Genomic DNA, 44,969 nt, shown 5'->3' with positions numbered 1-44,969 from the left:
ACACAATTAAAACGGTACCGATAAGAGATATTTTTTTCATCCTAACCTCACTGAGCAAGTGGTGTGGCTGCGTTGTTTGGGCATTCGGCGGGCTCCTCTTGGTCTAATGGGTCTTGAATTGGGTAGTCAGGGTGCCAAGGAGCCAAACACGACAAGGTGATTTTCACCTCTTGGCAGGGTAAAAAATGTACTTTGACATCACAAGCGTCATCATATTGCGGGATGGGCACCACCTTGCGGTAGTGGCGATAATTGGCTTTGTGTTTTTTAACGAAATCACTAAATTCTTTAGTTCCCATAGGGGGCGATTTACCATAAGCATCAGGATCAACCTCCCATTCCACGACCACGGTTTGGTTGGGTGTCCATTTTTCGGGCACCATCACACAACAAACACCGGTTGCCCCTCGCCCTTGGGCGCCATTGACGGTGTACCAATTAACAGCAGTGTCTTTCACATGGTTAAAGCCCCAAATATTGGCGGGCAGCATATTCGCGCTTGTATCCGGCGAGCAGGCGGTTAAAGCCAGCAGTGCAGTCACAACGGCACTAAGCATCACTATTTTTTTCATCCTAACCTCACTGAGCAAGTGGTGTGGTCGCGTTGGTAGGGCATTCGGCAGGCTCCTCCATAAAACTTGGTTCTTGAATAGGGTAGTCAGGGTGAGAAACAGCCAAACACGACAAGGTGATCTTCACCTCTTGGCAGGGTAAAAAATGCACTTTGACATCACAGGCGTCATCATATTGGGGGATGGGCACCACCTTGCGGTAGTGGCGATAATTGGCTTTGTGTTTTTCCATATAGGCATCAAATTTAGGGTCAGTGACACCAGGCATATCTCCAGGGCTTGCGTTTGGGTCGACTTCCCATTCCACGACCACGTTTTGGTTGGGTGTCCATTTTTCGGGCACCATAACACAGCAGACACCGACTGCGCCTCGCCCTTGGGCGCCATTGACGGTGTACCAATTAACATAAGTGCCTTTGATATGGTTAAAGCCCCAAATATTGGCGGGCAGCATGTTGGTTTTTTTCTCCGGTGAGCAGGCGGTTAAGGCCAGCAGTGCAGTCACAACGGCACTAAGCATCACTATTTTTTTCATCCTAACCTCACTGAGCAAGTGGTGTGGTCGCGTTGGTAGGGCATTCGGCGGGCTCCTCTTGGTCTAATGGGTCTTGAATTGGGTAGTCAGGGTGCCAAGGAGCCAAACACGACAAGGTGATCTTCACCTCTTGGCAGGGTAAAAAATGCACTTTGACATCACAGGCGTCATCATATTGCGGGATGGGCACCACCTTGCGGTAGTGGCGATAATTGGCTTTGTGTTTCACCATATAGGCCTTAAACGCAGGGTCGGTGACCCCAGGCATATCTCCAGGTCTTGAATTTGGGTCAACCTCCCACTCCACCACCACGGTTTGGTTGGATGTCCATTTTTCGGGCACCATCACACAACAAACACCGGTTGCCCCTCGCCCTTGGGCGCCATTGACGGTGTACCAATTAACATAAGTGCCTTTGATATGGTTAAAGCCCCAAATATTAGCGGGCAGCATGTTGGTTTTTTTCTCTGGCGAGCAGGCGGTTAAGGCCAGCAGTGCAGTCACAACGGCACTAAGGAACACTATTTTTTTCATCCCAACCTCACTGAGCAAGTGGTGTGCTCGCGTTGGTTGGACATTCGGCGGGCTCCTCTTGGTCTAAAGGAGCTTGAATTGGGTAGTCAGGGTGCCAAGGAGCCAAACACGACAAGGTGATCTTCACCTCTTGGCAGGGTAAAAAATGCACTTTGACATCACAGGCGTCATCATATTGGGGGATGGGCACCACCTTGCGGTAGTGGCGATAATTGGCTTTGTGTTTCACCATATAGGCTTTAAACGCAGGGTCTCCAACACCGGGGGAGTCAGTAGGGTAAGCATTAGGGTCGACTTCCCATTCCACGACCACGGTTTGGTTGGGTGTCCATTTTTCAGGCACCATAACACAGCAGACACCGACTGCCCCTCGCCCTTGGGCGCCATTGACGGTGTACCAATTAACATAAGTGTCTTTCACATGGTTAAACCCCCAAATATTGGCGGGCAGCATATTCGTGCCTGTCTCCGGCGAGCAGGCGGTTAAGCTGAATAGGGCAATGCAAAGTACACCGGTGACTGAGGTTTTTTTCATTGGAACCCTCTGAGGTTAAGAATATTTAGTCAACACTGTTAATCTCTTTAAACGTCAGGATTATCCCATCTTCTTCGCTATAACCCAAAGTCAGGCTTTGCGCTTGCTGGTGGTTCGATTGGCGCATGAGTAATTGTTGGCTCAGTACCGGTAAAATTTGTTGGTTAAGCAGGCTATCAATGTTGCGGGCGCCAGTATCCGGCAATAAACACGCGCTCACGAGGGTGTCATACAGTGCTTCATCGACAATCCCTTCGAGTTTGTAATGGGTGTAGAGACGCTTAATCACGCTGCCCAGTTTCATTTCAACAATTTGGCGCAGTGCGACAGGGCCTAATGGGCGATAAATCAGGGTTTGGAAACGCGCTAATAATGCAGGTTGGAAGTGGTCGCGCAAGGTTGGGCGCAGCAATTCTTGCAGTTCGCCGTCGGTAGACTCAGGGAACGCTTCGAGTTGTTGCATCAGCAAGTCACTGCCCAAGTTTGCTGTCATTAAAATCACGGTATTGCGAAAATCGATTTCACGGCCTTCGCCATCGCGCATAAAACCACGGTCAAATACTTGATAAAACAGGTTGAGCACATCGCGGTGCGCTTTTTCCACTTCATCAAGTAACACGACGCTGTAAGGGCGCTTGCGAACGGCTTCCGTTAAAATACCGCCTTGACCATAACCTACATAGCCTGGAGGAGAGCCTTTTAATTGGCTGACGGTGTGGGCTTCTTGATACTCGGACATGTTGATGGTGATTAAGGATTTTTCGCCGCCAAACAGGACATCTGCCAAGGCCAAAGCCGTTTCCGTTTTCCCTACGCCACTTGGGCCAACCAGTAAAAATACCCCTTGCGGGCCATTTTCTGAGGCGAGACCCGTGCGAGCGGCGCGTAGTCGTTGCCCAAGCCCCAGTAATGGGCTTTCTTGACCCACGACACGTATGCCAAGCGAATCTTCTAACTCAAGCAGCTCGGTTTGTTCGTCTTTTAATAGGCTGGATAATGGCACGCCTGTCCAATCTGCGATGACGGTGGCAACGGTTCTGACATCCACATCAGGGGTGATCAGTGGTTCGCTTTGCTGCACTTGTTCTAATTGGGTTTGAATGTCACTCACATCTTGGGATTGACGGCGCTGTTCTAAGAGTTCGCTGATAAGGTTTTTTTCTTGCTCAAAACGCTGTTCTAACTCAGCCAGTTGTATCGCTATTTGCGCATCTTGAGTGACTAATTCGTTTAGAAGGGATTGATTGGTGGTGTTGCCAATCGCCAAGTCATCAAGAATGGCTTGCTGCGCAAGTTCTAAGGCATTGCGCTTGGCTTTTAAACGGGTCAGCTCTTCAGGGAGCGTGTCGAGGCTCATGCGGATACGGGCGCTGGCGGTATCGAGTAAATCCACGGCTTTATCGGGGAGTTGACGACCCGTTAAGTAACGGCGAGACAAAGTCACCGCTGCTTTCACTGCATCATCAGTGATATGAACACCGTGGTATTTGGCATAGCGTGGTTTTAGCCCCCGCAGCATTAAACAGGCTTTTTCGTCGTCTGGCTCATCGACTTTGACCACTTGGAAGCGGCGCTCTAAGGCGGCGTCACGCTCGAAATATTGTTTGTATTCAGACCATGTTGTCGCTGCAATGGTTCTCAATTCACCGCGAGCTAGCGCGGGTTTGAGTAAGTTCGCCGCATCGGCGCCACCGGCTTGGTTGCCTGCGCCAATGATGGTATGGGCTTCATCGATAAACAGTAAAATCGGGGTAGGGGATTGTTGTACGGCCTCAATCACGTTTTTTAGGCGCTGCTCAAATTCGCCTTTAACGCCAGCGCCCGCTTGCAGTAGCCCCAAATCTAAAGTGCGCAAGGCGGTGGTTTGCAGGCTAACGGGCACATTCCCTTCGACAATGCGTAAGGCCAAGCCTTCCACCAAGGCTGTTTTCCCGACACCCGGCTCGCCGACGAGAATTGGGTTGTTTTTACGACGGCGAGAAAGAATATCCACCATTTGGCGAATTTCGTCATCACGTCCAAAGACAGGGTCAATCGCGCCTTCGCGTGCTTTTTCAGTGACATCGACGGTGAATTTATTCAGTACGGCCAGTAGTGCTTCGTTCAGTGTATTGCCAATCACATTTGAGCTTTTCGCCGTTTCTACATGATTAGCGTCAGATGGCGTTTCATGGGATAAGGATTGATTATGTGTGGCGAGTTGTTGTATTTCAGGGCGCTCATCGGATTGGGCATCAAGCATCGGTCTTAAGCGTTGAAGTTGGGTGGTACTTAATGTCATTAATGGCCACAAATTATCATTGGGCACCAGTGACGGTTGCTGAGCCATGGCAGATAATAAATGCACGCTGCGAATATGTTCGATATCTTCATCCAATGATGCAATCACCCAAGCTTGTTGAATGAGATTCAGCAGCGGTTTTGATAAAGATGGGCGCGTATGAATGGAGCGTGGTAAGTTGTCGATATCTGTCAGTAAACTTTGCCAAAGGGCTGACATATCCCATTCATAGCGGCGAGCTAACACCGTGATATCGCTTTCCCCCATTTCCAATAATTTGAGCAACCAATGTTCAATGGTAATTTCCGCATGCGCTCGTGTTTGGCAAAGTGAAGCCGCCGCTTCTAATGCGTTGGCACAGTAAGGGTTTAGGCGGCGTAATAGCATCACGGATGAATTGTCCATATTCTTTCTCTCGTATTGGGGTAAAAATATATTGGGGTGAAAACGGTTAGAGACAGCAAGAAATGCTACCGCCCCTAACCGTTAACCGAGGTTCATTAGGTATCAAGATAAATTGTGTGTTGTGTGTCATCGGTGTACGAATACGTACAAAAAAAGCAGACGCCGAAACGCCTGCTTGTTTTAATTAAGCGGTTGCACGTTCATTCCAAGAATCGGAATGAATGATATTGCCGTCTTTATAGGTCCAAGTGATTTTTTCGTAGCGCAGTTCAATCTCTTCGAGATGGTTGTGCTTCTCTTTGTTAGGGTCTTTGATGTCGTGCATTTTTGGCGCGACTTTGACCACTTTGACGTTTTCAAGCTTGGTATTGAAATATTCCACTTCTTGCCCAGCATCATCAATGCGGTACCATTTGAATTCAGCTTCTTTCAAAGTTTGACCCGTGGTCACCGCTTTGTATAAATAAGGGCTTGATGCATCAATTTCTTTCACGAAAATAAATGGCGTATGGATACGTGTACCTGTTAATTTACCGGTATTGTTATCGGTTGGGATATACAGGTTATGGTCTTGTGCGACCACTTCAATACTGCCTTCACGGTCTTGTACATTGACAGAGCCCTTGATATCCGCGCCGCCGTCATCTTTTAGCCATAAATAAACAGGAATAGCCATGGTTACTTCTCCTTTTGTGTCGAATGTGTGTCATCGTCCATCGGTGACACGGTTTGATTATCTGCGCCCTGGCAAGCATCTGCTTGAGGGATGAGTCGTATTTCAACGCGTCGATTTTTTGCTCGGCCTTCAGCGGTTTGATTATCAGCAACTGGGTTATTTTGCCCGTCCCCTCGAACAGCAAAACAAGCAGGGCTGATATCACTGGTTTCTATCATCCAATCTCTGACTGATTCGGCGCGTTTTAATGAGAGTGTTTGGTTTAATGCTGGGTTTCCGGTGTTATCGGTATAGCCGGAGACGACAATTAACCAACCGGGTTTGGCTTTAATATTGAGCAAGGCATCGACTAAAACTTTAGTTGCATCCGTTTTGAGGGTGTATTGCCCTACATCAAACAACGATAGGCTATCAAGGGTGACCATTTCAGGGGCACTTTGAACAATGATAGGCGTCGGTGGCGGTGGGGGAGCCCAACTACCTAATAGCGTGTGCAAGTAGGGTAATATTCTATTTCCCTGATATAACGCTAAAGAGTGAGAGGTTGGTATCCCTTCGCGTTCCCAACGTGCCAATTCAGTTGCATCATCTTGCAATTGCAGATAAGCGGTCTGTTTTGGTGCAAGAGGGGTATCCGAAAGTTGCGAAAAACGAGCAACATCTTCGCCAATGTGACGAATGAGTTGTTGGTTATGGTAGTAACTTCCGATTAATGCGCCTACCAAGAAGACCCCGAAAATAATTCCGATAGCCCCAAGGGTTTTCTCTGTGCGGCTTAAGCTAATATCATGGCGTAAGCGTCGTAACATCACATCGGGTAAAGGCAGCAAATCAGTGGTTTGAATTGATGAATATAGCGGCAGCATGGTTTTTTCTTGGATAAATTGCTGCCATAAGTTGTTAGGTTGGCTGGTGATATCTATCCATTGAATAGCCCATGCTGAAGGAGTTTGCTTTGGTGCTCCTGCTTGAGACACGGTGAACTGTGGGACTAAAACTTGGTTGAGCCAACTCTGTAAGGTATCTAACCACAGGGAAAATTGCAGGCTTTGCTCTGAGTGCCCAATATGGGCGGGCAACCAGACAGAGTAGGGGGCTGACATAGAACCTTCTTGTTCTACCTGAAACTCATTTTGGTGGCTGAGTAAAGTCATCCATGGAGTGTGTTCGCCATCCACGTGTAGGTCTGTACCTGTTTGGCGAGGCATAGTGAGATACACTGTGACCCAAAATGGCAGTTTTGACCCTATTTTTTGGTTGCTTTCACCAATGGCTCGACGCCAATTGAGCAATGCTTGAGTGAGTGTTTCTTGCTGAGTAAGTTGTTCCGGCAGGACGATATACAGTAATGATGTCTGCCCTGATAATGATGGGGCATGTTCCATCAATGCAGTCACTAATTTAACTAATTCAGTGGGGGCAGATACCCGAATATACCAACCTTGGCGAGTTTCTCGGTGTAATTGGTCACTCAAAAATAGGGCATCAGACTGACCACAAACGAGGATAACAGGACCCGAGTAGTTATCGGCAGGCAATGCACCCGCATAATCATGCTCAGTAGAAAGCATTTGGCGGCGCTGCTTATATTGCCAAAATAGCATCCCACCGGTAAGAGCCAGCACTAAGGCCGATACAAAAATAGTGACAGTTTGCCCTAGGGACCAAAACCCCCAGAGTAACCACAGAAAAAGGCCTGTCGCAAAAAGTGTCAGACACTGTTTGGTTGGGTTTTGCATGCCTATCCTTGTGTCATCCATTGTTGTAGTAAGTGTTCTAACGATGCACTGAAGCCCCACCACATTGCAGCGAGCACAAGAGCTCCACCAATCCAACCAAACCAGTAGAGTCGGCGGCGGCTAAAACGTAATTTAGGTTTTACGACAAGAGGTAAGTCTGATGAAATCAGATAATCAGGAAGTTGAACATTGAGTTGAGCGACGATACGCTCGCGTTCTGGCGCATTTTGCTGGCGAAATTTTCCAACAAACCCGAGGGTGAGCACGCGATGAAAACAGAGCAAAACATCTGGGTTAGGTGCCGTTTCATTTAAAATACTGCGTAGGCGATCCCACAGTTTATCTCCCGCTTCCAATGTATTGAAGTAACGGGCTTGCAACGGTGATTGTATCCAAGTGTTGTATCCATCATCTTGTTGATGCTGGCGATTCATCACGCTTTCATCAATTAATGCGCATTGGGCATATTGCATATGTTCAATGGCAGTTTCTGGATAACCATGTTCAAGTAATTTTTGACGCGTTTCATCAATCAGCTGACAAACTCGGTGGTAAAAATTATCCCCCTGAGAGATGGCAGTGCCCTGATGAAGTTGACAAACCATTAACCAAGTTTGAGCAAAAATTATGTCAATAGTGTGGTGTGACATTGTATTTTTCATGAGCGAAGTACCGCAAACAGCTCTAATTGAATATCACCTAATGTACTCGGGACGTAAAAGGCACATTGCCCTGAAGAAAGCATGGCTTGACCCGCAGGTGTTTCAATATCTAGCGCAAAGTATTGATTTTCTAAACGAAGTGGAACCGCGGTTGGCACATGGCTGAGCGGTTTTAATGGGATACCATTGAGTGCCACATTGACCACATCAGCAACATCATCCCGACTACCTGCTTTACACAGCAAAGGAAATTGAGCAATGAGTAGGTGAGCGGGTAAAGATGAGCGTACGGATAAATAGAAATCCGCCTCTTCACGTAAGCGGCCATCATGAAGCTGCCCTGTCCAGAAAGGACCTTCTTTTACTAATTCAATACTGATAACACGTGAAGGTAAGCTGGCTTCAAGCAGGGTGTTTAATAGCGTAAAAAGAGGAGGGAAAACCTGCTCCGGTTGCTCATGTTTGTATTGCGGAATATCTTCCAATTTACTTTCTAAAGAGAAAGTTAATAAGCTCCCTGCTAAACGGGCGAGTTCTCGATAGAGTAATTCAGGATGACGATGTAATGCCGTGCTAAGTTCATTGAGTACAGGTTCGGCGCTGTTCAGTGAATTTAATAGCCAAAATAATGAGACATCAGCAACCACGAAGTCTGCCATTTTCTCATTGCTTTCGCGGCGCAGAGCCATCAGTCGACGGCGTTTAGCGACTAAGCGGTGCATAAATTCAGAGAGTAACGTGCGTAGTTCAAGACTTCCCTGACAAGCGAGCAAGGGGGGAATAAAACGCTTATCAAATTCCCATGCCCCTTGCGCATTGCGGATCAGCCGTGCAACTGGGCAAGTCATATAGGCTTCATTCTCATCATGGGCAAAACGTAGCGTTGCCACATGACGTAATACTGCAATATCCGTTTGCTCATGCCCGAGTAGGTCTTGAACTTTAACCCATTCTTGGCTAAACCGACGAGGGCGATCTGTACCCGTTTCAGGGGCCAAGTTGCCGCCATTTGCTAGCATTAAAGGTAACGCTAGCACGATGTCTAATGACTGACGATCTGCGTAGTCATTAAGGGATAATACCGGAGGAAGAGCATCAGACAGAGTCGTGTCAATAAGTGTGCCATCGTGAAAACGCACAATCATCTTTTGTGCGCTAACTCGAGATAGGGTTAAAGCACTGTCATCAAATTCAGTACTAATCACACCCCACGTTGAGGCAATACCCATTTGAGCAACGACTTCAGCGACATGGCTGTCCCAACGAGCTTGTTGTTGAAATTGTTGAGGGGCCAAAAAGGCCCCGTCTGTCCATAAGGGACGGTAGATTTTCATCCTGAATGACCTTTACTAATCGTTAGGCTTTGGCTTTAGGCATCTGCGAAACCAACGATAAATCCACATCCATGCCTTCGACTTGGAAGTGTGGGACGGCATACAGTTTCACGCGGAAGAAGCCTGGGTTATCTTCAATGTCTTCAACAACCACTTTTGCATCGCGAAGTGGATGAGAAGCTTGTAAATCATCACCCGGGTCGGTCATTTCAGTGACTAAACCACGAACCCAGTTGTTGAGTTCAAGTTCAAGGAGGCGTCTATCTTTGGTGGTACCAATGTTTTCACGTTGGATCAGTTTCAGGTAATGGGCAATGCGAGAGAGTAGGAAAATATAGGGTAAACGCGCGTTGATTCGGCTGTTTGCTGTCGCATCGGCAGTGTCATACAGCGCGGGCTTTTGGGTGGAATTAGCCGAGAAAAAGCACGAATAATCGCGGTTTTTGTAGTACGACAGTGGGATAAAGCCAAGATTAGCGAATTCAAATTCGCGCGTTTCAGGGATCATCACTTCTGATGGGATTTTCACCTGACTACCTGTACCTAAATCAAATAAATGAATAGGTAAATCTTTAACTGCTCCACCTGCTTGCGGACCACGAATTTGCACACACCAACCGTTGTTGATAAAGCTTTTAACCATGTTGGCAGCGAAAGCAAATGTGGCATTAGTCCACAAATATTTCTCATGATCTGGCCCTTTGACTTCTTCAACGTAATTGAAGCTGCGGACAGGTACAGTATCAGGGCCATAAGGTAAACGGCCTAATACACGAGGCATGGTTAAACCAATATAGCGGGCATCATCCGAATCACGGAAAGCTTTCCATTTAATGTATTCAGCACGGTCAAAGTAGTTACCAATATCTTTGATAGCAGCCACTTCTTCCATGGTCTCTTTGCCAAAGAATTTTGGTCCAACAGACCCAATAAATGGCATATGAGCAGACGCGGAGACTTTAGAGATGCTGCGTAATAAGGCGATATCTTGCGCGCTACGGTCAAACTCATAGTTAGAGATTATCGCTGCAATAGGCTCACCACCTGGGGTGTCATATTCTGCAATATAGGTATGGTGGTAAAGACCACTTTGGATAATTTCCGGGCTATCTTCGAAATCTTGGCGCAAGTCATCCTTGGCAATATCCAGTAGCTCAATTTTTACGTTTTGACGAAAATCAGTGCGATCAACAAGGAATTTTAAACCACGCCAAGTAGATTCAACTTTTTGGAAGTCTTGATGGTGCATCACTTCATCTAATTGCTGGCTGATTTGCTTATCGAGTTCAGCAATATGATGGTCAAGCAGGTTGCGGTCTAAACGCTCCACTTTTTGACCAGAAGATTTTAAACGGTCTAAAAATACTTGAACGGCAACCGTGACTCGTTCATCCGCAGTTGCATCAGCTAGCGCAGTATTATCTTGGAATGCGTTAATATCACTGATTGTAGCAACAGGGGTTAAATTGATTTTTTCAAATAAAGAAGCATAAACGCCTTGATTCGAGGTTTCATCAAGTACAGTCGTTGCACCTTGGGTTGATTCATTTTTTACAGACATCAGCATAATCCTTTAATAATCCAAATTAATCTTTCTTCGGTGCAAGTTGTGCTAGCTCTTCACGTAGTTCATCACTGAGTGCTGGGTCCTTAAGGATATTTTCCAATTCACGGCGGAACGTAGCGTTATCGAGGAGGTTAGATTTCAGGTCGCGTAGCAGATTACGCATGGCTAACATGGCTCGAAGTTGGGGGATTTGACGAGCCACTTGCTCAGGTTCGAAGTCTTTCATATTTTTGAAAGAGAGGTTTACGCTTTCGTCACTTCCATCACCAGCAAGAGTATTTTTTACCGTTAAGTTAACTGTTGGTGTAAATTCACTAAGGACGCTATCAAAGTTATTTTTATTGATATTTACTTTTTCACGCTCAGACAACGCGCGGTTATCTTGTCCGTTACTGTAATCACCCATCGCTAATAACTTAAGTGGCAATTCCACTTTCTTCTGAGCGCCGCCCGTGTGCAGTTCTAATTTAATATTGACCCGTGCTTTGGGGACTTCATTTTGAAAGCTATCTGACATGAGTGAAATTTCCTACAGTTTTAGTGAATATATTGAATTGTGTATTGTTAAATGGTTGCAATTGAATTCCATTCATTTAACTTATGTAATTATTTTCTTTATATCTTCACTGATTCAATAAATCAACTTTTCTTATCAATAAATGTGACGGGAAATCTACGTTTTTTTGGGGTTATCTTGGCTTTAAATTTAAAAGTTAATAATATCAACATTTAACGTGCGTTGTTTTTATGCTTATAATTAAAAAGTGTCATTTAAATCTTTTTGTAATATTTTTTTTCAAAGTATTACAAAGTGATTCATAAGAATATTTACTCGTTTAGTGTGTGATAATCCTCTTTTTGATTAGAAATTATTTTATGAAAAGAAATAGATGAGTACTCAATAAAAATTACTGCTCTTTTTGGACCTTGAGGAAGTACGCTCTATAGAACAGCATTACAGTCATAGCAAAACATGGAGTATTAAAAACTAGGGTGAATAGCCACTGCTATTTGGTTACAAGTGCAAAACTGGGTTGTTATCTAAAAGGTCGTGTTGGAGCGAGGGTGAGGAGGAACAAGTTTTTACTTTATATAGTTAAAGGGTAAGCTTCACTTTTACTCTAGTTGGTGTTTTATTATCTGCATTAAAATTAATAATAAATGCATATTTATGCGGTCCAAGCATCTCATTGAACCAAGAAAAAACAGGCATCAAAAATAGCCTAGTCATGTTCTTGGTTATATAGAAATTCGAATAGAATGAAAGTTAGGTTATTAAATAATCATTTAATAACAATATAATGAGTGCTATATAGAGCTCTCCTTGCATAATTACATGGTTCCAACGTTTGCTATCGTCTATTGGAAAACGGTTGATAAATTAACGTTATGGTCAATAATGCCAAAACCTAACGTTTATCGATTTAAATCATCGTATTGAAATAACGCCTACCTTATTCCCAAGGTTAAGGCTATACCATGTGCGTTATCGCTTGATAGGTAGCCTATCCCAGCTTTCACTTTTACTTGGTTATCATAGATATTAATGGGGGTTTCTAATGCGACAGAGGTATTATTTATAAAACCAAATGACAATTCTCTATAGTCCTTTCCATAGAACCCGCCGATATCATTGGATAAGATTAGATTGAAGTTAATGTCATTTATACTGATGAGTTCCGTCATAACATATTCACCACCAATCGACCATGTTCCGGTACTGCTATTGACGTTTAGGCCTTTTGTCTTTCCAAAACCATTAGTAAACATATAGGATATATGGCCATATAGATTCAATTCATCATTATTGTCTAGGATATTTGTGTTTCTCAGGCCAAGTTTAGGTGTTATATGAAATGAATTTACGTTCCAATCTAATAACCCTTCATCGCGCAATACGTCTTTCATTTGTTGACTACCATGAACGGTGGAATTATTGCTCATATTTGCATAGCCTAATTCTAGCTCACTTTCTAGGCTGAACTTTTCGTTTATTTGGTAGGAAACTTTTGGTGATGCAGATAGACTAAAAATATCCCAACGGGCGCGTAGATTGCCTAAAGAGTCAATATTAACTAGTGACGATTTAACTTTAAGGTAATTACCTTTCAATTGCATAGAAAAAGAGTAATCATCTATTACATAAAGGTCTTTGAATTCATATGGTAAAGAATATTTTTCGTAGTTAAACCCCTCAGCATGAAGTGTTGAAGCGCTAATGTCATCTGTCAATGAAAGTGCAAGTAGCTTAGCGTAACCAGCATTCAAATTTTCATCGCTATAAGAACTACATATATAAATTGTTGAAAGTGATAATAATATTTTTAAGTATGGTACTTTCATTACATATTCCTGTCAGTGAGTAGTCAAGTAATACAATTAATAAGATAGATATTGTTATATTTCTCTGTTCTATATGTTTGTATTAGTTTAATTGATATATTGAAAAGTTAAAATACTAGCGGATAAATTAAACGGATAACGGGTAATTTACTCGAAGCTGTTATGATAGAAACCACTTATGTACAGGGGGATTCAGTCAATAGACGTAATGATAGACTTATCATTGATTAGCGTTGATGAATAGTAATGGTAAGTGAAAATAACTATTTAATAATCAGTTTTGCTATCGGTCATGTATTTTTTGACTCTGTTCACTTCAAAATATTTGGATCATATCAACAAAGGTGGGCAGTTGTCTTTTCAGGTTATGTCGCTTACTCTGGATTAACGTTAGGTTTTTAAGAAGAGCTATTTATGATGAATATCCAATCTGACCACAACAGCTTTTTTATTTTATCTGATGATAAGCAAACTCGTCTCGCAGAGATAACCTTTGTATATACAGGAGACGAATTAGCGATTATTGATCACACATTGGTTGATGAAAGCTTAAAAGGACAGGGGATCGCAAAATTGCTTGTTGCTAAAGTCGTAGAGCGTATGAGAAAAGAAAGGCGCAAAGTTATCCCGCTGTGCCCGTTTGCGAAAGCGATATTTGATAGAACTCCTGAATATAATGATATTCGACAATAATATTCTTTAATGACCGATGAGGTAGTCATGACTATTGAATCCAATGATAAGAAAACAGAATTGCAGTTGATTACAGCACGTTCCAAAGATGTTGGGGGCATCCCTGTCGCTCGGGTTTTACCTACAAGAGAACGTAGGTTAATTGGCGCATGGTGTTTTCTTGATCATGCAGGTCCTACTGTTTTTAAAGGGAATTCCGAAGGAATGAAGGTGGCTCCTCATCCTCATACTGGCTTACAAACTTTCACTTGGATGATAGAAGGGGAAGTATTACACCGCGATAGCTTAGGTTATGAGCAAGTTATTCGGCCGCGGCAAGTTAATTTAATGACAGCAGGATATGGGATCAGCCATTCAGAAGACACTTATGGAGCAAACCATAAACTCCATGCAGTGCAGTTATGGATAGCATTGCCGGAAGCCGTTAAAGATACAATACCTCGTTTTGATCATTATCCTATTTTACCGAATTGGCTTGAAGGGCAAACCCAATTCCACTTGTTAGTGGGTGAATACGGGGCTTATAAAGCGCCGACGTTGAGCTTTTCTCCTTTAGTTGGGGTCGATATTATTGCTCAAAAAAGTGTTGAACATAGCTTAACGTTACAGTCTGAATTTGAATACGGTATTTTTGTTATTGAAGGAGCTGTGATTGTTGATGGGCAACACGTAGGTACGAATCAATTAGTGTATTTAGGCAAAAACAATTCTGAAGTTGTTGTGCGGTTTGCTTCAAATAGCCACATCTTATTACTTGGGGGCGAACCTTTAAATGAAACTATATTAATGTGGTGGAATTTTATTGGGCGTACTAAAGCTGAAATTATCGAGGCTGTTGAGGCGTGGAACCAAGGTCATCCTCGTTTTGGCCAAGTATTTAATGATGATCGCAGCCCAACACCGTCCCCATTAATGCCTTGAACGGTATTTATGTTTCCTAATTGAGTGGATAGATGTTTAATTTAAAAGCACTATCATATTGAGTAAGTTTCGAATTTTTATTCAATCATGGAACTGATTACTTTAACTGTTCTTGATAGTACTTAATTTTATTATTTAAACTATCTAGGTGGTCATTCAATATTAGTATCTGTTGTTCTAGACTCGTATAATGTTCTGTGAGTAAATTCATTCTATCTAACGTTGTGGATGCGCCTATCTCCCTTAATTTCGCGTATTCTTTAATTTTTTTTAAAGGCATCCCTGTTTCCTTTAAACGAATAATAAATTTAATCCATTCAATATCAGTTTCTGAGTAAAATCGATGGTTATTACTTTGCCTTGAAGGTGCCAAGATACCTTCTTTTTCATAATATCTAAGCGTATAAATGCTAAAGCCAGTTAATTGCGAAAATTGGCTAATTGAATAATTCATATGTACCTACTATCGAAAAAAATACTTGACCTAGAGTAAGCTCTATCTTTTAGCCTTTCAATACATTTTGTAAATGAGAGGTCATTATGAAAAATCACCATTATGCTGTTATTACAGGAGCTAGCTCCGGAATAGGGCGAGCTATAGCACTCGCATTTGCTAAACGAGGCTTTAATATTATTGCAATAGCGAGGCGGGGATTTTTGCTTGAAGAGTTAAAAACGGAACTAAAAACGTTACACCCAAACATTGATATAGTCACAAAAATATGTGATTTATCGAGTGTTGAAAATGCGAGTTTACTCTATGGCGAGTTAAGCCCGTTTGACATTGATGTATGGGTAAATAATGCGGGTATTGGTTATTATGGTGAAGCTGCCAAACAATCACTTGAAGATGTAAATACGTTATTAAATTTAAACATTAATACATTAGCAATGCTTTCATTGATGTATGTCCGTGATAACCATAATTTAGAAAATAAGCAGCTCATTAATGTTAGTTCAGCTGGAGGATATACTATCGTACCAACTGCGGTGACGTATTGTGGCTCAAAATTTTTTGTTAGCGCTTTTACAGAAGGGCTTGCCCATGAATTATTAAACGCGGGAGCACAATTAAAAGTCAAGTTATTAGCACCAGCCGCAACAAAAACAGAATTCGGCAAAGTCGCCAATAATCTAGCACATTATGATTATGACCAAGTTTTTGGGACTTATCATTCAAGCAATGAGTTAGCTGATTTTTTTATGCAATTATATGATTCAGAAAATGTTATTGGTTATGTTGATAGAGACAGTTTCAGTTTTAAATTACTTGATAATAGGATGCCTTATGCCAATAACAGCAAATCTAACCAAAAGTTATAGGATTATGAGTATGAATCCTTAAACAAGATAATAATCATTATATGGGTATTAATGGTGGATAATCCCCGATTGTGGCATGAGGTATTCACAGAATATAGCTATTTTCGAAATGGCCTAATTACTTGAAAATAGAGATTTTGAATTAGCTAATTGGCTGCTACCTTGTGCCATTTAAGCCAGTATAATTTGGTAATACTATCATGAGTATTATCTATATTGTTTTTTTAATAGTAAATATGGGCATATTGATAAATAATTGGTTTTACCCAACTATTGTTGCACATCTTGGTGGTGTTAATTCAATGTGTTAACTAATTTGAAGTTAAAACGTAGGTGATGGTGCTTCTACATGATGATACTCTTGAGTGAACAACTAATGGTTGTGGGGGGCAGGGAATTTAAACCGGGCCGACCCTTGTACGTGAACTGAATTATTACAGTAGGGTGTTGATGCTATCTGCTCTGATCATATTGATGTAACACCGCTGGATTTTAGCTCAATGACGTAAGTAACTGAGTTTTCCATTAATAAATTACTGGTTAATCAAACAGCTGAACAATTGAACAATTGTCTATTAAAGTGAGCTTGATTTATCTCAGCAGTATATTCTTACAATATGAATGTTTAGCTTAAGGATAATAATGTTTATACTGAGCTAAATTATACACATTGAAGAAATAAGGGATGATATGAAAAGAGTAGGAATTTTGCTCACGGCTTTAGTTGTGTTATCAGGCTGTCAGACTTCTAATTCAACGTTAGTTTACGAATGTAATATTGACCAATCGATTAATCAGATTTCTAGAGATAGAAATGGTTTTTTTGCTTTTCCGACTGCGGCTCCGACAGTTAAAGTGTTTTCTTACAATGGCGCATTCAATATTCGTGATTTTGAAGCCGGTGAATATGCAGGCTATAAACTGGAAAAAAGCCAACAACAACAGCAAATAAAGACCGTTAAAGATTTTAAAGTCATTGTTAATAAAGGTGATTATTACCACGATAGCGGGAAAATTATTGAGATCTTCTCCCCAAAACAAAAAACAATTAGTTTATTTTTAATTGATCAGAAAACAGGGAAAACGGATTCGCTGCAATTTTTAACCGATTGTGAAAAAAAATATATAGAAATAAAAAATCGACCTCAGCATGATGACCATGATTCCTCCCCTGAATATGATAAAAATGACCCTGTTGTTAATGGTTAAGTGTGATTAAGGCATGAACATGATTGTTTAATTTGTATTAACATACAGATTGAATAGAGTATAAAGCAGCCATTTTCATAGGGGATATATAATGACTATTTCGGCAAGAAACCAACTTTCAGGTGTTGTTGCATCTATTGGTGTTGGTGCTGTCAATGATGAAATTATTTTGGATTTAGCGAGTGGGGAAAGCATTACTGCGGTTATTACTAAAAATAGTACCGCACAGCTAGGTCTAGAAAAAGGGAAACCTGTAATTGCGGTTATTAAAGCGCCTTGGGTCGTCCTTGTTTCTGATGAGAATGAATATAATTTCTCTGCTCGTAACCAATTTAATGGCAGTGTCGAGTCTATTGAAAAGGGCAGTGTGAATTCAGTGGTCAATTTAAGAACAAAAGCAGGTACTTTGTTATCTGCGGTGGTGACAAACAATAGTACCTCTGAGATGGGGTTAATGGTGAATAGCCCTGTGACTGCTATTATTAAAGCATCAAGTATTATTCTTGCAACGAAAAAATAAGTGTTTGATAAACTATTTATCAAAAGATGATTAAGGGGGTAAATAGAAATGATATTTACCGCCTTTTTTATTTAAGGTAAATGCCATCTAATTCCCAGTGATGTGTCAGTTCCCTTATAATGATTAAGAAAGCAGTAAACGAGGTGTCTGTTGGTAAAGTTGTTGAGTTAATAGGGCTACCATTGATGACATTAACCAACTCGTTAAATGCACTTTCAATCTGCTGGGTAGTTAAAAAATATTCTGTATTACCAGTGTGTTGCCAAATGGCCTTTAGTTTATTATCTCTATTAATCAGAACAGGGTTATTTATAGAGAGTTGCTTTCTAGCAGGAATGACCGTGTTTTCAATTAATTCAATGGCTATTTCTGCTTCATAAGGTGTTATTGGTGAGTGTTGAAATTTAAACCCATTAATACTGTCGCTACCAATAGGTAAGGTAATTTTATTGGATAGAAAAGAGAGATTGGTTTCTTGAGGCGTAATTTCTAATTGAACCGCATTCATTATGAAACCCCCAGTGAATACTGTATGTCTAGTTATGCTACACCGATTATTTCAAACTGTAAAAACATTTAAATATTCTAGATAATATATTTGAGCTTAGTCATTTTAGCCAATTAACAGTAAGTTATAATAAAAAATTAGATATTGATATTTTAATAAAAGGATAGATTTTATGGTGACAATTATATATGCACACCCTTGGAAAGGGAGCTTCTGCCAGTTTTTACTTGATAATATAACGAAAGGGTTAACCGAAAAAAAGAAAGATTATCAGGTAATTGACCTGCATAGAGATAAGTTTAACCCTGTGTTAACAGAAGAAGAGCTCGCACTTTATTCCACCGGTAACTATATTGATCCTTTAGTTGGAAAATACCAAGAAATGTTGAAAAATAGCTCACAAGTTATTGTCATATTTCCTGTTTGGTGGATGGGAATGCCTGCAATTTTAAAAGGCTTTTTTGATAAAGTAATGCTTAACGGTTTTGCTTGGTATTATAACGAACAGCAGAAAAAATTATTACCTTTGCTAGACATCCCCAAAACTACTGTTGTCACGACATCAGAAGAAGCCACAAAATTTATTATTAAAGAGGGAGACCCTGTTAGTGATGCTATTTTTCATTGTATGACAGCGGTAGGTTTAAAAAATAGTAAATGGATGAATTGTGACTATATAACTCAGGGAGGAAATGAACACCGCATGGCGTTTATAAATACAGTATTGAACGAAGTTTAATTGTTTTAATATTAAATTTATTTATACTTTAATTCTATATAACGTGATTAAGTCTATTATCACGTTATGTTTTAAGGTTACGCAAATTCTGTAATAAAATAAAATATAATTTTGTTTTATTTGTAATTGTTTATCTTTAAGAATAAATAATGAAATTATGTGATAAATTAATTACTTTATCATTCATGATAGGGCGGTTTTATGTCTGAAGTTAGGATCATTGCAACGGTAATAGCAAAAGAAAACGAAGTTGCTTATGTTAGAGCCGCGGCAGAGTCAATTGTTAAGTCGAGCCATCAGGAAGAAGGTTGCCTTCAATATGAATTGCATCAGCTTCATGACAACTCTAATACATTTGTTTTCTTTGAGGTATGGCAGAGTCAAAAAGCCGTTGATAAGCATAATAATACACCGCACTTTAACGAGTTCATTAGTCAGGTAAAAGATAGGGTCGAACTGTTAGATGTGAAATTGATGAGTAAAATTGCCTAGGAGCACTATTATTTGCTATTTATCTTGAAAAGTAACATTTTAATAGTCTCACTGTAACTAAGTTCAGCAGTGTGGATGGCTTCAGGTGTGAATGAGGGAGCTTGATTTTTAGGGGATACTGATAGCGCTTCTCCATGAGTATAATCTATTAGGATATGCCCCCATTTCGTTGCTTCTATTTGAGATAAACCAAGTTTCATTAATTGTTGGGTGAGTATTTCGGTGATCCTTTTGGCTTGTTCTGGAAAAGCATTTGGGGAACTGAAAATAGCTAAGGTGATTTGCGGATAAAGGGTCACTTTTTGCCTGTAATGCAGTAATAGCGACTCGATTTGTTGGTAAAGGTCAGGCAAGTCAGGCAATTGAATATCTTGATAAAGCCTATTGGCAATAGCTTGTATTAAGGCATCTTTATCTGAAAAGTAATGATAGAGCGCCATCGGGTTGACGTTTATCTTTTTGGCCAGCATGCGCATAGATAGGTTATCAACCTTATTATCATCTAACATTTCAATAGCTTTAGTCACTATCAACTCTAAAGAGATAGTTTGCTGGTTAGCTGGCGGGCGGCCAGGCTTTTTATCTTTCACTTTAAAACCTCATATTTAGATTGCACAAAGCCGGAAGGGAAACTGCGTGTATGCAGGTGGTTGAGTAAAATATCGTGATTGAGGTCTCCAAATAATGGGCGCCCGCTCCCAAGTAGAATGGGGAGTTTAGTTATAATTAGGTCGCTAATCATACCCCTTTTTAAAAATGATTGAACCACTTGCCCTCCATCGATATAGACGTGTTGGCATCCTTCTAATTCCAGCATTTTCATCACATTTTCAGGGGATTGATCACTAAAACGAACTTTCCCCACTAAATGTTCAGGCACGGCTTGGTTGGTTAATGTAGAAGAAAGTACGACAACCGGAAGATTGTAAACCCAAGGTGTGATATGACTTAGTGTTTCGAAGGTGCCGCTTCCCATCACAATTGCATCTATTTGATTGATAAATTGGTCATAGCCATGATCCTCATTAGAAGTATCAATGCACCCAAGCCAATCTATTTGCCCATCTTTACGTGCGATGTAGCCATCTAAACTAGTGGCAATAAATACATGCCCCGTAATCATATTTGTTTCCCATTAATTAATTATACGGTGTATAATAATTGGTTCTATGGTGCAAGTCTAGTGGGTAAAATGCTTTTTAGGGGATGGGCTAAATTGACAAAATTTTTGCTGCTTATAAAATAGCGGAGATTGGTCATTAGACTCGTAAGCGTTTACGTTAACCAACGCATATAACTTTTGGTCACACGAATAGTTATATGCTTATGTGTGCCAGTAACCTTGAAGTTTTTTATGCCAAATCAAAGTCGTAATTATGTATTAGGTATTCCCAAATTACCTGCTCGTGCGATGATCTTTCTAGTTCCTTTCTTTTTATCCCTTGTAATGAGTGGGATCGTTTCCCTTATTAGTACTGTTAGAGCGCTAGGTTTTACTTCGGAAGTTTTCCCATCTTGGGTTAGCTCTTGGGGGATTTCTTGGATGATTGCCTTTCCAACGGTGTTCTTTGTATTACCTATCGCGAGACGAATCTCATTAATGTTAGTTAAATCCTCCTAAAAGCATGTGTTTTTTTCATACAGTCAGTTGCTATTATAGAAGGGAAATCAGTAGCGCTAATTTTGAATGGGGTCTTATGTCGATAAAAATTATTGGTTTGTTTTTTATCACTGCACTAGCTGAAATTGCAGGCTGTTATTTCCCTTATCTCTGGATGAAAAAACAGGGAGGGCCTTGGCTATTAATCCCTACAGCCTTAAGTTTGATGCTATTTGTCTGGTTATTGACATTACATCCAGAAGCCAGTGGCCGAATTTATGCATCTTACGGTGGGATATATATTGTCACAGCGTTAGTATGGCTAAAAGTTGTCGATGGGGTCGCACTTTCGGTAACTGACTGGGTTGGGGCTTTCGTTGTGCTTGTTGGCGCTGGTATCATTATTAGTGGCTGGGAGTAAAAAACAGATTATTATTTAGATAAAGTAATATCCCAAAAGAACGTCATTATTATTTCGCAAGTGAGTTCTCAATGAATTCACTTTTTCCATATTTAAACTATAAGCCTGCAAGAACCATAGATAGCCTAGTGCTGTTACCTCAAAAATACAGATAAGGTTGTCGTAAAACTGAGTTTTATTTTTATCTGGTGGCTTATTTATAAGACGGTTATTTTTTTGTTTATTATTATTATTTAAGTATCTGTGGTGATGTTCGGTATTTTTTATCATTATTGTTTCATATTAGAACAATTAAATATTGGTTTTGTAAAAAGCTAGACTAAGCTTGAGGGTTTTTTGTAATTAATTGATTTTAAAGCATGTTAAATGATTCATGCTTATTTTTGTCAATGTTTTTTCCACCAGTTTTATATGGTGATATTTTATTTTTCATGAAATTAAATAAATTTGATTTTTGAACAGCTGTGATGTATTTCCTGAATTAATTTTCTTCTATTTTTATTTGTATTTTTTAAAATGCCAATGAAATGTATTTAACTAAAATATTTCAAAAAGTAACATTTGATCTAAGTCAATTTAACAATAATTACTCTATTGGTAGTATTTGTAATTGATGTTTAACTACTCAGTTAATATTAATTAAACTTTTATTTTCACTTTCATTGATTTTAGGCAATATCTAATCATATTAGGCTGCTATTCTCTCACCGATTTATACAAAAAATATAAAGAGGTTAGCAATGAACGTTAGTCGCAGAAAGTTTTTTAAAATCTGCGCTGGCGGGATGGCAGGTACAACTGTAGCTGCGTTAGGTTTTATGCCTGGAATGGCAATAGCTAATGTACGTGAATATAAATTACTACGCTCTAAAGAGACGCGTAACACTTGTACTTACTGTTCTGTCGGTTGTGGATTACTAATATATAGCATGGGCGATGGTGCCATGAATGCTAAGTCCGCGATATTCCATGTGGAAGGTGACTCCGACCACCCTGTAAACCGTGGTGCTTTATGCCCTAAAGGGGCTGGCCTGCTTGACTATATCCAGAGCGAAAATCGTTTACGTTATCCTGAATATAGAGCACCAGGCTCTGATAAATGGCAACGCATTAGCTGGGATGATGCTTTCACACGTATTGCCCGTTTAATGAAAGATGACCGCGATGCAAATTTCATTGAGAAAAACGCTGAGGGAACAACCGTAAACCGTTGGTTATCAACAGGGATGCTTTGTGCATCTGCTGCAAGTAACGAAACAGGAATGTTGACCCAAAAATTCGCGAGATCGCTAGGTATGCTGGCGGTTGATAACCAAGCACGTGTCTGACACGGACCAACGGTAGCAAGTCTTGCTCCAACATTTGGTCGCGGTGCGATGACCAACCACTGGGTTGATATCAAAAATGCCGATGTTGTCGTCGTAATGGGCGGTAACGCTGCGGAAGCACACCCTGTTGGGTTCCGCTGGGCAATTGAAGCGAAAAATAATAACAATGCAACACTGATTGTGGTCGACCCGCGTTTTACGCGTACGGCATCAGTGGCAGACCATTATGTTCCGATTCGTTCGGGTACCGATATTACATTCTTATCGGGCGTCTTGTTGTACCTGATTGAAAATAACAAAATAAACGCTGAATACGTTCAAAACTATACTAATGCGTCATTAATTGTTCGAGATGATTTTGACTTTGATGATGGCCTCTTTAGTGGCTATAACGCAGATACACGTAGTTATGATAAAACCAGCTGGAACTACAAATTTGATGAAAATGGTCATGCGTTACGCGATGACACATTACAAGACCCTCGTTGTGTGTGGAATCTGCTTCACAAGCACGTGTCACGCTATACACCTGAAATTGTTGAGCAAATTTGTGGTACATCAAAGGCTGATTTCTTAAAAGTCTGTGAAATCTTAGCAACCACGAGTGCTTCAGATAAAGCAGGAACTTTCTTATACGCCTTAGGTTGGACACAACATACGGTTGGTGCGCAAAATATTCGTACCATGGCAATGATCCAGTTACTACTTGGTAACATGGGGGTTGCTGGCGGTGGTGTTAATGCCTTACGTGGCCACTCAAATATTCAAGGTTTAACTGATCTAGGGTTATTATCGACCAGTCTGCCCGGCTATTTGACGTTGCCTTCAGAAAAACACCTGAATATTGATAGCTATCTGTCTGCTAATACACCAAAAGCAACCTTACCAAATCAAGTTAACTTTTGGAGTAACTACCCGAAATTCTTCGTCAGTTTAATGAAGTCTTTCTATGGTGATTCTGCACAAGCTGATAACCAATGGGGCTATGATTGGTTACCTAAATGGGACCAAGCTTATGATGTAATGAAGTATTTTGACATGATGAGCCGTAATGAGGTCACGGGTTATATTTGTCAAGGATTTAACCCTGTAGCGTCATTCCCAGATAAAAACAAAGTTGTTAGCTGCCTCAGTAAGTTGAAATATTTGATTGTTGTCGACCCGTTAGTCACTGAAACTGCTAATTTCTGGCAAAACCACGGTGAAATGAATGATGTCGATACAGCTTCGATTCAAACTGAAGTTTTCCGTCTACCATCAACGTGTTTTGCAGAAGAAGATGGCTCTATCGCGAACTCTGGTCGTTGGTTGCAATGGCACTGGCAGGCAGCGGATGCTCCAGGTGAAGCGCGTAATGATGGCCAAATCTTGACAGGAATTTTATACAAAATTCGTGAGTTGTATGAAAAAGAAGGCGGTCAAGGCCAAGATCCTCTGATGCAGATGAAATGGAATTATAAACAGCAATTCCACCCTGAATCAGAAGAAGTGGCAAAAGAAAATAACGGAGTTGCACTGGCTGATCTGTACGATGCCGACGGCAATTTACAAGCGAAAAAAGGTGAACTTCTTAGCTCATTTGCCTTATTACGTGCTGACGGTACAACAGCATCTTCTTGCTGGATATACACGGGCAGTTGGACTGAAAAAGGCAACCAGATGGCGAATCGCGACAATAGTGACCCGTCTGGCATTGGTAACACATTAGGTTGGGCATGGGCGTGGCCGTTGAATCGTCGCGTTATTTATAACCGAGCATCTTGTGATACTAAAGGTAAGCCGTGGAATAAAGACCGTGTGCTAATTGAATGGAATGGCAAAAAATGGGTCGGTAATGATATTCCTGACTTTAATGCATCTGCACCAGAAGTCGGAACAGGTCCATTCATTATGCAACCAGAAGGGTTAGGGCGTTTATTTGCTATCGATAAGATGGCAGAAGGGCCATTCCCTGAGCACTATGAGCCTTTTGAAACGCCTCTTGGTACTAACCCATTACACCCGAATGTGGTTTCTAACCCTGCGGCACGGATCTTTGATGAGGACAAAAAACGTCTTGGCGACCACAAAGATTTTCCTTATGTCGGCACCACTTATCGTTTAACAGAGCACTTCCACACATGGACTAAGCATGCTCGCTTGAATGCGATTGCTCAGCCAGAGCAATTTGTTGAAATCAGCGAAACATTAGCGAAAGCCAAAGGAATTGCGTTAGGCGATAAGGTCAAAGTCAGTAGTAAACGTGGTTTTATCAAAGCCGTTGCGGTGGTAACGCCGAGATTACAAACCCTGATGGTGGACGGTAAACCAATTGAAACCGTTGGGTTACCTATTCACTGGGGTTTTGAAGGGGCTACGCAAAAAGGTTTTATCACCAATACGTTGACGCCATCTGTGGGGGACGCTAACTCTCAAACACCTGAGTATAAAGCGTTTTTAGTTAACATTGAGAAGGCGTAAGGGAGGGAACTATGTCCATGCAATCTCAAGACATTATTAAGCGTTCCGCGACCAATAGTATTACGCCTCCACCACAGGCGCGTGACGATAAATTTGAAGTTTGTAAGCTCATTGATGTGTCATCCTGTATAGGCTGTAAAGCTTGTCAGGTGGCATGTTCTGAATGGAATGATATTCGCGATGAAGTCGGGCATTGCGTTGGGGTTTATGATAACCCAACCGATCTTAGTGCAAAATCGTGGACGGTGATGCGTTTTAGTGAAACAAGCGAAAACGGTAAGCTAGAATGGCTAATCCGTAAAGATGGTTGTATGCACTGTGCAGACCCGGGTTGCCTAAAATCGTGCCCATCTGCGGGAGCGATCATTCAGTATTCAAATGGGATTGTTGATTTCCAATCGGAGCACTGTATTGGTTGTGGCTATTGTATTGCGGGTTGTCCTTTTAATGTACCACGCTTAAATCCTAAAGATAATCGTGTGTATAAATGTACTTTATGTGTTGATAGAGTTTCTGTCGGTCAAGAACCCGCTTGTGTGAAAACTTGCCCAACAGGTGCTATTCGCTTTGGTACGAAGAGGGAAATGCTGGAATACGGCGAAGAGCGTGTCACGAAATTAAAAAATCGAGGATATGCGCAAGCGGGGATTTACGATCCTGAAGGCGTGGGGGGAACTCACGTTGTTTATGTTCTTCATCATGCTGATAAACCGCAACTTTATCATGACTTACCGAAAGACCCACAAATTGATACTCCAATCAATCTGTGGCAGAGCGTCTTGAAACCACTTTCTGTTGCGGGCTTTATAGCCACCTTTGCAGGGTTAATTTTCCACTATGTGGGAATTGGACCGAACAAAGAAGTGAGTGATGATGAGGAGAAAGATGACCATGAGTAAAAAAAGCAAAATGATTGTGCGGACAAAGTTTATTGACCGCGCCTGTCACTGGACTGTTGTCATCAGCTTCTTTTTGGTTGCTTTGTCTGGTATCGCCTTATTTTTCCCAACACTGAAATGGTTGACGGAAACCTTTGGTACTCCACAAATGGGAAGAATTTTACACCCATTCTTTGGTGTACTGATATTCGTCGTATTGATGTTCATGTTTGTTCGTTTTGTGAAACACAATATTCCGGATAAGAAAGACCTTCCATGGATTAAAAATATTGTTGAAGTTCTCAAAGGTAATGAACATGAGGTGGCGGATGTAGGTAAGTATAATGCGGGGCAAAAAATGATGTTCTGGAGTATCATGAGTATGATTTTCGTACTACTGATCACTGGGATTATCATGTGGCGTCCTTATTTTGCTCATCTATTTCCTATGTGGATGGTTCGTTGGAGTATTTTGATCCACGCACTTTCCGCTATTATTCTAATCCACGCGATTCTAATCCATATGTATATGGCATTTTGGGTGAAAGGCTCAATTAATGGCATGATAGAAGGTAAGGTTAGCCGTCGCTGGGCGAGAAAACACCACCCTCGCTGGTATCGTGATGTTGAGGCGAAAGAAGCCAAAGCTGAAGCTGAAGGCAAAAAGTAATTTATTGTTAGATTAAGTCACATCAAGCCACCACTTTGTTTATACATTGTGGTGGCTTTTTTATTGGTTTTACCATGTTATTTATAGTTAAAATTAAATTCATGTAAAACCATTAGGTTGCAAGATGGCAAAATTTTAGTAAGGTAAAAATCGTCATATGACAAAGTGACTTGCCACCAATGATAACGAGAAAATATATGAGTATACAATCTGTTAGGGCATTTTTAGCGCAACATGCCCCCGATATTGACATTATAGAAACTGACACCCCAACAGCAACAGTGCAACAAGCGGCAATAGTACATAATGTTGAAGCAAACCAAATCGCAAAAACACTGTCACTTAAACTTAAAAATGAGGTCGTTTTAGTCGTGTGTGCAGGGGAAGCGCGGCTTGATAACCAAAAAGTAAAACAAGTATTGGGGGCAAAAGCGAGAATGTTACGAGCGGATGAGGTTGTAGACTCCACAAGCCATCCGGTTGGCGGTGTTTGCCCGTTTGGCTTGCCCCGAGACCTAGTTATTTACTGTGATATTTCACTACAACAATATAGCGAAGTGCTACCCGCTGCAGGGTCAGTGAATAGTGCTATACGTATTTCACCAACTCGTCTGTTAGAACTTGTCAAAGCATCATGGGTTGATATTTGCCAGTAATCAATCGTGAGCTGTTATGCGGTAAAGTACATGTTCTTGTAGCCAATGGCCATCAGGTAAGGCTGGGTGATAAAAATTATTTGGTTGTTTTATCATGCCTAGTCTTTTCATTACCAATTCTGATGGTGTATTAGGTACCGCAGTAAATGCAACTAGTTCGGCAATCTGTAATTGTTCGAAAGCTAATTGGATCACCGCTTTTGCCCCTTCAGTTGCCAAGCCTTGATGCCAGAATTCAGGTAATAAACGCCAACCTATCTCAATACAGGGAGAAAAAGGCAATGTTTTAGCCGGGGTGTTTAAACCAATAAACCCAATGAATTCATTGGTAGACTTCAATTCAACAGCCCATAACCCCCAGCCCCCTTGTTGGGAAAACTTATCGATGATTGTGGCCAGCATTTCGGTACTTTGCTGCTCGCTTAGCACTGAAGGGAAATAACGCATCACCTCTGGGTGGCTGTTCATCAGTGTAAATGGCAGTTTATCTTTTTCTTGCCACATTCTTAGGAGTAAGCGAGGGGTTTCTAACTCAATAATTTTCATGGTTATTGTGCCACAGGGTTAAGGCGCATATGTAGAATAGGATATGGGTTTCCTTCTCCATCTAATTCAGAACGAGCATATTGTGTAAAACCCATATGCTGATAAAAACCAATGGCTTGAGGGTTTTGTTCGTTAACGTCTAGCTCTGTAATACCCAGAGTGTCAATTGCATATTGCAGTAGCTTTTTCCCCGTACCTTGGCCTCTGTTTTCTGGCGAAATAAACAGCATTTCGAGACGATGCTCATCACAGCCCAGAAAACCAATCATATTGCCTAGGTCATCAAATGTGACAAATACAGCTAAATTAGGTAAGTAAATGTCTTTAATTGCCACTTTTAATTCAGCAATTTTTTCTTCGGGTAAAAAGTGATGTGTGGCTCTAACAGATGACTCCCAAACACGAATAATTTCATTATCGTGTGCACGTGTGGCGGTTTGGACTATCATTATATTTACTCCTTATATTTATGGGGTGATCTTAATTATCCAATATGGTATGTCAATGACCTTTTTAATTTTGGTTAAGGTTGTTTTTGAGATATTTATCGCAGAAAAAAAAGCTAACTAATTCATTATTAGATGAGTCGTAATATTGGGCGTGAAGTCTGGGCGTCTGACTTTTTTATAGGGTACTTTTTCATTTTTTGATTGGATCTTAGGGGTATATTTAATGAAATATAAATTGCTAACATTCTGTTTATCTGCCGCATTATTCACACCTATCGCGCCAGCGCTAGCCAATACAGACAACCAAACTGATATGGTTTTAGACCAAGTTTTAGTGCTTAGTCGCCATAACTTACGAACACCAATTGTTAACACAGGCGTTCTTACTGAGATTACCGATAAAAAATGGCCTGCTTGGGATGCACATAGTGGTTATCTCACCACCAAAGGTGGGGCTTTAGAAGTGTATATGGGGCATTATTTTCGGGAATGGATAGACCAAAACAAATTATTAGCGGATGAGCTATGCCCAACCAGCAGTGAGGATATTTACCTTTATACTAACAGCCTACAAAGAACCATAGCGACAGCTCAATTTTTCGCTGCGGGTGCTTTCCCCGGTTGTAAAGTGAATATCCACCACCAACCTGAAATTGGTAAAATGGACCCCGTATTTAACCCTATTATTACCAACGGAAGCCCAGAGTTCAAACAAAAAGCACTCTCAGCAATGGATGATTATTTGAATGGTTTATCGCTGAAAGCCGGCTATGAAGAGCTTGATACCGTTTTGAACATTAAAGATTCCCAGAAATGTAAAACGGATAAATTATGTAATTTAAATAGCCAGAAAAATAGTTTTATTATTGAAGAAAATAAAGAGCCAGGGGTTAGCGGTCCATTAAAAATGGCCAATTCAGCTGTAGATGCTATCGACCTGCAATATTATGAAGGTTTCCCTGCTGATGAAGTCGCTTGGGGCATGGTCAATTCGCCAGAAAAATGGCAAAAATTAAACACATTAAAAAATGCTTATCAAGAGACGCTGTTTACACCAAAATTGATTGCTAAGAATGTTGCACACCCAATATTAAATTACATTGATAAAGGTTTTGTGTCAGTTGATAAGGGCGAAACTGCAAAATTTATTTTCTTAGTCGGACACGATTCAAATATTGCGTCGTTGATGTCAGCGATGGATTTTAAACCTTATCAATTACCTCAGCAGTATGAACATACGCCGATTGGTGGGAAATTAGTCTTTCAGCGTTGGACTGATAAACAGGCTAATAAAGATTTTATGAAAGTAGAATATGTTTATCAAACGGCTGATCAACTGAGAGATAATGCTTACTTGTCTCTGCAAACACCACCACAACATGTCACGTTGGAGCTAAAAGGTTGCCCTATTGATAAAAATGGATATTGCTCATGGGAAGACTTCCAAAAAGTCATGGCAATGGCACTAGAGCAATAATGGGTTAATTGCTATGCTAATAGCCCATTCTATTGAGTGGGCTATTGTTTTAATATGATATTTAAATTATGTTCAAAACCGCTAATCAATTTTTCGCTGACTGTATAATATGAGTAATAACTAGGTAACTATGTTGATAGAGTTTCGTAAGTTAAGTCAAATCTGCACCGCAGATATCATTGCATTGAATACCCATCCATTAGTTTTAAAACATATGCCACTGGGTAATAACCAATTTGATGAGGCATTTTGTCGCGATTGGGTTGCTGGCAAAGAGCAACATTGGGGTCAACATGGCTATGGTGTGTGGGCAATCATGATTGATGAGCAATTTGCAGGGTGGGGTGGTTTACAAAATGAAGCCGGTGATGCGGATTTGGCTTTAGTGTTACATCCTGATTTCTGGGGAGCAGGGAAATGCTTAGTGGAGCGCATGATAAATAAAGCATTTACGTCACTTAATGTTGACTCTGTAACGATCCACTTACCTTTAACTCGCTTGAAATTATCAGCAATTTTGCGCTATGGTTTTGTTGAAGAGGCACTCGTAGATTTTGATGGGGTACCCTTCAAGCGTTTTCGCTTAAATAAAAGCTAAGTAAATGACATAAAAAAATCCCTGCTATAAAAGCAGGGAGTGAAAAAAATCACGAAAATGTTTATGAGTCTTTAATGTACCCTAAATAGGTCTTAAATAGTCTGATAAAGTGTATGCCTTTATTGTTTTTTGTAACAATCATTAAAGCTAAACTTTTCATTTGTAAAATGAGCTGACCTAGCTATATATATATTATTAGTCTTTATTATCGGACGACTAATACGCTTGTCTTAGCATAACGCACTACAGATGCGGCATTAGAGCCTAATAAGTAGGTTGACATACTCGGACGACGTGAGCCGAGTAAAATAATATCAGCGTTGATATCTTCAGCAACGGCAATAATTTCATCTTTAACAGAGCCAATAGTCGCTTTTGCATGCACTTTATCTGCAGGAACCGAGAACAATTTAATTTTTTCTTTCAATTCAGCAAGGATAAGCTCAGCTTGTTTTGCGTCATCTGGAAAATCACCTGGTAAAATGGTGCCACCATAACGTAAATAGTTAGAGATTGGTGCAGTTACAGCAAGAAAGTGTACCGTCGCATTATTTAATTTCTGTAGCGAATTAACATGGGGTACTAATAGGTTGGTGAGTGCGTCTTCGGTTACATCGATCGGAACTAAAATTGTATTGTACATATATTCTCCTTTTTTCTTTTATATTATAAGTTTAGAACATTATCATATATTTTGATATTGATTATCCATAAATTAATAATAACGAATTTTAAAGTTAAAGGTTGTGAGCAAGTAGTCGCAATACATTTTTTATGGGGAAAAGAAAAAGGAAAAGGCTCGGCACCCTCATTTTGAGTATTGAGTTTGCCAAGCCAGAGGGAGTTCGTGAACAGTATAAATTATTTCTTGTTACAGGCTTCTTTCAACCCTGCTTTACAAGCTTGTGCTAGATAATCCGCGGCGGCTTTTTCATCTATCTCAGTGCCTTCACCATTGTTTAGCATTTTACCAATTTGGTATTGGGCAGGTGGGAACTTTTTATCAGCCGATTTTTTAAACCATTCAAAGGCGGTAATATAGTTTTGCTTTACACCAATACCTTGGTAGTAAAATTGCCCCATATAATTTTGAGCTTCAACGTTACCTTTATTAGCTGATTTTTCAAATAAATCCATCGCGGTTTCAAGGTTTTCCTCAACGCCGTTTCCATTTAAATACATATCGCCCAAAAATAGTTGTGCGTCAGAGTTACCTTTATTTGATGCCATAGTTAGCCATTTTTTGGCTTTTCCATAATCTTGTTTGAGTTCATTACCAAGGTAATAGCCGATGCCAAGCATAACTTGTGCTTTAATATCGCCTTTTTGAGCTTCTTGCTCAATTCTTTTAATTGTCTCTTTAGGGACCGCAGCGACGCTATGGTTTATGGAGAAGGTAAATAAAAGAATAAGTGAGAGAATTCTAAGCATAATTTTATATCTTATATGTGTAATGTTCATTTTTATTATCAAAAAGCGATGGTAATCTGTATCTTTTATTGCTGAAAGTTAACAATGCGAAACATCTTTTTAAAGAAAAACCTAGGCTACTACCAATAATACAATAAAGTTAAACTCAATGGATATACGCATTTTTAGGTAATGAATATCTCTGGATACTCTACGACTATAACTAAAAAATATCAATATCTAATGGTAATTACAACTTATTAGAGTATAAAAACAAGGTCTTTTAGTAACGTGATGTGTTTATTGTAACAAGATACTAATAATAATTAAATTGTCTTAATAAGTATGTTTTAACTTAGATGCTAGTAATATATTGTATATATTAGAAGTGGGGAAAGAGGTTAAGTTTATTAAACATATTTAGATTATTATGCCAGAAAGCTGTTATTTTTAACTTAAAAATAGACACTGACAATAATTAAAAGTATTCGAAAGTAATTAACACATAATGAGTGATATATGCGGTATTAAAAAGGCGTAAATAAAAGTAGGTACATCTACGCCTTTTAGCGAAAGAAAAACAAGCCTTTCTTCACGAGGTTAAAGGGTTATTCCCCAAATAGTGGGGTAGGCTTACCGTTGTCATCAATAGCGACGAAATTAAACTGGCCATGGATCACTTCTTCACGACCTTCAGAATACATATCTTCTAAAAAGATAGAGACATTGACTGTTAGACTGGTTCTACCAACTCGAATGACTTTTCCAACGAGTTCTACAATGGTTCCCGAAGGAATTGGATGGGTAAAGTTGATTTTTTCTGTTGAAACGGTGACAAGGCGTTTACGACTAAAACGCGTAGCAGTAATAAAGGAAACTTCATCCATCCAAGCGAGTGCAGTACCACCAAACAAAGTACTATGGTGGTTAGTGGTGGTTGGGAACACGACTTTAGAGACGCGGGAAATTGATTGTTCAATTTTTTGTGCGATGACATCATCAGCAATGGAACTCATGGTTCAGCCTTACAGTTGTTACTTAGTGTATAAATAATGTTAAAAGGTAAGTGTAATACTCATTACAAATAAATTCATCTGTAAATGTGAAGTGAATCGTTCCAGTGACGTTTTTTTTGTTAATGAGAAAAATAATAAGGAAATCTTAAAGACCTATTATTTTATTAATATGCCTTTAAGATTATTGTGAGGTGGGTAACCTCTAATTATCTGAATATTCGGCACTCATACGAATAGCCTTTGCTTTATCCCCGCTTTTGACACAGGAAACAAGAAAAGCTTTCGATTCAGACCAAATGGTGGCTGAAAATTCGCCATCAATATCTTTTTCGATGGTAACTGGGTATGTTTTTACACCGTCGAGCCACTCTATCAGCCCTGATTTGCAGGTAGGAAAGTCATCTTTTGCGATTGAACCATCTAAAGAAGGTACCAATATAGACGGTTTATTATTTGCAGCAATCAGATTTTCTAGCTGTTCAACCGTATAATTTTTTTCACTAAATGCGACAGTACTGACCAGTGCAATAGCTATCCCTAATATTAACTTATTCATAATCACTCCATTTGAATTAAGTCTAGAATGTTAGTGAATAGAATTAGAATAGGCAACAAGAAAACCCTTAAAAAATATAAGGGTTTTCTTGGGGGATAATTAAATATTAGCTAAATCTGTACAGGCTAAATGGCTTAACATCTAACATAGGTTCTTTGCCGAGTAACAGGTCGGCTGTGATTTCTGACGAAACTGGGCTTTCTGTCATACCCCAGCCTGTTGCCGTATTAATTACCAGACCTGGGTACTCTTTGACTTGAGAAATGATAGGGTGCTCATCCGGCGCGATAGCCATTGCACCACTCCATTGGTCAATAAGTTTAGAATCTTTAAAGGCTGGGAATTCAGTTTTTAGTTTCTCAAATGAAGCATTTAATTCTGGTAAGTCTGGTAATGCAGTCATATTTCTGTGTTTTTCGAATGGTGAAACTTCATCCAATCTCCAGCTTGTTGGCTCTGTGAATGAATTAATCAATTGTTCATTCAAGGAAATATGAACAGGGAAATCAGGCATAGATAACAGAGGGATATATTTATAACCGTACACGAAAGAATCTTTAACAACAGGGGCAACGATCACTCGAGGTGACGTTGCGTAGGTGCCATCGGCTTGTTCACGGAAGAAAATATTACCCGGTAAAGCGACGTTACCACCAGGAGCCGTTGCGGAGCCAGAGATCAACTGCTGTGATTGATATGCAGGTAGGGTTGGGACATCAACACCTAGATTTTGCATAAATAGTCTAGACCAAACTCCGCCAGCAACAACAACACGGGAAGTTTTGATTGCCCCTTTTTCAGTCACAACATCAGAAATGACTCCAGCTTGCGTTTCTAAGCCACGCGCTGCACAGTTGGTGTAAATTTTAACCCCAATCTTTTTCGCATAATCAGCCATAACAAAAGCGGCTATTTCTGCATCTAGGCTACCAGAGTCTTCTTCAAAGCCAGCTATTTTCCAGTCTGATTGTGCGCCTTTCAAACGTTGATTTAACTCAGCGCCTTCAATGATACGTGTTTTGAAAGGAATATCTGAACCAACGTTTTTATTTCTACTGTCGATCCACTCTCTGACGTTAACTAAGTCTTCTTCATCGAGGGGAACTTCAACGCGACCTTGTGTGCGATAGCTGGTATCTGCGCCGACTTTAGCATTCATTTCTCTCCAACGTTGTTTAGCAATGTGATGGAGTAAGAATGTTTCATCAGGCATTTTATAGGTAATCACTTGGCCGTAGAAGCGTGAAGACTGCTCCCCAGCGATATTCCCTTTTTCAACTACCACAACATTTAAACCGCGCTCAACAAGGTTTATGGCGGTCATAATTCCTAGAATTCCAGCACCAATAACAACTACGTCAGCCTGCTGCGGTAACGCGCCTTCTGTTCCTTCTACAAAACCATATCTTGGTTTACCGGGAACAAACCTACCCTCACGAGTTAACATTGGAGTTAAAATTCCAGCACCAGCAGCAACGGTAACAACTGCACCACCGATAAGAAATTTTCTTCTAGTAATAGCCATCTTATTGAGTTCCTTGTATTGAATGAGTTTTAACAATTAATCAATGCTTCAATTAGTAATACTTATAATTGTAATTATATTTTTAATAATAATTATAAGTGTAAACTAATTTAATGAATAATTAAAACTATTAATTAAATGTTAAAAAAAATATTTAATTGTTTATTGCAAGGAGGTGGGGAGCCGATACTTTGTACGTCCATTGAGGATGTTATCGGCGAGTTGATTGGATAAAAGGAAAAATAAAATGATTTTTAATTTGTTGATTTATAGGTTAAATATGGATTTTTCCTGTTAGGAATAAAGTGGCTTTACCTGTTAATCTCACGCGATTAGCCGTGAGTTCACAAAGCATAACACCACCTCGCGCTGAAAGTTGTTTACCAACTAACTGCAATTTATTTAACCGATTAGCCCACAATGGTGCTATTGCACAATGTGAGGTACCCGTTACTGGGTCCTCATTGACCCCTTTTGCAGGAGCAAAATAACGAGAAACGAAGTCATAACCCTGTTCAGCACTTTTAGCTGTAATAACTAATCCAGGTAGTGGAAGCTGCGATAATTTGAACAAATTAGGTTGGCAGGATTGGACTTGTTCCTCGTTTTCAAGGAGACATAAGTAACGGTCTTTTGCTATCCAAAGCTCTTGAAGTTCCACACCAAGGATCTCCTCTAATTGAGGATATTGCGTAGGTTCACTTTGCATGGAATTTAGGGCTGGGAAATCGAGGGTAAATCCTCGAGAGCTTGGTGTGATAGTTAATTCCCCTGAAAGAGACGTCAATGTGAGAGGGTTATTATTTTGTTTTAATACCTCGTTAAGTACAAAAGCAGCGGCCAATGTTGCATGACCACATAATTTAACTTCAACTTTTGGTGTAAACCAGCGGATATGGTGCCCGACTAAAAAAGCGGTTTCTGATAAATTAATTTCGGCTGCAATTGCAATTAACTTTTCATCCGGTAACCAGTCATCAAGTAAAACAATAGCGGCGGGGTTACCGTGAAAAAGCGTATCAGTAAAGGCATCAACATAATAAATTGGTAATGAAAGGCTCATTTTAGGCTTCCCTAATGGGCGAAAAGAGGATGAAAGAAGGGCAGTATAGCGTCTATTTTATTAAAAAATAATAAGCTAATTATGGTGAATGGTATTATAACGTGAGAATCCCGTTAACTCTGTTAGCTAACGGGATTTGGTGATTAATACTTGTGATTAAGCATTAGCTTCGTTTTTATCGGCATTTTTCAACATTTTTCTGACAGGGATAATCAGTGCAGCTAAAACAATGGCACAGATCACCAGCGCAATAGAAACATGAGAGAATAACTCAGGCATAGAATCTAATTGGTCTTTGCGGATATTACCGCCCATGATACCAGCGGCAAGGTTACCTAATGCACTAGCACAGAACCATAAGCCCATGACTTGCCCACGCATTTTTTGTGGCGCTAATAGTGTCATTGTCGCAAGCCCAATAGGGCTTAAGCATAATTCACCCAATGTAAGCAGTAAAATGCTCGCTACTAACCAAAATGGGGATACACCGCTTTGAGTGGCGAGAACTTGGTTTGCGGCTACCATCATGATAGCAAAGCCAGCAGCAGCAAATAAAATACCAATCACAAATTTAGTCATGCTGCTTGGGTTCATGTTGCGTTTAGCTAACGAAGGCCAAAACCAACTAAATACCGGTGCTAACAGAATGATAAATAACGCGTTAATTGATTGGAACCAAATAGTAGGGATTTCGAAACTGCCCATTTGGCGGTCAGTATAGTCACGAGCAAAAATATTAAAAGAGGTTGGTTTTTGCTCAAATGCTGACCAAAAGAAGGCCGCTGCGACCAGTAAAATTAAACAGGCAATTAGGCGAGAACGTTCGCTGCTGTTTAAGCCCCCAAAGAAAAACATAAATAAGAAATAGAGACCCACACAAGCGGAAATTACATAAGCCGAGCTTTTGGCTATCATTGAAGCATTAAATGGGATTGTTCCGTTGTCGATTAATACGACAAGAATAGCTAACAGTACCATCGATAATGTAACCCACTTACCGACATTTTTGCGTTGAACAGTAGGGCGGTTCCATGTGGAATCGAGGCCGACTTCTTTATCATAACGGCGCATTTGTGGAATAGCGTAGAAGCGGAAGATAAGCAAAGCAATTAACATACCTACGCCACCAAGGCCAAAACCTATGTGCCAGCCATACTTTTCATGCAATGGGCCTATGATTAATGGGGCTATGAATGAACCCATGTTAATCCCCATATAAAATAGAGAGAAACCGCCATCACGGCGTGTATCTTCTTTCTTATATAAGGTACCGACCATAACGGTAATACAGGTTTTAAATAACCCGGTTCCCAAGACAATCAGTAATAAGCCTACGAAAAAGAAAGTATTGGTTAAAAAGGCGGACATTGCGATGGATAAGTGCCCAAATGCAATAATTAATGAGCCATACCATACCGCACGACGTTGCCCTAGCCAGTTATCAGCTAACCAGCCACCGGGTAATGACGTGATGTATACACCGCCAGCAAAAATCCCGACGATAGCGGAAGCTTGTTCAATGGGTAATTCCATTCCGCCTTGTAATAATGCCGCACTCATAAACAGGATAAGTAACGGACGAACACCATAAAAAGAAAAACGTTCCCACATTTCTGTGAGGAAAAGCGAACTCAATGGGTATGGATGCCCAAAAAAAGTTTTTGTTTTAGTCGCAGAATTATTCATCTGTGAACTCCCATAAATTATCTCTTGAGAGGTTGTGCATGATTTAAAACACCAAGCCGAGCGCTTGAGTGTCAATTATTATTGATATGTTAACTTTCAGTTCGGAAACATATTTTTAACATACATTATTATAGAATCGCCTATATACAGAATGAATTTATAGTAAAAGGCCATATTTTAAGGTGAAAATTCGATATAACTCTCATTTTTCACGATAAGGTAGGGGAAGATACAGGATTTTTGTTGACAATAAAAGAAAGATTTTTGAATCGATTAAGTTGTTTAAAAACAATTGGTTATATTATTTCTGGTTAGGTTTTCACTCGGTAAGTCAGTAAAGCTTAGAAATCATCGGGTTTTTGTGCAATAAATAGCTTGTTAGTTACGGGTCTGAAGGTGATGCGCGTAAGTCATCGGACTGGCGCCTGATGACTAACCATGAATAGATTAAGTTGACGAGAACCAAAGCGGATGTGAAGAAAAATACCGCCCTAAAACCATAACTTGCTGCAACAAATGACCCCATTAAAGGCCCTGTCACATTGCCGACATCGCGCAGTGCTTGGTTATAGCTGAAAATTCGCCCGGTAACTTGGTGAGAAATGTTATAAATAATCAAGGTTTGCACTGCGGGTAAGAGCGCCGCATTTAAGGCTCCGAGCATAAATCGCAGAAAGCCTAATTCCCAATAACTCCCAACAAGGCCCATAGGAAATAGAATGAAGATAGAGGTACCTAGTGCCGCAAGTAAAATTTTTTCAGGGCCTATTCGGTCACTAAGCTTACCTAGCATCGGAGCGCTAATTAAAGCTGCTACGCCAGGTATAGAGGCAATAACCCCACTGACAAACGCGAGGTTTTCTAAAGAATGGGATAGGTCACGGACATAGAGGGTGATAACAGGGTTTATTGACCCCATAGCGGCTTGGATAATCATGGTGGTGAAAAACAAGCTAATCACTAGGTTTTTATTGCGTAATGAAGCAAAAACTTGTTTACCTGACAGTGCGTCTTTACGTGAAACAGGGGTGAAACGTTCCCGTACATAGAAAAGAGTGACAAAAAAGCAAATGAATAAGACGGTGGCGGTGATAAAAAATACTGGGCGTAGGCCATATTGGTCAGCAAGTAAGCCACCAATCAGTGGGCCAATCAGAGCCCCACTGACCGCACCTGTCGCGAGAACCCCCATTGCCCAACCACTTTTTTTCACTGGGACTTGAGTGGCGATCAGTGCGTTGGCATTGGGGACAAACCCACCTAGCAGGCCCAGTAATGCCCTTAAAGCCAGTAGTTGCCAAATATTTTGCGCAAAGCCAATTAATACCATTACGATAGCCATACCTAAGGCAGAACGTAATAACATTAATTTACGCCCTTTACGGTCGGACAAGCGCCCCCAAAATGGTGCCGCAATGGCTGAAAATAAGAAGGTAATACTGAAAACTGCGCCGGTCCATAAGTTCAACGAAGCATGGTCTTTGACACCGAGTTGCTCGATGTAAAGGGGGAGAAAAGGCATAATCAAGCTAAAGGCGGCACCGGTTAAAAAACACCCGAACCACACAACGTAGAGATTTCGTTTCCAATAGCCTGTTTTTCCTGTCATACATTGTCCTTCAGTATTGCTGGCTTCACTTAGTTGCCCCTTATACGACGAAATTTTAAAGGGGCTTCAAAGTGTCACCTAGCTGTAGGTCAAATTATTCAGGAGAAAGAATGAATTAAGGTAATGAACTACAGCTAAAAGTTAATGGTGTATTTTATCTAAATCCCCATACAAAGAAGATTCTCCTTCGGGACGCGTCTTGAAACGGCGGTGTAGCCACATATATTGCTCAGGCGCTCTAAGGATTTCTTTTTCAATGATTTGATTCATTTTTGTTGCCGTCGCAAGGTTATCTTCAATAGGGAAGTTATCTATAGCTGGCTGGATGATTAATTCGTAGCCTTTTGCATTCGGTAAACGCTTTGGCGTAAAAGGCACCACTAAAGGTGATGCAAGACGCAAAATAATTTGTGAACCATTGGTGGTCGCGGCATTTTTTACGGCAAATAATGGTGCAAAAGTACTGTTACGTGGGCCATAATCGTGATCAGGGGCATACCAGAGAATTTCCCCATTTTTTAAGTCACGCACCATTCCTTTCATATCTTTGCGGTCAAGCATGTATTTGTTAGAACGCAAGCGGCCACGAGTTTGCAGCCAATCGAGTAAATCATTGTCATTAGCCCGATACACACCGATCCCTGGGTTTAACATTCCAAAAGCCCGGGCACCAATCTCAAGAGTTAGGAAGTGCACACCAAGGGCGATAATCCCTCGGCCTGTTTCTCGTGCTGCGGCTGCATTTTCAGCCCCAATAACTTTAACCCAACGCTGGACTCGCCAATCAGGCCAAAACCATGCCATACCGGTTTCAAAAAGCCCCATACCAACTGATTCAAAATTTTTGTCGATACAGAGCTGCCTTTCTTTTAAGCTCATATCTGGAAAGCATAGCTCAAGATTGCGATCAGCAACTTGAACCCGTTTCTTTAAAAAGCGCATCGACAGTAGACCTAAACGAGTTCCCAGCCAATAAATAACGGGATAAGGCAATAAAACAAGCAGATATAAGATGCCAATACCCACCCATGTTAACCAGTAACGAGGGTGAAGAAAACGTTTTTGAAATTTTGGGGCTAATATCATGAGTATCCGAATATTTTAGTTAGTCATGGTTAATGAATAAAAAGACTAGGTTAAATTATATCAAATTATTCGTTTAAAGCGTTAACCGCCTGCATGGTACTCATTAACTCAGCTAAATTACGTACCGCCATTTTTTCCATTACTCGCGAACGATGAACCTCAACGGTTCGTACAGAAACGCAGGCTGCCTCGGCAATTTCACGGTTAATCAAACCTTGCAAAACGTAGTGACAAATGTCTTTCTCGCGGGGAGTGAGCGTCTCATAACGTTGTTTTAATAAATAACGTTCAGTTGCCTTTGTTGTTTGCGCCCGCGCTTGGTCAAGGGTTTTTGCCAGTAGTTGGCTATCTATCGGTTTTTGCAGGAAATCGACAGCCCCTAATTTAACTTGTTCCACTGCCATTGGAATATCACCATGACCCGACAGAAATATGACCGCTAGTGTGCTTTGTTGCTCCCTAAGATACCGATGAACTTGCCGACCATCCAGTTTAGGCATACGCATATCCAACAAAACCACCCCTTCTTGATGAAGGGCTGCATTCTGAATAAATGTTTCGCTGTCATTCCACACGGTGACACTATAGCCAAGAGTTTCTAGTAAAAATTGGCAAGCATCGGTCACATCGGTGTCATCATCCACTAGATGAATAACTGGCATCAATTTATACCTCGTAGTTTAGAGGGGGACAAAATAAAGTATTAGCTGATGAGCGTTGATTGTCTTAATAAAGCTATTGTCACATAGACTTAAAGTTAATGTTATCAATTGTGTGGCAAAACATGCTTAATTTATTGAATTATTATAGTAGTTGAAAATTAAGGTCACTCGTAGGCCATTTAACCCTTCATCAGTGATATTATTTTCAATGCGAATATCGCCGCCTTGGCTTTGGATCAAACGCTGGCAGATCACCAACCCTAGCCCCAAACCTTCTTTTTTAGTGGTATGAAATGGGATGATCCCTTGTTCTAGTTGTTCGGTCGGCATTCCTCCTGCGTTATCTTGTAAAACCAGAAGAAAGCGGTCTTGTGCAAAGTGAAAACCAAAGCTCAGGGTTGTGGCTCCGGCTTGTAAACTGTTGCTCACTAAATTAGAAAGGAGTTGTTCAAGCAGTGTATCGGGCAAAGTCAGGGCGACATCAGGTGTCTCTGGTAATAGCAATTTTGCATCTGGATAGTGCTGATCTACACGTAAAAGTTGCCAGATATGATTAATGGCTTGCCTCACTGATTGCTGGTTTAAAGTTACCGCTGGGTCTTGACCCGGTTTCCCTGCCCAAAGACGTAAGTTGCGAATAATGTCTGCACCACGTTGCGCTTGGTCATCGATTTTAGTTAACGCACTAATGAGTGGGTGGTTATTTGACTCCTTGCTAAGGCGTAAGATACACCCTTGCGCATAATGACGAATGGCAGATAAAGGTTGGTTCAGTTCATGGGCAAAGCCCGATGCCATTTCGCCTAAAATATTTAATCGCTGAGCTTTTTGTAAATTGGCTTCTTGTTCTCGTAAGCGGTTGTGCGCCACTTCGAGTTGCCGGCTTCGGCGCCTAACTAAGAAGGCAATCCAAATGTGATTTACGCCTAGTAAAACAAAGAACAACGCAACAAGGCTAATAGTAATTTGGTTTTGAATGGTCCAACTGACGATATCTTGCCATATTTGCCGCTGTTGTGGATGTTGATTCACATCGCGGAGCAAAGTTTCGACTTGAGTGACGGAGGCAGGAGCCCCCCAACGCATAGTGGTATTATCCGTTGAAAGTAACGTTTTAGTGACTTTATCGACCAAATTGTCTGGAACATCGCTTAATGCGGCGAAAGACCAGTTTGGGTATAGCTCGGTACTAGTTAAACAAGATAATGAACTTGGATGCTGAATTAACGGACGAAACTGGGTTTTATCAATTAGCCCTTCACTGTGCATATTTTCTAATAAACAGACAGGGACAATGGCAGCAGACAATGAGTCATCCCGTAGTGCATATAATAGGGCATCCGCAGGGAACCCTAAAAACTGCATTTGAAAGTCTTTAGCCGCGTCATACCCCATATCTCTTAATACCTTATAGCCTAATAAGTAACCACCAAAGGCATCAGGTGAAATGGCACCAACTTTTTTACCAATCAAATGCTTTACGTCAGAAATATCACTTTCTTTTCGTACCAGTATCAAACTGCCAATCACATTACGGGTGGTGCTATTTGGTTCGACATCAGAACGTAATGATAATAGCCAGCGCAAGTGATAGCGATTATCTAATTGAATAAACTGCGCGGGGTTGGTCAGTAAAAAATCAATTTTGCGGTTAGAAATAGCTTCTTTCATTTCATCAAGGTTTAACGGCAATAAAGTAAACCGTTCCCCCTGAATAGAATCATTGAGTGTGTCAATTAATGGTTGCCAATGGGATTGTGTGGTACTGGGCCCACGCAAAGCCAGTACCCCGATAGTCCATTGTGCAGAAATGGCCGGTAAGGACCACATAAGCAGCGTAATTAATAGTATGTGATACAACGGTATAGATGTTTTTTTTAACATATTTGGCTTATTCGTTGCGTTAGATCAATTTAGCTACGGGTATGTGGTAAACCACAATAGGGCGGTGGTGCCTCTCTTCTTACAATGGCATTACAAGTTTTATCAAGATAATACAGTAGTTTTAAAGAGAAATAACAATTTCAGTGGTTATCTTAACGAGACTGTATTCATTGTCAATAACACATGTAATACAAATAACATATTGATTAATAACTTTTATTTTCGCATTAGCAATGTCAGTACTGGAGCCTATTATGGATCTGAGTAAACGAAAATTTCTACAACAAATTGGGGCTGTGACTGCGGGAGCATCATTAATTCCCATTGCAGAAGCTGGTCTAAATTTTTCTCCTACGCGTAGAGAAGGCAACCCAGAAAAACGATATGGAATGTTGATTGATTTACGTCGTTGTATTGGTTGCCAATCTTGCACAGTCAGCTGCTCTGTTGAAAACCAAACCCCTCAAGGGCAATTTAGAACCACAGTTAACCAATATCAAGTTGCGGTTAAGGGCGAAGAAGGGTTTACCAATGTACTTCTACCTCGCTTATGTAACCACTGCGATAATCCTCCTTGCGTACCCGTATGCCCTGTTCAAGCAACTTTCCAACGGGAAGACGGCATAGTAGTCGTTGATAATGAACGTTGCGTAGGGTGTGCTTACTGTGTACAAGCCTGCCCATATGATGCGCGTTTTATCAACCATTCAACCCAAACTGCAGATAAATGTACGTTTTGCGCTCATCGTTTAGAAGTTGGTTTATTACCTGCTTGTGTTGAATCTTGTGTAGGTGGCGCTCGCATTATCGGTGATTTAAAAGACCCTAACAGTACTATTCGTAAAATGCTGACTGAGCATGAAGCAGAAATTAAAGTACTCAAGCCAGAAAGTGGCACCTTACCGCAAGTATTCTATCTCGGTTTAGATGATGCGTTTGTTCAGCCGCTGCAAGGTAAAGGGCAGCCCGCGTTATGGCAGGAGGTATTCTGATGAATGGCCAAGTGACTTATATTTCTGAAATGATGGCTCAGCCACAAGAATTTTTTTGGCTTCCTTGGGCGGTACAATACTTTTTCTTTATTGGAATCGCCTCTTGCGCGGTGCTGTATGCCTGTTATTTACATTGGCAAAACAAAAGTGAAAACAGCCGCTTAGAAATGATTTCCGTATTTATTGCTATCACAATGGGGATCACTGCACCGCTTGCACTAACGGCAGATTTACACCAAACCGCAAGAGTATGGCATTTTTATGCACACCCAACGTTATGGTCTTGGATGTGGTGGGGCTCTGTATTATTACCCTTATTTACCACATTTATCGGCTTATACTTTGTTGCTTTAATCGTCAAAATGATTTGGAAAAAACACTTTAAAGCGACGCGCTGGGTGGCATTGCTTGCCGCATTATCGGCAATTGGCCTGCTACTTTATACCGGTCGTGAGGCATCTGTATTAACGGCTCGCCCAATCTGGAACAGCTGGTGGATGCCAGTACTTATGTTCTTGAGTGCATTACAGGTTCTGCCTGCATTGATTGGACTCGGCGCTCGTCGTGAGCCCCAATATCAAAACCGTTTAGCACGCTTCCAAGTGATTACATTGTTACTATTTGCTGTCTGTTTTGCGCTATGGCTTTCAGGGGATACCACATCGGGTATTGCTGTACGCCAACAAATAGACATGGCGAGCCCAGGTTGGTGGATGCTAATGGGGGTATGTGCACTGTGGTTAGTGGCTTTCGGAATGTCTGCGAGTAATGTAAAAGCCGTTCGCTCTGTCCCTTACATTACCGTTTT

General features: G+C 40.7%; 46 protein-coding genes (1 of these 46 only partly in view). 17 read left to right on the top strand and 29 right to left on the bottom strand.

What is annotated here, in order from left to right:
• Positions 1-47: 47 nt before the first annotated feature.
• The 12 genes from ACIPUA_RS08140 to ACIPUA_RS08085 form a co-directional block, all read right to left on the bottom strand.
• A complete protein-coding gene (locus tag ACIPUA_RS08140; protein WP_449059544.1) occupies positions 48-572 on the bottom strand; it encodes a DUF3304 domain-containing protein in 525 nt (174 codons plus the stop codon).
• Between the two features lie 7 nt (positions 573-579).
• Positions 580-1,107: a DUF3304 domain-containing protein gene (locus ACIPUA_RS08135; protein ID WP_449059543.1), complete on the bottom strand. Its 528-nt coding sequence runs from the start codon at positions 1,105-1,107 to the stop codon at positions 580-582.
• A 7-nt stretch (positions 1,108-1,114) separates the two neighbouring features.
• Entirely contained in the window at positions 1,115-1,642 is a 528-nt protein-coding gene (locus tag ACIPUA_RS08130; RefSeq protein ID WP_449059542.1) for a DUF3304 domain-containing protein, read from the bottom strand.
• A 7-nt stretch (positions 1,643-1,649) separates the two neighbouring features.
• Entirely contained in the window at positions 1,650-2,177 is a 528-nt protein-coding gene (locus ACIPUA_RS08125) for a DUF3304 domain-containing protein (RefSeq protein ID WP_449059541.1), read from the bottom strand.
• A 25-nt stretch (positions 2,178-2,202) separates the two neighbouring features.
• The gene (gene tssH, locus ACIPUA_RS08120) at positions 2,203-4,863 is read right to left on the bottom strand and encodes a type VI secretion system ATPase TssH (RefSeq protein ID WP_449059540.1); all 2,661 of its coding nucleotides are present in this window, start codon (positions 4,861-4,863) and stop codon (positions 2,203-2,205) included.
• Between the two features lie 184 nt (positions 4,864-5,047).
• Positions 5,048-5,539, bottom strand: a complete 492-nt coding sequence (locus ACIPUA_RS08115) for an Hcp family type VI secretion system effector (protein WP_004912469.1) — start codon at positions 5,537-5,539, stop codon at positions 5,048-5,050.
• 2 nt (positions 5,540-5,541) lie between these two features.
• Entirely contained in the window at positions 5,542-7,278 is a 1,737-nt protein-coding gene (locus tag ACIPUA_RS08110) for an OmpA family protein (protein WP_449059539.1), read from the bottom strand.
• Between the two features lie 2 nt (positions 7,279-7,280).
• A complete protein-coding gene (gene tssL, locus ACIPUA_RS08105) occupies positions 7,281-7,940 on the bottom strand; it encodes a type VI secretion system protein TssL, short form (RefSeq protein WP_449059538.1) in 660 nt (219 codons plus the stop codon).
• Positions 7,937-9,274 carry a type VI secretion system baseplate subunit TssK gene (tssK, locus tag ACIPUA_RS08100; protein WP_048606638.1) on the bottom strand — a complete coding sequence of 446 codons (1,338 nt, stop codon included), beginning with the start codon at positions 9,272-9,274 and terminating at the stop codon, positions 7,937-7,939. The genes tssL and tssK overlap by 4 nt, the downstream gene beginning before the upstream one ends.
• A 22-nt stretch (positions 9,275-9,296) precedes the next feature.
• Positions 9,297-10,841: a type VI secretion system contractile sheath large subunit gene (gene tssC, locus ACIPUA_RS08095; protein WP_042848029.1), complete on the bottom strand. Its 1,545-nt coding sequence runs from the start codon at positions 10,839-10,841 to the stop codon at positions 9,297-9,299.
• 19 nt (positions 10,842-10,860) lie between these two features.
• Complete coding sequence (tssB, locus tag ACIPUA_RS08090) at positions 10,861-11,358, bottom strand: type VI secretion system contractile sheath small subunit (protein WP_042848028.1); 498 nt, start codon at positions 11,356-11,358, stop codon at positions 10,861-10,863.
• Positions 11,359-12,290: 932 nt separating this feature from the next.
• On the bottom strand, positions 12,291-13,184 hold the full coding sequence (locus ACIPUA_RS08085) for a hypothetical protein (RefSeq protein WP_449059537.1): 894 nt from the start codon (positions 13,182-13,184) through the stop codon (positions 12,291-12,293).
• A 417-nt stretch (positions 13,185-13,601) separates the two neighbouring features.
• On the opposite strand from ACIPUA_RS08085, the gene ACIPUA_RS08080 reads away from it, so the two are divergent.
• Both ACIPUA_RS08080 and ACIPUA_RS08075 read left to right on the top strand, forming a co-directional pair.
• Positions 13,602-13,877, top strand: coding sequence for a GNAT family N-acetyltransferase (locus ACIPUA_RS08080; protein ID WP_042848080.1), 276 nt, complete (start codon positions 13,602-13,604; stop codon positions 13,875-13,877).
• 27 nt (positions 13,878-13,904) lie between these two features.
• Positions 13,905-14,798 carry a pirin family protein gene (locus ACIPUA_RS08075; RefSeq protein ID WP_042848022.1) on the top strand — a complete coding sequence of 298 codons (894 nt, stop codon included), beginning with the start codon at positions 13,905-13,907 and terminating at the stop codon, positions 14,796-14,798.
• A 97-nt stretch (positions 14,799-14,895) separates the two neighbouring features.
• On the opposite strand, the gene ACIPUA_RS08070 is transcribed toward ACIPUA_RS08075, so the two are convergent.
• On the bottom strand, positions 14,896-15,252 hold the full coding sequence (locus tag ACIPUA_RS08070; RefSeq protein ID WP_042848020.1) for a MerR family transcriptional regulator: 357 nt from the start codon (positions 15,250-15,252) through the stop codon (positions 14,896-14,898).
• A gap of 86 nt (positions 15,253-15,338) precedes the next feature.
• On the opposite strand from ACIPUA_RS08070, the gene ACIPUA_RS08065 reads away from it, so the two are divergent.
• The 3 genes from ACIPUA_RS08065 (at position 15,339) to ACIPUA_RS08055 (ending at position 17,850) form a co-directional block, all read left to right on the top strand.
• Positions 15,339-16,121 (top strand): SDR family NAD(P)-dependent oxidoreductase, encoded by a 783-nt coding sequence (locus tag ACIPUA_RS08065; protein WP_129466692.1) that lies wholly within the window; start codon positions 15,339-15,341, stop codon positions 16,119-16,121.
• 690 nt (positions 16,122-16,811) lie between these two features.
• Positions 16,812-17,330 carry a hypothetical protein gene (locus tag ACIPUA_RS08060; protein WP_048606642.1) on the top strand — a complete coding sequence of 173 codons (519 nt, stop codon included), beginning with the start codon at positions 16,812-16,814 and terminating at the stop codon, positions 17,328-17,330.
• 91 nt (positions 17,331-17,421) lie between these two features.
• Positions 17,422-17,850 carry a TOBE domain-containing protein gene (locus tag ACIPUA_RS08055; protein WP_042848014.1) on the top strand — a complete coding sequence of 143 codons (429 nt, stop codon included), beginning with the start codon at positions 17,422-17,424 and terminating at the stop codon, positions 17,848-17,850.
• Positions 17,851-17,917: 67 nt separating this feature from the next.
• Here the strand turns inward: ACIPUA_RS08055 and ACIPUA_RS08050 are convergent, their stop codons facing one another.
• Positions 17,918-18,358, bottom strand: a complete 441-nt coding sequence (locus ACIPUA_RS08050) for a hypothetical protein (protein ID WP_208292081.1) — start codon at positions 18,356-18,358, stop codon at positions 17,918-17,920.
• Positions 18,359-18,530: 172 nt separating this feature from the next.
• On the opposite strand from ACIPUA_RS08050, the gene ACIPUA_RS08045 reads away from it, so the two are divergent.
• Positions 18,531-19,097: an NAD(P)H-dependent oxidoreductase gene (locus tag ACIPUA_RS08045; RefSeq protein ID WP_449059536.1), complete on the top strand. Its 567-nt coding sequence runs from the start codon at positions 18,531-18,533 to the stop codon at positions 19,095-19,097.
• 201 nt (positions 19,098-19,298) lie between these two features.
• Positions 19,299-19,589, top strand: a complete 291-nt coding sequence (locus ACIPUA_RS08040; protein ID WP_042848009.1) for a putative quinol monooxygenase — start codon at positions 19,299-19,301, stop codon at positions 19,587-19,589.
• 8 nt (positions 19,590-19,597) lie between these two features.
• Here the strand turns inward: ACIPUA_RS08040 and ACIPUA_RS08035 are convergent, their stop codons facing one another.
• Both ACIPUA_RS08035 and ACIPUA_RS08030 read right to left on the bottom strand, forming a co-directional pair.
• On the bottom strand, positions 19,598-20,179 hold the full coding sequence (locus tag ACIPUA_RS08035; protein WP_052219432.1) for a TetR/AcrR family transcriptional regulator: 582 nt from the start codon (positions 20,177-20,179) through the stop codon (positions 19,598-19,600).
• Positions 20,176-20,712 carry a dihydrofolate reductase family protein gene (locus tag ACIPUA_RS08030; RefSeq protein WP_042848007.1) on the bottom strand — a complete coding sequence of 179 codons (537 nt, stop codon included), beginning with the start codon at positions 20,710-20,712 and terminating at the stop codon, positions 20,176-20,178. The genes ACIPUA_RS08035 and ACIPUA_RS08030 overlap by 4 nt, the downstream gene beginning before the upstream one ends.
• A gap of 231 nt (positions 20,713-20,943) precedes the next feature.
• On the opposite strand from ACIPUA_RS08030, the gene ACIPUA_RS08025 reads away from it, so the two are divergent.
• From ACIPUA_RS08025 to ACIPUA_RS08000, 6 genes are all read left to right on the top strand, one after another.
• The gene (locus tag ACIPUA_RS08025; protein WP_042848005.1) at positions 20,944-21,210 is read left to right on the top strand and encodes a DUF2798 domain-containing protein; all 267 of its coding nucleotides are present in this window, start codon (positions 20,944-20,946) and stop codon (positions 21,208-21,210) included.
• A 76-nt stretch (positions 21,211-21,286) separates the two neighbouring features.
• Positions 21,287-21,610, top strand: coding sequence for a YnfA family protein (locus tag ACIPUA_RS08020; RefSeq protein WP_042848004.1), 324 nt, complete (start codon positions 21,287-21,289; stop codon positions 21,608-21,610).
• A gap of 740 nt (positions 21,611-22,350) precedes the next feature.
• Entirely contained in the window at positions 22,351-25,398 is a 3,048-nt protein-coding gene (gene fdnG / locus ACIPUA_RS08015) for a formate dehydrogenase-N subunit alpha (protein ID WP_181469191.1), read from the top strand.
• Positions 25,399-25,409: 11 nt separating this feature from the next.
• Positions 25,410-26,297 carry a formate dehydrogenase subunit beta gene (gene fdxH, locus ACIPUA_RS08010; RefSeq protein WP_164975524.1) on the top strand — a complete coding sequence of 296 codons (888 nt, stop codon included), beginning with the start codon at positions 25,410-25,412 and terminating at the stop codon, positions 26,295-26,297.
• Positions 26,290-26,946, top strand: a complete 657-nt coding sequence (gene fdnI, locus ACIPUA_RS08005) for a formate dehydrogenase-N subunit gamma (protein ID WP_042848077.1) — start codon at positions 26,290-26,292, stop codon at positions 26,944-26,946. Before fdxH ends, fdnI begins: the two co-directional genes overlap by 8 nt.
• 197 nt (positions 26,947-27,143) lie before the next feature.
• The gene (locus tag ACIPUA_RS08000) at positions 27,144-27,602 is read left to right on the top strand and encodes a YbaK/EbsC family protein (protein ID WP_042847995.1); all 459 of its coding nucleotides are present in this window, start codon (positions 27,144-27,146) and stop codon (positions 27,600-27,602) included.
• On the opposite strand, the gene ACIPUA_RS07995 is transcribed toward ACIPUA_RS08000, so the two are convergent.
• Complete coding sequence (locus ACIPUA_RS07995) at positions 27,603-28,148, bottom strand: GNAT family N-acetyltransferase (protein WP_080750926.1); 546 nt, start codon at positions 28,146-28,148, stop codon at positions 27,603-27,605.
• Positions 28,149-28,150: 2 nt separating this feature from the next.
• A complete protein-coding gene (locus ACIPUA_RS07990; protein ID WP_042847992.1) occupies positions 28,151-28,597 on the bottom strand; it encodes a GNAT family N-acetyltransferase in 447 nt (148 codons plus the stop codon).
• 223 nt (positions 28,598-28,820) lie between these two features.
• Here ACIPUA_RS07990 and agp point away from each other — a divergent pair, with 223 nt between their 5' ends.
• Both agp and ACIPUA_RS07980 read left to right on the top strand, forming a co-directional pair.
• Positions 28,821-30,074, top strand: a complete 1,254-nt coding sequence (gene agp, locus ACIPUA_RS07985) for a bifunctional glucose-1-phosphatase/inositol phosphatase (protein ID WP_042847990.1) — start codon at positions 28,821-28,823, stop codon at positions 30,072-30,074.
• A 130-nt stretch (positions 30,075-30,204) separates the two neighbouring features.
• Positions 30,205-30,672: a GNAT family N-acetyltransferase gene (locus ACIPUA_RS07980; RefSeq protein WP_042847989.1), complete on the top strand. Its 468-nt coding sequence runs from the start codon at positions 30,205-30,207 to the stop codon at positions 30,670-30,672.
• Between the two features lie 205 nt (positions 30,673-30,877).
• On the opposite strand, the gene ACIPUA_RS07975 is transcribed toward ACIPUA_RS07980, so the two are convergent.
• From ACIPUA_RS07975 to ttrS, 11 genes are all read right to left on the bottom strand, one after another.
• On the bottom strand, positions 30,878-31,315 hold the full coding sequence (locus tag ACIPUA_RS07975) for a universal stress protein (RefSeq protein ID WP_042847987.1): 438 nt from the start codon (positions 31,313-31,315) through the stop codon (positions 30,878-30,880).
• Positions 31,316-31,533: 218 nt separating this feature from the next.
• On the bottom strand, positions 31,534-32,103 hold the full coding sequence (locus ACIPUA_RS07970) for a tetratricopeptide repeat protein (protein WP_042847984.1): 570 nt from the start codon (positions 32,101-32,103) through the stop codon (positions 31,534-31,536).
• A gap of 587 nt (positions 32,104-32,690) precedes the next feature.
• Positions 32,691-33,098, bottom strand: a complete 408-nt coding sequence (locus ACIPUA_RS07965) for an acyl-CoA thioesterase (RefSeq protein ID WP_042847983.1) — start codon at positions 33,096-33,098, stop codon at positions 32,691-32,693.
• A gap of 202 nt (positions 33,099-33,300) precedes the next feature.
• Entirely contained in the window at positions 33,301-33,654 is a 354-nt protein-coding gene (locus ACIPUA_RS07960) for a hypothetical protein (RefSeq protein WP_449059535.1), read from the bottom strand.
• Between the two features lie 106 nt (positions 33,655-33,760).
• Positions 33,761-35,179, bottom strand: coding sequence for an NAD(P)/FAD-dependent oxidoreductase (locus ACIPUA_RS07955; protein ID WP_042847981.1), 1,419 nt, complete (start codon positions 35,177-35,179; stop codon positions 33,761-33,763).
• A 274-nt stretch (positions 35,180-35,453) separates the two neighbouring features.
• Positions 35,454-36,242 (bottom strand): PhzF family phenazine biosynthesis protein, encoded by a 789-nt coding sequence (locus ACIPUA_RS07950; protein ID WP_449059534.1) that lies wholly within the window; start codon positions 36,240-36,242, stop codon positions 35,454-35,456.
• 156 nt (positions 36,243-36,398) lie between these two features.
• The gene (locus ACIPUA_RS07945) at positions 36,399-37,928 is read right to left on the bottom strand and encodes a peptide MFS transporter (RefSeq protein ID WP_042847979.1); all 1,530 of its coding nucleotides are present in this window, start codon (positions 37,926-37,928) and stop codon (positions 36,399-36,401) included.
• A gap of 382 nt (positions 37,929-38,310) precedes the next feature.
• Positions 38,311-39,537 carry a multidrug efflux MFS transporter MdtG gene (mdtG, locus tag ACIPUA_RS07940; RefSeq protein WP_449059533.1) on the bottom strand — a complete coding sequence of 409 codons (1,227 nt, stop codon included), beginning with the start codon at positions 39,535-39,537 and terminating at the stop codon, positions 38,311-38,313.
• 141 nt (positions 39,538-39,678) lie between these two features.
• The gene (locus ACIPUA_RS07935; RefSeq protein WP_042847977.1) at positions 39,679-40,623 is read right to left on the bottom strand and encodes a Kdo(2)-lipid IV(A) acyltransferase; all 945 of its coding nucleotides are present in this window, start codon (positions 40,621-40,623) and stop codon (positions 39,679-39,681) included.
• Positions 40,624-40,688: 65 nt separating this feature from the next.
• Positions 40,689-41,285 (bottom strand): tetrathionate respiration response regulator TtrR, encoded by a 597-nt coding sequence (gene ttrR, locus ACIPUA_RS07930; protein ID WP_048606760.1) that lies wholly within the window; start codon positions 41,283-41,285, stop codon positions 40,689-40,691.
• Between the two features lie 126 nt (positions 41,286-41,411).
• Complete coding sequence (ttrS, locus tag ACIPUA_RS07925) at positions 41,412-43,169, bottom strand: tetrathionate respiration histidine kinase TtrS (RefSeq protein ID WP_042847975.1); 1,758 nt, start codon at positions 43,167-43,169, stop codon at positions 41,412-41,414.
• Between the two features lie 254 nt (positions 43,170-43,423).
• On the opposite strand from ttrS, the gene ttrB reads away from it, so the two are divergent.
• Entirely contained in the window at positions 43,424-44,161 is a 738-nt protein-coding gene (gene ttrB / locus ACIPUA_RS07920; protein WP_042847974.1) for a tetrathionate reductase subunit TtrB, read from the top strand.
• On the top strand, positions 44,143-44,969 hold the 5' portion of the coding sequence (gene ttrC / locus ACIPUA_RS07915) for a tetrathionate reductase subunit TtrC (RefSeq protein WP_131680688.1). 220 nt of this gene lie beyond the right edge of the window; 827 of the gene's 1,047 nt are visible here — the first part of the coding sequence; it begins with the start codon at positions 44,143-44,145; its stop codon lies beyond the right edge, outside the window. The genes ttrB and ttrC overlap by 19 nt, the downstream gene beginning before the upstream one ends.

Source organism: Providencia sp. AGC89 (assembly GCF_053543535.1).
This window is presented reverse-complemented; position numbering and strand designations above follow the sequence as displayed.

Bases quoted from the DNA above. Each gene is read 5' to 3' on its own strand.
- ACIPUA_RS08115 (WP_004912469.1), bottom strand. From the start codon at position 5,539: ATGGCTATTCCTGTTTATTTATGGCTAAAAGATGACGGCGGCGCGGAT.
- tssL (WP_449059538.1), bottom strand. From the start codon at position 7,940: ATGAAAAATACAATGTCACACCACACTATTGACATAATTTTTGCTCAA.
- fdxH (WP_164975524.1), top strand. From the start codon at position 25,410: ATGTCCATGCAATCTCAAGACATTATTAAGCGTTCCGCGACCAATAGT.
- ACIPUA_RS08030 (WP_042848007.1), bottom strand. From the start codon at position 20,712: ATGATTACGGGGCATGTATTTATTGCCACTAGTTTAGATGGCTACATC.
- ACIPUA_RS07935 (WP_042847977.1), bottom strand. From the start codon at position 40,623: ATGATATTAGCCCCAAAATTTCAAAAACGTTTTCTTCACCCTCGTTAC.
- ACIPUA_RS07980 (WP_042847989.1), top strand. From the start codon at position 30,205: ATGTTGATAGAGTTTCGTAAGTTAAGTCAAATCTGCACCGCAGATATC.
- ACIPUA_RS08050 (WP_208292081.1), bottom strand. From the start codon at position 18,358: ATGAATGCGGTTCAATTAGAAATTACGCCTCAAGAAACCAATCTCTCT.
- agp (WP_042847990.1), top strand. From the start codon at position 28,821: ATGAAATATAAATTGCTAACATTCTGTTTATCTGCCGCATTATTCACA.
- ttrR (WP_048606760.1), bottom strand. From the start codon at position 41,285: ATGCCAGTTATTCATCTAGTGGATGATGACACCGATGTGACCGATGCT.
- ttrB (WP_042847974.1), top strand. From the start codon at position 43,424: ATGGATCTGAGTAAACGAAAATTTCTACAACAAATTGGGGCTGTGACT.
- ACIPUA_RS08075 (WP_042848022.1), top strand. From the start codon at position 13,905: ATGACTATTGAATCCAATGATAAGAAAACAGAATTGCAGTTGATTACA.
- ACIPUA_RS08020 (WP_042848004.1), top strand. From the start codon at position 21,287: ATGTCGATAAAAATTATTGGTTTGTTTTTTATCACTGCACTAGCTGAA.
- ACIPUA_RS08000 (WP_042847995.1), top strand. From the start codon at position 27,144: ATGAGTATACAATCTGTTAGGGCATTTTTAGCGCAACATGCCCCCGAT.
- mdtG (WP_449059533.1), bottom strand. From the start codon at position 39,537: ATGACAGGAAAAACAGGCTATTGGAAACGAAATCTCTACGTTGTGTGG.
- tssB (WP_042848028.1), bottom strand. From the start codon at position 11,358: ATGTCAGATAGCTTTCAAAATGAAGTCCCCAAAGCACGGGTCAATATT.
- ACIPUA_RS07990 (WP_042847992.1), bottom strand. From the start codon at position 28,597: ATGATAGTCCAAACCGCCACACGTGCACACGATAATGAAATTATTCGT.
- tssC (WP_042848029.1), bottom strand. From the start codon at position 10,841: ATGCTGATGTCTGTAAAAAATGAATCAACCCAAGGTGCAACGACTGTA.
- ACIPUA_RS08130 (WP_449059542.1), bottom strand. From the start codon at position 1,642: ATGAAAAAAATAGTGTTCCTTAGTGCCGTTGTGACTGCACTGCTGGCC.
- ACIPUA_RS07960 (WP_449059535.1), bottom strand. From the start codon at position 33,654: ATGAATAAGTTAATATTAGGGATAGCTATTGCACTGGTCAGTACTGTC.
- ACIPUA_RS07970 (WP_042847984.1), bottom strand. From the start codon at position 32,103: ATGCTTAGAATTCTCTCACTTATTCTTTTATTTACCTTCTCCATAAAC.
- fdnI (WP_042848077.1), top strand. From the start codon at position 26,290: ATGAGTAAAAAAAGCAAAATGATTGTGCGGACAAAGTTTATTGACCGC.
- ACIPUA_RS08085 (WP_449059537.1), bottom strand. From the start codon at position 13,184: ATGAAAGTACCATACTTAAAAATATTATTATCACTTTCAACAATTTAT.
- tssH (WP_449059540.1), bottom strand. From the start codon at position 4,863: ATGGACAATTCATCCGTGATGCTATTACGCCGCCTAAACCCTTACTGT.
- ACIPUA_RS08110 (WP_449059539.1), bottom strand. From the start codon at position 7,278: ATGCAAAACCCAACCAAACAGTGTCTGACACTTTTTGCGACAGGCCTT.
- ACIPUA_RS08045 (WP_449059536.1), top strand. From the start codon at position 18,531: ATGGTGACAATTATATATGCACACCCTTGGAAAGGGAGCTTCTGCCAG.
- ACIPUA_RS07945 (WP_042847979.1), bottom strand. From the start codon at position 37,928: ATGAATAATTCTGCGACTAAAACAAAAACTTTTTTTGGGCATCCATAC.
- ACIPUA_RS08065 (WP_129466692.1), top strand. From the start codon at position 15,339: ATGAAAAATCACCATTATGCTGTTATTACAGGAGCTAGCTCCGGAATA.
- ttrS (WP_042847975.1), bottom strand. From the start codon at position 43,169: ATGTTAAAAAAAACATCTATACCGTTGTATCACATACTATTAATTACG.
- tssK (WP_048606638.1), bottom strand. From the start codon at position 9,274: ATGAAAATCTACCGTCCCTTATGGACAGACGGGGCCTTTTTGGCCCCT.
- ACIPUA_RS08135 (WP_449059543.1), bottom strand. From the start codon at position 1,107: ATGAAAAAAATAGTGATGCTTAGTGCCGTTGTGACTGCACTGCTGGCC.
- ACIPUA_RS07955 (WP_042847981.1), bottom strand. From the start codon at position 35,179: ATGGCTATTACTAGAAGAAAATTTCTTATCGGTGGTGCAGTTGTTACC.
- ACIPUA_RS08070 (WP_042848020.1), bottom strand. From the start codon at position 15,252: ATGAATTATTCAATTAGCCAATTTTCGCAATTAACTGGCTTTAGCATT.
- ACIPUA_RS07995 (WP_080750926.1), bottom strand. From the start codon at position 28,148: ATGAAAATTATTGAGTTAGAAACCCCTCGCTTACTCCTAAGAATGTGG.
- ACIPUA_RS08040 (WP_042848009.1), top strand. From the start codon at position 19,299: ATGTCTGAAGTTAGGATCATTGCAACGGTAATAGCAAAAGAAAACGAA.
- ACIPUA_RS08080 (WP_042848080.1), top strand. From the start codon at position 13,602: ATGAATATCCAATCTGACCACAACAGCTTTTTTATTTTATCTGATGAT.
- ACIPUA_RS08060 (WP_048606642.1), top strand. From the start codon at position 16,812: ATGAAAAGAGTAGGAATTTTGCTCACGGCTTTAGTTGTGTTATCAGGC.
- ACIPUA_RS08055 (WP_042848014.1), top strand. From the start codon at position 17,422: ATGACTATTTCGGCAAGAAACCAACTTTCAGGTGTTGTTGCATCTATT.
- ACIPUA_RS08140 (WP_449059544.1), bottom strand. From the start codon at position 572: ATGAAAAAAATAGTGATGCTTAGTGCCGTTGTGACTGCACTGCTGGCT.
- ACIPUA_RS08125 (WP_449059541.1), bottom strand. From the start codon at position 2,177: ATGAAAAAAACCTCAGTCACCGGTGTACTTTGCATTGCCCTATTCAGC.
- ACIPUA_RS07965 (WP_042847983.1), bottom strand. From the start codon at position 33,098: ATGAGTTCCATTGCTGATGATGTCATCGCACAAAAAATTGAACAATCA.
- ACIPUA_RS07975 (WP_042847987.1), bottom strand. From the start codon at position 31,315: ATGTACAATACAATTTTAGTTCCGATCGATGTAACCGAAGACGCACTC.
- ACIPUA_RS08025 (WP_042848005.1), top strand. From the start codon at position 20,944: ATGCCAAATCAAAGTCGTAATTATGTATTAGGTATTCCCAAATTACCT.
- ACIPUA_RS07950 (WP_449059534.1), bottom strand. From the start codon at position 36,242: ATGAGCCTTTCATTACCAATTTATTATGTTGATGCCTTTACTGATACG.